Source organism: Amycolatopsis halotolerans, from assembly GCF_042647905.1.
GTDB lineage: Bacteria > Actinomycetota > Actinomycetes > Mycobacteriales > Pseudonocardiaceae > Amycolatopsis > Amycolatopsis halotolerans.
On sequence record NZ_JBHRWI010000016.1, the window covers coordinates 280,889 to 322,025 of the forward strand.

General features: G+C 70.3%; 37 protein-coding genes and 1 riboswitch (1 of these 38 only partly in view). Of the genes, 31 read left to right on the forward strand and 6 right to left on the reverse strand.

The features are described from left to right. From murG to ACFORO_RS13605, 4 genes are all read left to right on the forward strand, one after another. On the forward strand, window positions 1–479 hold the end of the coding sequence (gene murG / locus ACFORO_RS13590) for an undecaprenyldiphospho-muramoylpentapeptide beta-N-acetylglucosaminyltransferase (RefSeq protein WP_377870099.1). It extends 646 nt beyond the left edge of the window; the window shows 479 of its 1,125 coding nt (coding positions 647–1,125); the start codon falls outside the window, past its left edge; it ends in the stop codon at window positions 477–479. Further along, window positions 472–1,890: a UDP-N-acetylmuramate--L-alanine ligase gene (murC, locus tag ACFORO_RS13595; RefSeq protein WP_377870098.1), complete on the forward strand. Its 1,419-nt coding sequence runs from the start codon at window positions 472–474 to the stop codon at window positions 1,888–1,890. The genes murG and murC overlap by 8 nt, the downstream gene beginning before the upstream one ends. After that, window positions 1,887–2,762, forward strand: a complete 876-nt coding sequence (locus ACFORO_RS13600; RefSeq protein ID WP_377870097.1) for a cell division protein FtsQ/DivIB — start codon at window positions 1,887–1,889, stop codon at window positions 2,760–2,762. Before murC ends, ACFORO_RS13600 begins: the two co-directional genes overlap by 4 nt. A gap of 95 nt (window positions 2,763–2,857) precedes the next feature. Further along, window positions 2,858–3,691, forward strand: a complete 834-nt coding sequence (locus ACFORO_RS13605) for an NAD(P)H-binding protein (RefSeq protein WP_354749836.1) — start codon at window positions 2,858–2,860, stop codon at window positions 3,689–3,691. Window positions 3,692–4,196: 505 nt separating this feature from the next. Here the strand turns inward: ACFORO_RS13605 and ACFORO_RS13610 are convergent. Further along, window positions 4,197–4,631, reverse strand: coding sequence for an OsmC family peroxiredoxin (locus ACFORO_RS13610; RefSeq protein ID WP_377870096.1), 435 nt, complete (start codon window positions 4,629–4,631; stop codon window positions 4,197–4,199). Between the two features lie 114 nt (window positions 4,632–4,745). Here ACFORO_RS13610 and ACFORO_RS13615 point away from each other — a divergent pair, with 114 nt between their 5' ends. Both ACFORO_RS13615 and ACFORO_RS13620 read left to right on the forward strand, forming a co-directional pair. Then, on the forward strand, window positions 4,746–5,255 hold the full coding sequence (locus tag ACFORO_RS13615) for a DinB family protein (RefSeq protein ID WP_377870095.1): 510 nt from the start codon (window positions 4,746–4,748) through the stop codon (window positions 5,253–5,255). Further along, entirely contained in the window at window positions 5,252–5,695 is a 444-nt protein-coding gene (locus ACFORO_RS13620) for a mycothiol transferase (protein ID WP_377870094.1), read from the forward strand. The genes ACFORO_RS13615 and ACFORO_RS13620 overlap by 4 nt, the downstream gene beginning before the upstream one ends. Here ACFORO_RS13620 and ACFORO_RS13625 read toward each other — a convergent pair. Both ACFORO_RS13625 and ACFORO_RS13630 read right to left on the reverse strand, forming a co-directional pair. Continuing rightward, window positions 5,682–6,461 carry a DUF1295 domain-containing protein gene (locus tag ACFORO_RS13625; RefSeq protein WP_377870093.1) on the reverse strand — a complete coding sequence of 260 codons (780 nt, stop codon included), beginning with the start codon at window positions 6,459–6,461 and terminating at the stop codon, window positions 5,682–5,684. The two genes, ACFORO_RS13620 and ACFORO_RS13625, sit on opposite strands and share 14 nt — an antisense overlap. Further along, window positions 6,458–7,696 (reverse strand): class I SAM-dependent methyltransferase, encoded by a 1,239-nt coding sequence (locus ACFORO_RS13630; protein ID WP_377870092.1) that lies wholly within the window; start codon window positions 7,694–7,696, stop codon window positions 6,458–6,460. The genes ACFORO_RS13625 and ACFORO_RS13630 overlap by 4 nt, the downstream gene beginning before the upstream one ends. A gap of 63 nt (window positions 7,697–7,759) precedes the next feature. On the opposite strand from ACFORO_RS13630, the gene ACFORO_RS13635 reads away from it, so the two are divergent. The 11 genes from ACFORO_RS13635 to ACFORO_RS13685 all read left to right on the forward strand — a co-directional run bounded on the left by ACFORO_RS13635 (window position 7,760) and on the right by ACFORO_RS13685 (window position 16,914). Continuing rightward, window positions 7,760–9,040 (forward strand): NAD(P)/FAD-dependent oxidoreductase, encoded by a 1,281-nt coding sequence (locus tag ACFORO_RS13635; RefSeq protein ID WP_377870091.1) that lies wholly within the window; start codon window positions 7,760–7,762, stop codon window positions 9,038–9,040. After that, window positions 9,034–9,768, forward strand: a complete 735-nt coding sequence (locus ACFORO_RS13640; RefSeq protein WP_377870146.1) for a DUF1365 domain-containing protein — start codon at window positions 9,034–9,036, stop codon at window positions 9,766–9,768. The genes ACFORO_RS13635 and ACFORO_RS13640 overlap by 7 nt, the downstream gene beginning before the upstream one ends. After that, window positions 9,761–10,357 carry an ECF RNA polymerase sigma factor SigK gene (gene sigK / locus ACFORO_RS13645; protein WP_377870090.1) on the forward strand — a complete coding sequence of 199 codons (597 nt, stop codon included), beginning with the start codon at window positions 9,761–9,763 and terminating at the stop codon, window positions 10,355–10,357. The genes ACFORO_RS13640 and sigK overlap by 8 nt, the downstream gene beginning before the upstream one ends. Then, window positions 10,354–11,115, forward strand: a complete 762-nt coding sequence (locus ACFORO_RS13650; RefSeq protein ID WP_377870089.1) for an anti-sigma factor — start codon at window positions 10,354–10,356, stop codon at window positions 11,113–11,115. The genes sigK and ACFORO_RS13650 overlap by 4 nt, the downstream gene beginning before the upstream one ends. 228 nt (window positions 11,116–11,343) lie before the next feature. Continuing rightward, on the forward strand, window positions 11,344–12,660 hold the full coding sequence (gene ftsZ, locus ACFORO_RS13655) for a cell division protein FtsZ (protein WP_344284881.1): 1,317 nt from the start codon (window positions 11,344–11,346) through the stop codon (window positions 12,658–12,660). A 108-nt stretch (window positions 12,661–12,768) separates the two neighbouring features. Further along, window positions 12,769–13,482 carry a peptidoglycan editing factor PgeF gene (pgeF, locus tag ACFORO_RS13660; protein ID WP_344284884.1) on the forward strand — a complete coding sequence of 238 codons (714 nt, stop codon included), beginning with the start codon at window positions 12,769–12,771 and terminating at the stop codon, window positions 13,480–13,482. Next, window positions 13,479–14,210, forward strand: coding sequence for a YggS family pyridoxal phosphate-dependent enzyme (locus ACFORO_RS13665; RefSeq protein ID WP_377896559.1), 732 nt, complete (start codon window positions 13,479–13,481; stop codon window positions 14,208–14,210). Before pgeF ends, ACFORO_RS13665 begins: the two co-directional genes overlap by 4 nt. A gap of 81 nt (window positions 14,211–14,291) precedes the next feature. Beyond that, entirely contained in the window at window positions 14,292–14,864 is a 573-nt protein-coding gene (locus tag ACFORO_RS13670; protein ID WP_354750519.1) for a cell division protein SepF, read from the forward strand. 115 nt (window positions 14,865–14,979) lie between these two features. Continuing rightward, window positions 14,980–15,252, forward strand: coding sequence for a YggT family protein (locus ACFORO_RS13675; RefSeq protein ID WP_037367937.1), 273 nt, complete (start codon window positions 14,980–14,982; stop codon window positions 15,250–15,252). A 52-nt stretch (window positions 15,253–15,304) separates the two neighbouring features. Then, a complete protein-coding gene (gene wag31, locus ACFORO_RS13680) occupies window positions 15,305–16,156 on the forward strand; it encodes a DivIVA-like cell division protein Wag31 (RefSeq protein ID WP_116205401.1) in 852 nt (283 codons plus the stop codon). A gap of 152 nt (window positions 16,157–16,308) precedes the next feature. Further along, on the forward strand, window positions 16,309–16,914 hold the full coding sequence (locus ACFORO_RS13685) for a hypothetical protein (protein ID WP_377870085.1): 606 nt from the start codon (window positions 16,309–16,311) through the stop codon (window positions 16,912–16,914). On the opposite strand, the gene ACFORO_RS13690 is transcribed toward ACFORO_RS13685, so the two are convergent. Beyond that, the gene (locus ACFORO_RS13690; protein ID WP_377870084.1) at window positions 16,859–17,647 is read right to left on the reverse strand and encodes an ArsR/SmtB family transcription factor; all 789 of its coding nucleotides are present in this window, start codon (window positions 17,645–17,647) and stop codon (window positions 16,859–16,861) included. The two genes, ACFORO_RS13685 and ACFORO_RS13690, sit on opposite strands and share 56 nt — an antisense overlap. 64 nt (window positions 17,648–17,711) lie before the next feature. Here ACFORO_RS13690 and ACFORO_RS13695 point away from each other — a divergent pair, with 64 nt between their 5' ends. The 7 genes from ACFORO_RS13695 to ACFORO_RS13725 all read left to right on the forward strand — a co-directional run bounded on the left by ACFORO_RS13695 (window position 17,712) and on the right by ACFORO_RS13725 (window position 29,657). Beyond that, window positions 17,712–19,055 (forward strand): MFS transporter, encoded by a 1,344-nt coding sequence (locus tag ACFORO_RS13695; protein ID WP_377870083.1) that lies wholly within the window; start codon window positions 17,712–17,714, stop codon window positions 19,053–19,055. A 234-nt stretch (window positions 19,056–19,289) separates the two neighbouring features. Next, on the forward strand, window positions 19,290–22,451 hold the full coding sequence (gene ileS / locus ACFORO_RS13700) for an isoleucine--tRNA ligase (protein WP_377870082.1): 3,162 nt from the start codon (window positions 19,290–19,292) through the stop codon (window positions 22,449–22,451). 185 nt (window positions 22,452–22,636) lie between these two features. After that, window positions 22,637–24,028 carry an amino acid permease gene (locus ACFORO_RS13705; RefSeq protein ID WP_377870081.1) on the forward strand — a complete coding sequence of 464 codons (1,392 nt, stop codon included), beginning with the start codon at window positions 22,637–22,639 and terminating at the stop codon, window positions 24,026–24,028. A 71-nt stretch (window positions 24,029–24,099) separates the two neighbouring features. Then, the gene (locus ACFORO_RS13710; protein WP_377870080.1) at window positions 24,100–25,752 is read left to right on the forward strand and encodes a penicillin-binding transpeptidase domain-containing protein; all 1,653 of its coding nucleotides are present in this window, start codon (window positions 24,100–24,102) and stop codon (window positions 25,750–25,752) included. A gap of 48 nt (window positions 25,753–25,800) precedes the next feature. Continuing rightward, window positions 25,801–26,496 carry an ArsR/SmtB family transcription factor gene (locus tag ACFORO_RS13715; RefSeq protein WP_354750512.1) on the forward strand — a complete coding sequence of 232 codons (696 nt, stop codon included), beginning with the start codon at window positions 25,801–25,803 and terminating at the stop codon, window positions 26,494–26,496. Between the two features lie 99 nt (window positions 26,497–26,595). Continuing rightward, a complete protein-coding gene (locus ACFORO_RS13720; RefSeq protein ID WP_377870079.1) occupies window positions 26,596–28,074 on the forward strand; it encodes a potassium/proton antiporter in 1,479 nt (492 codons plus the stop codon). A gap of 96 nt (window positions 28,075–28,170) precedes the next feature. Beyond that, a riboswitch (SAM riboswitch) is annotated at window positions 28,171–28,285 on the forward strand. 40 nt (window positions 28,286–28,325) lie between these two features. Beyond that, window positions 28,326–29,657: an aminotransferase class V-fold PLP-dependent enzyme gene (locus tag ACFORO_RS13725; RefSeq protein WP_377870078.1), complete on the forward strand. Its 1,332-nt coding sequence runs from the start codon at window positions 28,326–28,328 to the stop codon at window positions 29,655–29,657. Between the two features lie 212 nt (window positions 29,658–29,869). Here ACFORO_RS13725 and ACFORO_RS13730 read toward each other — a convergent pair whose 3' ends face one another. After that, window positions 29,870–30,361 (reverse strand): hypothetical protein, encoded by a 492-nt coding sequence (locus tag ACFORO_RS13730; RefSeq protein ID WP_377870077.1) that lies wholly within the window; start codon window positions 30,359–30,361, stop codon window positions 29,870–29,872. 97 nt (window positions 30,362–30,458) lie between these two features. On the opposite strand from ACFORO_RS13730, the gene lspA reads away from it, so the two are divergent. Together lspA and ACFORO_RS13740 are read left to right on the forward strand one after the other, a co-directional pair. After that, window positions 30,459–31,067 carry a signal peptidase II gene (lspA, locus tag ACFORO_RS13735; protein ID WP_377870076.1) on the forward strand — a complete coding sequence of 203 codons (609 nt, stop codon included), beginning with the start codon at window positions 30,459–30,461 and terminating at the stop codon, window positions 31,065–31,067. Beyond that, window positions 31,064–31,990, forward strand: coding sequence for an RluA family pseudouridine synthase (locus ACFORO_RS13740; protein WP_344284934.1), 927 nt, complete (start codon window positions 31,064–31,066; stop codon window positions 31,988–31,990). The genes lspA and ACFORO_RS13740 overlap by 4 nt, the downstream gene beginning before the upstream one ends. Window positions 31,991–31,996: 6 nt before the next feature. Here the strand turns inward: ACFORO_RS13740 and ACFORO_RS13745 are convergent, their stop codons facing one another. Beyond that, entirely contained in the window at window positions 31,997–33,385 is a 1,389-nt protein-coding gene (locus ACFORO_RS13745; protein WP_377870145.1) for an AsnC family protein, read from the reverse strand. Window positions 33,386–33,989: 604 nt separating this feature from the next. Between ACFORO_RS13745 and ACFORO_RS13750 the strand changes: the two genes are divergently transcribed. The 5 genes from ACFORO_RS13750 to ACFORO_RS13770 all read left to right on the forward strand — a co-directional run bounded on the left by ACFORO_RS13750 (window position 33,990) and on the right by ACFORO_RS13770 (window position 40,998). Next, window positions 33,990–37,304 carry a DUF885 domain-containing protein gene (locus ACFORO_RS13750; protein WP_377870075.1) on the forward strand — a complete coding sequence of 1,105 codons (3,315 nt, stop codon included), beginning with the start codon at window positions 33,990–33,992 and terminating at the stop codon, window positions 37,302–37,304. After that, a complete protein-coding gene (gene fahA, locus ACFORO_RS13755) occupies window positions 37,301–38,506 on the forward strand; it encodes a fumarylacetoacetase (RefSeq protein WP_377870074.1) in 1,206 nt (401 codons plus the stop codon). The genes ACFORO_RS13750 and fahA overlap by 4 nt, the downstream gene beginning before the upstream one ends. Before the next feature lie 84 nt (window positions 38,507–38,590). After that, window positions 38,591–39,631 (forward strand): LLM class F420-dependent oxidoreductase, encoded by a 1,041-nt coding sequence (locus tag ACFORO_RS13760; RefSeq protein WP_344284942.1) that lies wholly within the window; start codon window positions 38,591–38,593, stop codon window positions 39,629–39,631. Window positions 39,632–39,790: 159 nt separating this feature from the next. Continuing rightward, window positions 39,791–40,753 (forward strand): Ppx/GppA phosphatase family protein, encoded by a 963-nt coding sequence (locus tag ACFORO_RS13765; RefSeq protein ID WP_377870073.1) that lies wholly within the window; start codon window positions 39,791–39,793, stop codon window positions 40,751–40,753. A 41-nt stretch (window positions 40,754–40,794) separates the two neighbouring features. Beyond that, window positions 40,795–40,998, forward strand: coding sequence for a hypothetical protein (locus ACFORO_RS13770; RefSeq protein ID WP_377870072.1), 204 nt, complete (start codon window positions 40,795–40,797; stop codon window positions 40,996–40,998). Window positions 40,999–41,137 lie beyond the last annotated feature (139 nt).

Genomic DNA, 41,137 nt, shown 5'->3' on the forward strand with positions numbered 1-41,137 from the left:
TCAACTCCGCGATTTCCGGCGCGGCGAAGGACTTCGCCGAGGCCGGCGTCGGCGTGCTGCACGCGCACGGGCCGAAGAACTCCCTTGCGGTGCAAGAGTTTCCCGGCCGTCCGGCGTACGTGCCGGTGCCGTACCTGGAGCGGATGGACCTGGCCTACGCCGCGGCGGACGCCGTGGTGTGCCGGTCCGGCGCGATGACCGCGGCCGAGGTGTCCGCGGTCGGGCTGCCCGCGGTGTTCGTCCCGCTGCCGCACGGCAACGGCGAGCAGGCGGTCAACGCCCAGCCCGCGGTCGACGCCGGCGCGGCGCTGATGGTCGCCGACGCCGACCTCACCGCGGAAAAGGTCGCCGAGCTGGTGATCCCGCTGGTGACCGACGCCGACCGGGTCGCCGCGATGAGCGCGGCCGCGGTCGGGCTCGGCCACCGCGAGGCCGACGAGACCCTCGCCCGCATCGTTTTGGAGGCCGCCGGTGCCTGACACGCCCGAACTGCCCGCGCGGCTGCGCCGGGCGCACCTGATCGGGATCGGCGGGGCCGGGATGTCCGGCATCGCGCGGATCCTGCTCGCCCGCGGCGCGGCCGTGTCCGGGTCGGACGCCAAGGAATCGCGCGCGCTGCTTTCGCTGCGCGCCCAGGGCGCGACCCTGTTCGTCGGCCAGAAGGCGGAAAACCTCGGCGAGCTGGCCGAACCGCCGTCGGCCGTCGTGGTGTCGACCGCGATCAAGGAGACCAACCCGGAGCTCGCCGCGGCCCGCGAGCGCGGCATCCCGGTGCTGCACCGCGCGCAGGCGCTGGCCGGGCTGATGGCCGGGCACCGCGTCGCGTGCATCGCGGGAACGCACGGCAAGACGTCGACCACGTCGATGCTCACCGTGGCGCTGCAGAACTGCCGGATGGACCCGTCGTTCGCGATCGGCGGCGACCTCAACGAGTCCGGGGCCAACGCGCACCACGGCGAGGGCGGCGTGTTCGTCGCGGAGGCCGACGAGAGCGACGGTTCCTTCCTCACTTATTCGCCGTCGGTGGCGGTGGTGACGAACGTCGAGCCCGATCACCTCGACCACCACCGCACCGCCGAGGCGTACGTGAAGGTGTTCAGCGACTTCGTCGGCCAGATCGAGCCGGGCGGTCTGCTGATCGTGTGCGCCGACGACGAGGGCGCGGCCCGGCTGGGCGACGAGGCCGCCGCGGCAGGAGTGCGGGTGCGCCGTTACGGCCGCGCCGCTTCCGGCGAGGGCGACGTCCGCGTGCTCGACTACACGCCCGCGCCGGACGGCGGCGTCGTGCGAGTCGCGCTGGACGGCGAAGAACACGACCTGCGGGTCGCGGTGCCGGGGGAGCACATGGCGCTCAACGCGGTCGCCGCGCTGCTCGCCGGGATCGAACTCGGCGCGCCGCTGGACGGCATGGCCGCCGGGCTCGCCGCGTTCGGCGGGGTCCGCCGCCGGTTCGAGTTCAAGGGCCGCGCGGGCGACGTGCGGGTGTACGACGACTACGCGCACCACCCGACCGAGGTGGCCGCGCAGCTGCGCGCGGTGCGCACGGCGGCGGGCAGCGGACGCGTCGTGGTGGTGTTCCAGCCGCATCTGTTCTCGCGCACGCAGACCTTCGCGGCCGAGTTCGCCGAGGCGTTGTCGCTGGCCGACGAGGTCGTGGTGCTCGACGTGTTCGGCGCGCGCGAGGAGCCGGTGCCGGGCGTGACCGGCGCGCTGATCGCCGACCGCGTCACCGTTCCGGTGCACTACCAGCCCGCCTTCGACGTGGCCGCCGGCCTGGTCGCGGACCTCGTGCGGCCGGGCGATCTCGCGATCACCATGGGCGCGGGCGACGTGACGCAGCTGGGCCCGGAGATCCTGGCCGAGCTGGACCGGAGGGCCGGACGGGCATGACCGGGACCCGGCAGCAGCGCCGTCGCTCGCCCGCGCCTCGCGCGGGCGAGGAGCAGCGTGCTGCCCTGGCCCGGGAACGACGGGGGCGGCGGACCGAGGAGGAACGCCAGCGCACCCGCGCCCGGACCGCGGCGCGTCCGGGCCGCTCGGGTCGCTCGGCGCGGGCGTCCGCGCGGAAGTCTCGGCCGACGCGCGGCCAGGAGATCCGCCGCCGCTGGGTGGCGCTGCTGTCCGTGGTCACCTTGCTGGCGCTGGGCTATCTGCTGTTCTTCAGCTCGCTGCTCTCGGTGAAGACGATCGAGGTGCAGGGCGCGAAAACCGTGTCGGCGGACCAGATCCGCGCGACCGCCGAGGTGCCGGCCGGGCAGCCGATGCTGCGGGCGGACGTCGACGGGATCCGCGACCGGGTGGCACAGATGCCGGGCATCGCGACGGTCGATGTTTCCCGGTCGTGGCCGACGACGCTCGAGATCGCGGTGACTGAGCGGACCGCGATCGCGTTCTTCGACAGCGGGCCGGGCGGCGACGGGGTGCATCTCGTCGACGGCGGCGGGGTCGTGTTCAAGACCGTGAAGACCCGGCCGGTCGGGTTGCCGGAGCTGAAGCTGCCGAAGGTGTCGGTGGATGATCCGGTCACCCGCGCGGTCACCGCGGTGCTCGGAGTGTTGCCGGAACAGCTGCTGAAGCAGACGAAGACGGTCACCGCGCAGACTCCGGCGAGCGTGGAGTTCACGCTTTCTACCGGCAAGACCGTGCGGTGGGGGAACGCGGAGAACACCGATCGCAAGGCGAAGGTGCTGGCTGCGTTGCTGACGCAGCAGGGGAAGGTCTACGACGTTTCTGCGCCGGAGTTGCCGACCATCACCTCTTAGGCCCGTTGTCCTGGCCGCTTCCCGGATGCGGTGGCCCTGAGTTCTCGTATGGCATACGCTTGCTGTGTTCGTACGCCATACGAGAAGGTGGGGGCATGACGGTTCTGGTTACGGGTGCTACGGGCAACGTCGGGCGGCTGGTGGTCGACGAGCTGGTGGCTCGCGGGGTGCCGGTGCGGGCGTTGACGGTGGATCCGGAGCGGGCGGCGTTGCCTGACGGGGTTGAGGTGGTGGTCGGGTCGTTGGCCAAGCCTTCGACGTTGCCTGCTGCGCTGGAGGGGGTTTCGGCGGTCTATCTGGCGCCTTATGCGCGGACTGTTTCCCGGTTTTGCGAGTTGGCTTCCGGGGCTGGGATTCGGCGGGTTGTCGCGTTGTCCGGGGCTAGTGTGGGGGATGAGCATCCGGCTTCTAGCGGGCATGGGTTTGCTGCGGTTGAGAAGGCCGTCGAGGCTGGCGGTTTTGATCGGACGTTTTTGCGGCCTGGGGCGTTTATGATCAATTCGCTGGGGTGGGCTGCTTCGATTCGGGAGCGTGGGGAGGTTCGATCGGTTTATCCGTCGGCTACGCAGACTCCTATTGATTTGGGGGATATCGCGGCGGTGGCTGCTCATGTGCTGAGTACTGACGGGCATGTGGGGCGGACTTATGAGTTGAGCGGGCCGGAGGGGGTTTCTCTCGCGGAGATGGTTGCGGCTATCGGGGTTGCGTTGGGGAAGCCGGTGCCGTTTGTGGAGTTGACTCCTGAGGAACAGGTCGCGGAGTGGGTTGCGGCTGGGTATCCGGAGGAGATTGCTTCTTGGTTGTTGGAGATGTTCGAGTTCACTGCTGAGAATCCGCAGGTGCCTACTGGGGTTGTGGAGGAGTTGCTGGGGCGGCCTGGGGTTTCTTATGCTGAGTGGGCTAAGGGGAATGTCGCCGCGTTTTCTTGATTTCTTGTGCGGCTCGTCGCCTGGCGGCGACATTGCGCACGTTGGGTGCGTGGGGCACCTCGAAGCTTGATTGTGACTGCGGCGCGGGGGTGTTTGTCAAGGCGGGAAAGATGCCTTGACAAACACCCTCGGGCCGCGTTTTTGGCTTCGTATCGGGGAGCGGGGGAGTGTGGCTGCCTGGTTGGGCGGGTGCACTGGCTGCGGTTGGGCAGTGGGTGCGCACGGCTGAGTGGATGGTCGCGTTGGGGTTCGCGAGGTGGGGCTGGGTAGGGCCCCAATGTGGCGTTGGGTGCGTGGGATGCACCGAATGCCGCGTTGGGCGCGGTGGGATGCGTCGAATGCGGCGTTGGTGCGTCGCGGCAGTGGGGGCGGTCCGTGAAGGGCCCCTTGAGGGAATCTGATTCCGTGAAGGAGCCCCTCACGGCCGCCGGAATGGGCGCGAGGGTCGTGAGGGGAACCCTCAGGGACTCTGAGTCCCTCAGGGTTCCCCTCACGGAACCGGAGGTCAGGCCAGGGCGGCGTCCAGCGTGATGGTGGTGCCGGAGAGGGCCTTGGAGACCGGGCAGGTTTTTTCCGCGGTTTCGGCCAGTTCGGCGAATTGTTCGGCGGTCACGCCGGCCAGTTTCGCGCGCAGGGTGATGGCGATGCCGCTGATTTCGAAGCCGCCGCCGGCAGCCGGGCCTAGGGTGACTTCGGCGGAGGCGTCGATGTAGTCAGCTTCCAGGTTCTGGGATTCCAGGACGCCGGAGAGGTTCATCGCCAGGCAGCTCGAGTGGGCCGCGGCGATGAGTTCTTCGGGGCTGGTGTGTCCGTCGGGATTGCCGGACCGGGTCGGGAAGGACACCTCGTAGGTACCCAGGTTCGACGAGTCGAAGGTGACCTCGCCCTTGCCTTTCTGCAGTCCGCCGGTCCAGTGGGTGGTTGCGTCGCGGCTGGGCATCGCTGTCTCCTTGAATGCGGTCGGGGATGCGTACCCTCATGAAGGTAGTGCACAATTACATTGTGCGCAAGTTAATTCACGAAAACGGGTGGCCGCGTGCGGCAGACTTCTGGGGTGACCAATGCTCCTGAACGTCCTGACCCGCCGATGGCGGGGGACGAGCGCACTCAGCTCACCGGGTTTCTCGACTTCATGCGGGCCAGCGTGGTGTGGAAGTGCTCCGGGCTCTCCGACGAGCAGGCTCGCCAGAAGCACGTGCCCAGTGAGCTGACCACTATCGCTGGGCTGTTGTGCCACCTCACGCTCGTCGAGAACTACTGGTTCCGCGTCGTGCTGGACGGGCAGCCGGACGAGTGGGCGGATCGGCTCGAAGTTGACCGGGATGCTGAGTTCCGGGTCGCGTTGGAGCTGCCGATTGCGCAGTTGATCGCTGACTACGAGGCTGAGGCCGAGAAGTGCCGGGCTGTGGTGGCGGCTCGGGGGTTCGAGGACACTGTGCTGTTCAAGGGGGACAAACCGCTCACGGTGCGTTGGGTCGTCACGCACATGATCGAGGAGACCGCGCGCCATCTCGGGCACTTGGACCTTTTGCGCGAGCTGACCGACGGTCTCACCGGGGAGTGAGCCTCGACCGCGCGCAGCTGGTCGACGACCTCGAACTGCTGCGCGCGACCGTGGCGTGGAAGTGCTCCGAACTCACCGACGAACAGGCTCGCTGGCCCGGCGAGTTGATGACTGCCGCCGGGATTTTGTGGCATCTCGCGCTGGTGGAGAACGCCATGTACGACGTGGTCGTCACTGGGCAGCCGGAGCGATGGGCCGAGCGGCTGGAGGCAGGGCGCGACGCCGCGTTCGCGGTTGGGCTCGACCTGCCGGTCGAGGAGTTGCGCAGCGCTTATCAGGACAATGTCGAGCTGTGTCGCGAGGCCCTCGCGGATCGGTCGCTGGAGGATCCGGTGGGGTTCGAGGGCGATCGGCTGGTGACGGTGGCGACGGTGGTTGAGTACTTGGTGAAGGAGACCGCGCGGCATCTTGAGTTGTTGCGGGAGCTCATCGGGGAGTGAGTTTCTTCGGGGGCAGCGGCAGGAATCCGCTGGTGCGGGCGATGTAGTCGGCGTACCCGGGGCGGGTGTGCTGCATGCCTTTCTCCAGCATGGGCTTGCCGGTGCCGCGGGCAAGGGTGAAGGTCATCGCGATCGGCGAAAGCACTGTCGCGGCGCCGGGCCACGTTGAGCAGGCCAGCAGGTAGAGGCCCCACCAGACGCAGGCGTCGCCGAAGTAGTTCGGGTGGCGGGTGTAGCGCCAGAGGCCGGTGTCCAGGACTTGACCGTCGGTCGCCGGGTCGGCGCGGAAGCGGCGGAGTTGTTCGTCGCCGATGGTTTCGAAGGCGAAGCCGAGCAGCCAGACCGCTGCGCCCAGCCAGGCGGTGACTCCGAAACCCGTGCCGGACATGGCGAATTGCACCGGCAGCGAGACGAACCACAGGACCACGGCCTGCATCAGGTAGGTCCGCACGAAGATCCGGAGGCCGGGGTTCTGGCCCGCGCGTTCGACAATCTGCTGGTAACGCGGGTCTTCCGGCTTGCCGCGGTTGCGCAGGTGCAGGTGGACGGCCAGGCGGACGCCCCAGATGACGGTGAGCGCGGCGGTGGTCAGGCGCAGGGCGAGCGGGCCGGTGCCGAAGGGGAACGCGACCACGGCTACGAGGGCGAAACCCAGACCCCAGAAGGTGTCGATGGTGTCGTAGCGGTGGCGCAGGCGGGCGATGCCGAAGGTCAGGGTCACCGCGGCCAGGGTGACTCCGGCGGTGAGGCCGAGCAGTGCGATCATGCCCACTCCCTTGTCCACGGCATTCCGGTGCGGCCGGTTGCGTCGGGACGCACGGCCAGGATCTGGTCCACGCCCATGCGGTTCTCCTCGAAGGCGAGCGCGCCGCCTGCCAGGTACAGCCGCCAGACTCGGGCGCCTGCCTCGCCGATCAGCGCGACGGCTTCGTCCCAGTGTTGTTCCAGGGTGGCCGCCCAGGCTCGCACGGTCGGGACGTAGTGCTCGCGCAACGCGTGCACGTCGCGGATTTCGAAGCCTGCGGTTTCGAGGTGGCTGAGCGTGCGGCTCAGCGGGCGCATCGTCATGTCGGGGGCGATGTAGCGCTCGATGAACGCCCCGCCGCCGGGTGCGACGGCTCCGCGCGACATTTGTTGCAGCAGCAGTCGTCCGGTGGGTTTGAGCATGCGGAACAACGTGGCGGTGTAGGTCGGGTAGTTGTCCTCGCCGACGTGTTCGCCCATTTCGATGGAGGCTACGGCGTCGAAGGAATCTCCGGCGAGTTCCCGGTAGTCCTGTCTGCGGACCTCGACGCGGTCGTCCAGGTCGTGCTGCGCCAGGCGGTTCTTGACGTGTTGCACCTGCTCGGCGGAGATCGTGACGCCGACGGCCTCGACGCCGTGGTGCTTCGCCGCGTGTACGAGCAGCGAACCCCAGCCGCAGCCGACGTCGAGGAGCCGCATGCCCGGTCGCAGGCCGAGTTTCTGACAGATCAGTTCGAGTTTGTCGTGCTGGGCGCGGGCGAGGTCGGCGGATTCGGACCAGTAGCCCGAGGAGTACGCCATCGAATCGTCCATCAGCAGCTGGTAGAAGGCGTTCGACAGGTCGTAGTGGTGCGAGATCGCCGACCGGTCCCGTCCGGGGGTGTGCAGCTTTCCGCGCAGCCGGGCCTCCTCGGCGGGCGGCTTCGGCGGCAGGCCGAATACCCCGAGCCGCGCGGCCAGGCGGATCGCCTCGCCGAAGTCGCGTGCGGACAGCTGCGGCCGGTACGCCCAGGCTCGCCGGAAGCCTTCGGTGAGATCGCCCTCGACGTCCAGGTCGCCCGACACGTAAGCCCGCGCCAGGCCGAGCTCGCCGGGGGAGTACAGGAGCCAGCGCAGCGCGCGGCGGTTTTTCAGGACGACGATCGGCCCGGCTGGCCCGGCCTGGTGGCCGTCCCAGGTGCGGACGGCCACCGGGAGCGGACCGCCGAGGATCCGTTCGGCGAAGTCGGCCAGTCGGTGAGCTGCGGATTTCGGCATACCAGGGCTTCGGAACCGACAGTCGCGCGGATTGGTGCCAATCCGAGCGGGCGGCGGCGCCGAATGCCTTCCGTGCACCACACCACGGGACAACGCATCGCTGTCATCGGCAGCGGGGTCGCCGGCCTCACCGCCGCGTACCTGCTGCAGCGCCGCCACGAGGTTCTGCTGTTCGAGGCCGACGACCGGCTCGGCGGACACGCCCACACCCACGACGTGCCGAGCGCGCACGGCGGGACGGTCGCCGTCGATTCCGGGTTCCTCGTCCACAACGAGCGCACCTACCCGACGCTGCTGAGGCTGTTCGGCGAACTCGGCGTCCGCACCCGCGAGACCGAGATGTCGATGAGCATCCGCTGCGACGGCTGCGGCCTGCAGTACGCCGGGGCGAAGGGCCTGCGCGGGCTGTTCGCGCAACGGAGCAACGCCGCGTCCACGCGTTACCTGCTCATGCTGGCCGAGGTGAAGCGGTTCCACCGGCACGCTGAACGCTTGCTGGCCCGCCCCGACGCGGGTGACGTCCCACTCGGCGCGTTCCTGGCGATCGGCGGGTATTCGCGGTACTTCGTGGACCATTTCGTGCTGCCGCTCGTTTCGACAGTGTGGTCCGCCGATCGCACCGACACCATGCAGTATCCGGCGCGGTATCTGTTTGAATTCCTGCGCAATCACGGAATGCTCACCGTGCGGAATTCGCCGACGTGGCGGACGGTCGTCGGCGGTTCGCGAGAGTACGTGGAGCGGGCGGCCAAGCAGTTGACTGCCGTGCATTTGTCCACTCCGGTTCGCGCGGTGCGGCGGACCGCGCGCGGCGTCGAGGTGCGCGACGATGCCGACACCGCGCACCGGGTCGACCGGGTTGTGGTGGCCACGCATGCCGATCAGGCGTTGCGGATGTTGGCGAATCCCACTGCTGCGGAACAGGAACTGCTCGGTACCTTCCGCTACTCGCGCAATGAAGCCTGGCTGCACACCGATCCCGCCGTGCTGCCGACCGTGCCCGCCGCTCGTGCTTCCTGGAATTACCGGACGCCTGCCTGCGGCGCCGACCTGCACGCCGTCCAAGTCACTTACGACCTGAATCGGTTGATGGGCCTCGAAGAAACGACGACGTACGCCGTCACCCTCAATCCGAGCGATGACCTCGATCCCGCCGCAACGGTCGCGAAAATGTCTTACGAACACCCGATCTATACGCCGGAATCCGTTGCCGCGCAGCGACGTCTGGCGGAATTGAACGACGGCGTCATCGCGTACGCCGGTGCTTATCAAGGCTGGGGATTCCACGAGGACGGCTGTTCCTCCGGCGTCCGCGCCGCGGCCAGTTTCGGGGTGGCCTGGTGACCGCTCTCTACGACGCCACCGTCGCGCACGTCCGCCGGGCCGATCCGCCGTACTCCTTCGCGCACCGGATGTACCTGTGGCTGACCGACCTCGACCGCCTGCCGCGGCTGCCGTGGTGGCTCCGGCCGTTCGCCCGCTTCGACGGCCGCGACCACTTCGACCGCGACGAGCCCGGCGACATCCGGTCCAAACTGGACGCTTGGCTCGCGCACCGCGGAGTGGACTTGCGCGGCGGGCCGGTGACGATGCTCGCGTCGGCGCGCGTTCTCGGGTACGTGTTCAATCCGATCACCGTCTATTGGTGCCACACGCCGGACGGCGCGCTCGCCTGCGTGGTCGCCGAGGTGCACAACACCTACGGCGGCCGCCACGCCTACCTGCTCCAGCAGGGGGAAGACCTCGGGGACCTCCGGGCGGACAAGGAGTTCTACGTGTCGCCGTTCCAGGAGATGGCGGGGGAGTACCGGATGCACCTGCCGCGCCCGGACGCGCTGCTGGCGTTGACCGTCGTCCTGCACCGCGACGGCGACGCGGCTCTGACGGCTACGCTGCGGGGAGTCCGCCGTCCGGCCGGGATCCGCACGCTCGCGCGCTTCCTGCTGGGCAGGCCGCTGCAACCGCACCGCGTCTCCGCGTTGATCCGTCGCCACGGGCTCGCGCTGTGGCGGCGGAAAGCCCCGCTCGCCGCCCGGACCGGACAGAACACGGCAGGAGCCCTCCATGGATGAGAGCGCACGCCCGGCCGACCGGCTCTCGGCGGTGCCGTCGTCGACGAGCGCCGAGGACCTGATGGCGCTGGTCGCCAAGGGAGACGAACGCGCCTTCGAACGGCTTTACGATCAGCTCGCCGGTCCTGTCTACGGGCTCGTCCGCCGCATCGTGCGGGACCCCGCGCAGTCCGAGGAGGTCGCGCAGGAGGTGCTCGTGGAGCTGTGGAAGACCGCCACGCGCTACTCGTCGGCGAAGGGCAGCGTCCTGAACTGGGCGATGACCCTCGCGCACCGCCGCGCGGTCGACCGGGTGCGGTCCGCCCGGGCGAGCACTGAACGCGAGCGGAAAGCGACCTTCGAAGCCGCGCGCGGACGTCCGTTCGACGAGGTCGCGGAATCCGTCGCGACCCGGCTGGAACGCTCGCAGGTGCGGCGCTGCCTGAAGACGCTGACCGAATTGCAGCGGGAATCCGTCCTCCTGGCCTATTACCAGGGCTACACCTATCGCGAGGTGGCCGACGTGCTGGACACGCCGCAGGGGACGGTCAAGACCAGACTGCGCGACGGGTTGATCCGCCTGCGCGACTGCCTGGGGGTGACGGCGTGACCAGTCCGGACATGCACACGTTGGCCGGCGCGTACGCACTCGACGCGCTGTCGGAGGTCGAGCGGGCCCAATTCCGCCGTCATCTCGACCAGTGCGAGGCCTGCGCACAGGAAGTGCGGGAACTGAGCGAGACCGCGGCCCGGCTCGGCGCGGCGATGGACGAGCAGCCGCCGTCCGGCCTCAAGGACCGGGTGCTCGCGGAGATGCGCACGACCCGCCAGGTGCCGCCGCGGACCGGTGCCGCGGAACCGCGCCCGCGCGGCCCGCGCCGCTGGCCGATGCTGATCGCCGCCGCTGCCGCCGTCGTCGGGCTCGCTTTGGCCGGCGTGTTCGGCGGGATCGCACTGCACACCAGCGGCCAGCTCAACAGCGCACAGTCCGAATTGGACGCCGCGCGCGACCGGTACCTGCCGGTGGCCGAACTGCTCACCGCGCCCGACGCGCGGACCGAACATGTCGCGTCGCCGCGCGGGGGCGGCGGCACGGTGGTGATTTCGCGGAAGCTCGACCGCGTGATGTTCATGCAGTCCGGGCTGCCGCCGGTCCAGTCCGGGAAGGTGTACGAGGCCTGGCTGATGGGCCCGGAACTCGCGCCGCGTCCGGCCGGATTGCTGCCTGGGGGACCGTCGGGTTCGCTGGTGGTGGCGGACGGTTTGGCTGGTGCACAGCAGTTCGCGATCAGTGTCGAGCAGGCCGGGGGATCGCCGTCGGGGAAGCCGTCGAGCGACGTCGTGCTGGTCGCTTCAGTGCCCGCATAGCAGACCGCGCGCCGGGCTCCGCGGCGGGTTCCGGCCTTGCGTACGGCTTCGCGTTGTGGCAAAACACCTTTGCCGCTCACGGCGTGGCTACTGGATTAGAGCTTGCGCGGCGCCTACCGTCCTGCCTTGACGCCGGTGGTTGACATAACTCTCACTCTCGGGTTGAGGTTGAGGGTTTCCGGCCCCGGCGGGCGGCATGTGCACATCACGATCAGGAAGGCGGACCCGATGACGCCCCCGCACAACTACCTTGCGGTGATCAAGGTCGTCGGCATCGGCGGCGGCGGCGTGAACGCCGTGAACCGGATGATCGAGGTCGGCCTCAAGGGTGTCGAGTTCATCGCGGTGAACACCGATGCCCAGGCACTGCTCATGTCCGACGCCGACGTCAAGCTCGACATCGGCCGGGAACTCACCCGCGGACTCGGCGCCGGAGCCGCCCCCGAGGTGGGGCAGAAGGCGGCCGAGGACCACCGCGAGGAAATCGAAGAGGTCATCAAGGGCGCCGACATGGTGTTCGTGACCGCGGGCGAGGGCGGCGGCACCGGCACCGGCGGCGCGCCGGTCGTCGCGCAGATCGCCCGCAAGCTCGGCGCGCTCACGATCGGCGTGGTGACCCGGCCCTTCACCTTCGAGGGCAAACGCCGCGGCAAGCAGGCCGAGGACGGCATCCAGCAGCTGCGCAACGAATGCGACACGCTGATCGTGATCCCGAACGACCGGCTGCTGCAGCTCGGCGACATCGGCGTGTCCCTGATGGACGCGTTCCGCTCCGCCGACGAGGTGCTGCTCTCCGGTGTCCAGGGCATCACCGACCTGATCACCACGCCGGGCCTGATCAACCTGGACTTCGCCGACGTCAAGAGCGTCATGTCCGGCGCGGGTTCCGCGCTGATGGGCATCGGCTCCGCGCGCGGCGAAGGACGGGCGATACAGGCCGCGGAGAAGGCGATCAACTCGCCGCTGCTGGAAGCGTCGATGGACGGGGCGCACGGCGCGCTGCTGTCCATCGCGGGCGGATCGGACCTCGGGCTGTTCGAGATCAACGAGGCCGCGTCGCTCGTGCAGGAATCGGCGCACCCGGACGCGAACATCATCTTCGGGACGATCATCGACGACTCCCTCGGCGACGAGGTCCGCGTCACGGTGATCGCGGCCGGCTTCGACGCCGGCGCGCCCACGCACAAGAAACTCGACCCGCCCGCGTTCGGCGGCAAACAGGGCAACGGCACCGCGTCCGCCGCGGCGGGCCAGGTCGGCGGCGGTTCGGCTCCGCAGTCCCCGCCGCAGACCGGTGCCACTCCGGTGCCGCCCGCGGGCAGCTCCGGCTACCCGGTGGCCCCGCCGCGGACGCCGTCGTCGGGCCTGCCGCAGCCGGGCACCGGTACCCCGCCGGGCGGCCTCCCGCAACCCGGAGGCGGCACGAGGGGGTATTCGCCGATCGGTTCGGGTTCTGCGACGGGCGGTCTGCCGAGCCGCCCGACGACGGTCCACGACGACCCGACCGACGACGACGTCGACGTGCCGCCGTTCATGCGGCGGTAGTAAGCACGGATTTTCGACAACGGCCGTCCCGATGCGTTCGGGGCGGCCGTTGCCGTGTGCCGGGCCCTCCGGGAGGGCGGCCGCCGTTGTTTTTGGCAGGATGACGGGGTGCGAGTACGACGAGTGGTCACGACCAGGGCGGGCGGGGCTTCCCGGCCGCCGTACGAGAGTTTCAACCTCGGCGACCACGTCGGCGACGACGCGGGCGACGTCTACGCCAACCGCAAGCGGCTGGCGTCCGAGCTCGGCCTCGCCGAGGACAAGCTGGCCTGGATGGAACAGGTGCACGGCCGCACCGCGACCGTCGTGGACGGGACCGAGACCTCGGCCGCCGAAGCCACCGACGCGCTGGTGACCGACCGTCCGGGCGTCGCGCTCGTGGTGCTGGTCGCGGACTGCGTTCCGGTGCTCATGGCGGATCCGGAAGCGGGCGTCGTCGCCGCGGTGCACGCGGGCCGGGTCGGCGCGCGGGTCGGCGTGGTGCCCGCCGCGCTGGAGGCGATGCGCGAACTCGGGGCCGAACCGGGCCGGGTCGAGGCGTTGCTGGGCCCGGCGATCTGCGGCGACTGCTACGAGGTCCCGGCCGCGATGGCCGCGGACGTCGAGAAGCATCTGCCCGGCAGCTCCTGCAAGACGCGCAAGGGCACCACCGGTCTAGACCTGCGCGCCGGGCTCTGGCAGCAGCTGGCCGACCTGGGCGTCGGGCGCGTCGGCGCGGATCCGCGGTGCACGGCGGAGGACAAGACGCTCTTCAGCTTCCGCCGCGACGGCACCACCGGCCGGATCGCCGGCATCACTTGGCTGGAAGAGGAGAAGGCGTGACCGAGGAGCGGCGGGCGGAGCTGGCGGCGTCGCTGGCCGCGGTCGAGGAGCGCATCGCGAACGCCTGCGCGGCGGCCGGGCGTTCGCGCGACGAGGTGCGGCTGCTGGGCGTCACCAAGACGTTCCCGGCGACCGACGCCGCGCTGCTCACCGACCTCGGGCTGCTGAACCTCGCCGAAAACCGCGACCAGGAAGCCGGCCCGAAGGCGGCCGAGGTCGCGGAACTGCGCCCGGACGTCGCGCCGCGCTGGCACATGGTCGGGCGGCTGCAGCGGAACAAGGCGCGTTCGGTCGTGCGCTGGGCGGCCGAGGTCCAGTCGGTCGACTCGGTGCGGCTCGCCGACGCGCTCGCCCGCGCGGTCGCCGCCGCGCGGGAGGCCGGGGAGCGGACCGGACCGCTCGACGTATTGGTCCAGGTGAGCCTCGACGGCGACGTCGCGCGCGGCGGAACCCTGCTGGACGACGTCGACGCTCTCGCGGACCACATCGCCCACACGGGGGAGCTGCGGTTGCGAGGCGTGATGGCTGTGGCCCCGTTAGGGGAAGACCCGGGCACAGCTTTTGCCCGGCTGTCCCGCTCGGCGGAAAGAGTTCGCGCCCGGTATCCGGAAGCCGCTGACGTGTCCGCCGGAATGAGCCATGATCTGGACCAGGCGATCCGGCACGGCTCGACGTGTGTGCGTGTCGGAACCGCGTTGCTCGGCGGGCGCGGTTTAGCCTCGCCGTAGGGAGCCCGCCCGGTGGTCACGTTTCGTGTCCGGCCGGGCGGGGCACAACGGTGCGGGAGCGGCAAGGGCTAGGGAGAGGCTATGAGCGCGCTGCAGAAGCTGAAGGCCTACTTCGGGATGGTGCCCGCGGACGAAGACGGCTACGACGACGGTTACGACGAGTACGACGACGGCTACGACCAGCCGCCGGCCCGGTCCCGGGCACGCTACCGCGACGTCGACGAGAGCTACGACGAGCCCGCCGCGCGAGTGCGGTCGCGCTCGATGGCGGCCGAACCGACGACGCACGGCGCGCTCGCCGTGGACCGCCAGCCGGAGCCGGTCGCCCGGCTGCGCCCGGTCGCCGAACCGGTCGCCGCGCCGGTGCGGGACCCGCTCAGCCGGATCACGACGCTGCACCCGACGAGCTACATCGAGGCGCGGGCGATCGGCGAGCACTACCGCGAGGGCATTCCGGTGATCATCAACCTCACCGAGATGGAGAACGCGGACGCCAAGCGGATCGTGGACTTCGCGGCGGGACTGGCGTTCGCCGTGCGGGGCTCGATGGACAAGGTCACCAACAAGGTGTTCCTTCTCTCACCGCCCGACGTGGACGTGACCGCCGAGGACCGCAGGCGGATCGCCGAGGGCGGATTGTTCCTGCGCGGGTGAACACGGCCGGACCGCTGGGCGCAGCCAGACGTGATTTTGTCGACTATGTCGCCCTCAGCGCGGCTGGTCGCGCCCAACTCGGCCGTCCCCCGCTAGAGTGGTCGCCGTGAATGCTGTGTGGCTTGCGATCTGGTACGTGCTGTTTGCCTTCTGGCTGCTGCTCACGGCCCGGATCGTGGTCGAGCTCGTGCGGACTTTCGCACGGGAATGGCGTCCCGCCGGAGGGGTTGCGGTGACGCTCGAGACCATCTACACAGTGACCGACCCGCCGGTGCGGTTGTTCCGCAGGATCATTCCGATGGTCCGGATCGGCGGCGTAGGACTGGACTTGTCAATTATGGTGCTGCTGTTGGTTGTGTTCTTCGCGATGCAACTGACACCCAGGTGATCGGGGAAACCCGGGTGTGTCCTGCAGGCCATGGAGTGCGTGAGGTGATCTGATGTCGTTGACCCCCGCTGACGTGCATAACGTCGCGTTCAGCAAGCCGCCCATCGGCAAGAGGGGCTACAACGAGGACGAGGTGGACGCGTTCCTCGACCTGGTGGAGACCGAGCTTGCCCGGTTGATCGAGGACAACAACGAGCTGCGGCAGCAGGTGGAGCAGCTCGACGCCGAGCTGGAGTCGACCCGCTCCGAGCTCGAGAACGCGAAGGTCGCCGGCCCGCCGCCGGGCCGCGACCCCGAGCCGTCGCGGCGGCTCGCCCCGGTTCCGCCGCCCGCGTCGGCGATGGAGCAGACCCAGGCTCACTCGATGGTCCCCGACAGCGGCGAGCCGAACGTCCAGGCCGCCAAGGTGCTCGGCCTGGCGCAGGAAATGGCCGACCGGCTCACCGCCGAGGCGAAGACCGAGTCCGACGGGATGCTGGCGGAGGCGCGGACCAAGTCCGAGCAGCTGCTGTCCGACGCCAGGGCGAAGTCCGACTCGATGGTGAACGAGGCGCGCACCCGCGCCGAGACGATGCTGAACGACGCGCGCACGCGCGCCGAGACGCTGGAGCGCCAGGCGCGCGACAAGGCGACCACCATGGAACGCGAGTCGCAGCGCAAGTACACCGAGACGATGAACAACCTGAACGCCGAAAAGGGCGCTCTGGGCAAGAAGATCGAAGAACTCCGCACGATCGAGCGCGAATACCGCACCCGGCTGCGCGGATTCCTCGAGTCCCAGCTGCGCGAGCTCGACGACCGAGGCTCCGCGGCCCCGGCGTCGGCGTCCTCCGGTTCGAGCCAGTCCTCGACCGGCACCAGCGGTCAGGGCTACTCCTTCGGTCCGCGCGCCGAGGCCGGCTGACCGAACCGCCGTACGCACCCCGCCGGATGACCTTCCGACCCGGCGGGGTTTCGGCGTGTCCGGATCCGGTACCGCCACGGTGGGGAACCGGCGGGGTACGCCGCGTGGGCGGGTCGCATCCGGAAAACGGGCGGCCCGTGTTGTAATTCAGCGTGCTCTACATCGTCCTCCTTCTGGTGCTGGCGGCTCTCGGGCTGCTCGTCACGGCGCTCATCACGGGCACCTCGCTGTGGGCCTGGGTTTCCATCGGCCTCTCCGTGCTCGCCGGGCTGCTTCTGCTCGTCGACTGGCTGCGGCGGCGCAAGCGCGCGGACGCCGATGACGCCGCGGACTCCGACACGGATTCGGATGCGGATGCGGATTCGGCGGAGGAGAAGGACGAGGCGGCCCCGGCCGAGGAGGACGCCGAGCAGACCGCGCTGCTCCCCGCGACGGGCGAGCTGGGCGATCCGGCGGACGTGCCGGAACCGAAGGCCGAGAAGCCCGCTTCGGAAGGCGAGCCCACATCCGAAGCCAAGGCCGTGCGCGACACCCCGCCCGGCGTCGAGGAAACCGCGCCGGAAGACCTCGAGGTGGTCAAGGAACTCGAGGACGAGGTCGTGGTCGTCGACGAGTACCCGCGGTACCACTTGGTGGACTGCGGCTGGCTGTCCGGCCGCGACACCATCCCGATCGGCGTCGGCGAGGCGCGGCAGCTGGGCTTCACGCCGTGTGCGCGGTGCGGTCCGGACGCGGTGCTTGCCGCGGCGCATCGCTGACTCCCAGTACCTCTTCCAGCACCCGTGCGCCATTCTCAGTGAGCTGTACCGCTCGATGGGCCTTCGCCCGTGACCGAAGCCATCCCGCGTCCATGAACCGTCGTGTGACGGCCGCGCCCAGCGCTCCGGCCAGGTGATGGCGCTGCTCCGTCCAATCCAGACAGAACCGCAGCAGCGGACGACGGCTCTCCGCCGCTGCCGCGACATCCACGCCTAACGCGGCGAAAACCTCGTCGGCGGCAGGGCCCAGCACGTACGGATGATCTTGCAGCTGCGAGGAAATCCGGTCCCCGGGCCGTCGCTGGGTGGTCGGATCACCGTCCACAGTGGCCAGTGCGCCGCGGTCGAGCAAGGCCGCCGTGACGGTCACGCCGAGCCGTCCGGCGACGTGGTCGTAGCATAATCTCGCTGTGCGCAAGGCTTCCGCGCGCGTTCCCTCCCGCAGCGAGCGGACCGGACGCGCGGGGGAGTGCCGGGCCAGCGCCTCCAGCAGATCGGGGGCAGCTCCGGCGATGCGGTAAAACCGGTGCCTGCCGGACTTTTCCGCCGTCACCAGGCCCGCGGCCAGCAGCTTCGACAGGTGCGCGCTCACACCCTGCGCGGTCAGACCCGCTTCGCCGGCCAGTACCGAGGCGGCCAGCGACCGGCCGTCCGCGAGGGCCATCAGCACGCGGACCCGCGCAGGATCGGCGAACAGGGCGGCGGTGCGCGCGATGTCGGCGTCTCCTTCCATGCCTCCAGCATGCCCCCGGCACACTTCCACCGCGACGGAAGCGTCCCCGGTGTCTCCTGGACTCATGCGCACCGCGATCTTGTTCACTATGTGCGCCGGGATGTTCCTGGTGCAGCTCGACGTCACCGTCGTCAACGTCGCCCTCCCCACCCTCGGCGGCGAACTCCACGCCGACGTTCCGCAGCTGCAGTGGGTGGTGGTCGGGTATTCCGTCGTGCTTGCCGCGCTGCTGCTGACCGGGGGAGCACTCGGCGACGTCCTCGGGCACCGCGGCGTGGTGCTGACCGGGCTAGCCGTTTTCGGGGCTGCTTCGGCAGCGTGCGGGCTGGCACAGTCGGCGGGCTGGCTCGTCGCGGCTCGCGCGGTGCAGGGTGTCGGGGCGGCGTTGTTGCTGCCGGGCACGATGGCGGTTCTCACCGGGACGTTTCCCGGGCGTGCGGAACGCGCTCGTGCGCTGGGGATCTGGGCCGGGATTTCGGCGCTCGCCCTGCCTGCCGGGCCGTTGCTGGGCGGGATCCTCGTGCAGACGGCCGGGTGGCGGCCGGTGTTCTGGCTGAACGTCCCGATCGTGGCCGTGGCGGCCGTCGCGACCCGGCGGTTGGTGCCGCCGGACGTTCGGAAACCGGGCCGCGTGGATGTTCCCGGCGCGGTGACCGCGGCCTTGGCCCTTGGTTCCGGGGTGTACGCGGTGATCGCGAAGACGCCGTGGGTCGGGCTGCTCGCGGTGGCGGCGGCCGGGGCGTTCGTCGTGGTGGAACGGCGCGCTGCCGAACCGATGCTGCCACTGTCGCTGCTGCGGTCTCGGCAGACTGCGGGCGCGAACCTGGTGTCCGCGGCGATGAACTTCGTCGGCCTCGGTTCGGTGCTGGTGTTCACGCTCTACTTGCAGGACGTGCTCCACGCGGACCCGATCGCCGCTGCCGCCGCCGTTGTGCCGATGTTCGTCCCGATGGTCCTGCTCGGCCCGGTCTCCGGACGGCTCACCGCGAGGTTCGGCCCGCGCCCGCAGATCGTGACCGGGCTACTCCTCGGCGCGGCGGCGATGCTGAACCTGCTGCGGATCGGCCCCTGCACCGGGTATTGGACACTGCTGCCGACGCTGCTCGTGCTCAGTGTCGGGATGGGACTGCTGACCGCTGCCGTGGTGACCGCGGCGGTGGCCGACGCGCCGGGCGAGCGCGCGGGCATCGCGGGCGGAATCAACAACGCGGCGCGACAGGCGGGCGGCGCGCTCGGCGTGGCGGTTTTCGGTGCGGTGGCGGGAGAACCGTCGGCGCACGTGACGTTCGTGCACGGCCTGCATCTGCTCGGATTCGTCTCGGCGGGGCTGTGGGTCGCGGCGGCGGTGCTCGCGGCGGTGACGGTGCACAGCCGGGCAGGGCGAAAGCGAGTTGCGGCGACGGGTTAATCTGGAGTCAGCAAGGCGTCGATCCGGCCATCACCGGGGAGCCTCCGGAAGAACCGGGCGCCCGCCGCCCGCAGTAGAACCGGACGGGTGCGGCCCGTGACAGCCGTGCGAACGAGTGGCCCGGGAGCAGCGTGCCGGGCAAGCGGGGTGGTACCGCGTGACGCGCGAGCGTCTCGTCCCCGTGTGGGCGGCCGCCGGTCGCCCGTACGAGCGACGAATGCGAGGAGCACCCGGATGTACCCCCAGGCTTCGCCGGGCGGAGAGACCACGGTCCCGTCCCAGCCGTCGTTCCCCGCGCTGGAGGAGAGCGTCCTCGCGTACTGGGAGAGCGACCGGACCTTCCAGGCGACCGTCGACGCCCGCCCCGAGGGCACGAACGGCGACAACGAGTACGTCTTCTACGACGGCCCGCCCTTCGCCAACGGCCTCCCGCACTACGGGCACCTGCTCACCGGGTACGTCAAGGACATCGTCCCGCGCTACCAGACGATGAAGGGCCGCCGCGTCGAGCGGCGGTTCGGCTGGGACACCCACGGCCTGCCCGCCGAACTCGAGGCGATGCGGCAGCTCGGGATCACCGAGACGACCGAGATCGAAGAGATGGGCATCGCGAAGTTCAACGAGGCTTCGCGCGAATCCGTGCTGCGCTACACCGACGAATGGCGCGAGTACGTCACCCGCCAGGCCCGCTGGGTCGACTTCGACAACGACTACAAAACGCTCGACGTCACCTACATGGAGTCGGTGCTCTGGGCGTTCAAACGCTTGTGGGACAAGGGACTCGTCTACGAGGGCTACCGCGTCCTGCCCTACTGCTGGCGCGACGCGACGCCGCTGTCCAACCACGAGCTGGGCATGGACGCCGACGTCTACCGCAACCGCCAGGACCCGGCCGTCACGGTCGGATTCCGCCTGGAGGGCAACGACAACGAGCTCGACGGCACCTATCTGCTGATCTGGACCACGACGCCGTGGACGCTGCCGTCCAACCTCGCCACCGCGGTGCACCCCGAGGTGCGGTACGTCGTGGTGGAAAGCGACGGCAAGCGGTTCCTGCTCGCCGAAGCGCGCGTGGCCGCGTATGCCCGTGAACTCGGCGAGGAGCCGACGGTCGTCGCGCACTACACCGGCGAGCAGCTGCTCGGATCCCGTTACGCGCCGCCGTTCCCGTACTTCGTCGGCACGGAGAACGCCCACCGCGTGCTGTCCGCGGATTACGTCACCACTGAAGACGGCACCGGCGTCGTGCACATCGCGCCCGCCTACGGCGCCGAGGACAAGGTGGTGACCGACGCGGCCGGGATCGCCCCGGTGACGCCGGTGGACGACCACGGCAAGTTCGACGCCACCGTGCCGGACTACGCCGGGCAGCAGGCGTTCGACGCGAACCCGAACATCGTGAAGGACCTCAAGAACGGCACCGGCGGCGCGGCGGCGCAGGGCGCGGTGCTGCTGCGGCACGAGACCTACGACCACTCGTACCCGCACTGCTGGCGCTGCCGGAACCCGCTGATCTACCGCGCGGTGTCGTCGTGGTTCGTCGCGGTGACGCAGTTCAAGGACCGGATGGTCGAGCTGAACCAGCAGATCACCTGGTACCCGGAGAACGTCAAGGACGGCCAGTTCGGCAAGTGGCTCGAGAACGCCATCGACTGGTCGATCTCCCGCAACCGCTACTTCGGCACGCCGATCCCGGTGTGGCGCAGCGACGACCCGGCCTACCCGCGCATCGACGTCTACGGCTCGCTCGCCGAGCTGGAGGCCGACTTCGGCGTGCGGCTGGACAACCTGCACCGGCCCTACATCGACGAGCTGACCCGGCCGAACCCGGACGACCCGACCGGCCGCTCCACCATGCGCCGCGTGCCGGACGTGCTCGACGTGTGGTTCGACTCCGGGTCGATGCCGTACGCCCAGGTGCACTACCCGTTCGAGAACGCCGACTGGTTCGAGCACCACTACCCGAGCGACTTCATCGTCGAGTACATCGGGCAGACCCGCGGCTGGTTCTACCTGCTGCACGTGCTCGCGACCGCGCTGTTCGACCGGCCCGCGTTCCGCACCTGCGTGTCGCACGGCATCGTGCTCGGCTCCGACGGCCAGAAGATGTCGAAGTCGCTGCGGAACTACCCGGACGTCAACGAGGTCTTCGACCGCGACGGGTCCGACGCCATGCGGTGGTACCTCATGGCGAGCCCGATCCTGCGCGGCGGCAACCTCGTCGTGACCGACCGGGGGATCCGCGACGCGGTCCGCCAGGCCGTGCTTCCGCTGTGGAACTCGTACTACTTCCTTGCCCTGTATGCGAATGCCGAAGGCAAGCAGGGGCAGTGGCGCACGGATTCCACGCACCTGCTCGACCGGTACGTGCTCGCGAAGACCCATGAGCTCGTCACCGACGTCGAGGCCGCGATGGACGGCTACGACATCGCGGGCGCGTGCCAGACCGTGCGGGACTTCCTGGAAGTGCTGACGAACTGGTACGTCCGCCGTTCGCGCGACCGGTTCTGGGCGGGCGAGCAGGACGCGATCGACACGCTGCACACCGTGCTGGAGGTGACCTGCCGGGTCATCGCGCCGCTGCTGCCGCTCACCACGGAAACGGTGTGGCGCGGGCTGACCGGCGGCCGTTCGGTGCACCTGGCCGACTGGCCGAACGCGCTCGACCTGCCCGCCGACGCGGCGCTGGTCACCGCGATGGACAAGGTGCGGCAGGTGGCGTCGTCGGCGCTGGCGCTGCGCAAGGCGAACAAGCTGCGGGTGCGGCTGCCGCTGGCGAAGCTCGTCGTCGCGGCCGAGGAGGTCGAGCCGCTGCGCGGGTTCACCGAGATCCTGCGGGACGAGGTGAACGTGAAGTCGGTGGAGCTGACCACCGACGTCGCGGCGCACGGCACGTTCGAGGTCGCGGTGAACGCGCGCGCGGCCGGGCCGCGGCTGGGCAAGGCCGTGCAGCAGGTGATCAAGGCGGTCAAGGCGGGCGACTGGACGACGAACGCGTCCGGCGCGGTCGTGGCGGCGGGCGTCGAACTGGTCGAGGGCGAGTACGACCGGCGCCTGGTCGCGGCCGGCGGCGGCGCGGCGGCCGAACTGCCCGGCGGGGCCGGTCTGGTCGTGCTGGACACCGAGGTCACCGAGGAACTGGCGGCCGAGGGCCTGGCCCGCGACCTGGTCCGCGTCGTGCAGCAGGCCCGCCGCGAGGCCGGTCTCGACGTCGGCGACCGGATCTCGCTGACCGTGGACGCCACCGACGAGGTGAGCGCCGCGGTGCGCAAGCACGAGGAGTTCGTGGCGTCCGAAACGCTCGCGACGTCGGTGTCCTACGGCGAGGTGGCCGAGGGCTTCGACGGCACAGTCGGCGAGGGCGTGAAGGTCCGCGCGGCGGTCGCGAAGGCGTAAGGCGCCGAGGTCGGGCTCCGGCCGAGGCGAACGTACGTGAGGGGAACCCTGAGGGAATCTGATTCCCTCAGGGTTCCCCTCACGGACCTCAGCGGGAGTGGGGAAAGCCACGCGGCTCAGCCGGTGACTCCGGACGGGCGAGCCTCGGCTCCTGCGCGCGGGGAAGCGTCTGCTAGGGATTCCCCATGACTTCAGAAGCCGCCGCCGAACCGGCCGCCCAGGGGCTGGCCGCCGGCTTGCGCCAGCGGCACCTCGCCATGCTCGCGATGGGCGGCGTGATCGGTTCGGGATTGTTCGTCAGCTCCGGCGTCGGGATCAAGCTCGCCGGGCCCGGGATCGTGCTGTCCTTCGTGCTCGCGGGCACGCTGGCGATGCTGGTCATGCGCATGATGGCGGAAATGGCCGCCGCGATCCCGGCCAGCGGGTCGTTCTCGGTGCACGCCGAGCGCGCGTTCGGGCCGTGGGCCGGGTTCGCCATCGGCTGGCTGTACTGGGCCGCGCTCGTCGTCGTGCTCGCCGTCGAGGCCACCGCGGCGGCGATCATCGTCAACAGCTGGCTGCCGGGCATTCCGCAGTGGGTGCTGGTCCTGATCTTCATGGCGGTGCTGACCGCGATCAACTTCACCGCGGTGTCCCGGTTCGGCGAGCTCGAGTTCTGGCTCGCGCTGATCAAGGTCGTCGCGGTCGTGGCCTTCCTGGTCCTCGGCGTGCTCGCGTTCCTCGGCGTGCTTCCGGGTACGTCCTTCGTCGGCACCGACAATCTCCTCGGCCACGGCGGCCTGCTGCCCAACGGGTGGCAGGGCGTCGGCACCGGACTGCTCGCCGTCGTCTTCACCTTCGGCGGCCTGGAAGTGGTGACCATCGCCGCCGCGGAGTCCGACGATCCCGCGCACGCCGTCGGCAGGGCGGTGCGCAACGCGGTCGTGCGGATTTCGGTGTTCTACGTCGGTTCCATGCTGGTCATCGTCTCGCTCCTGCCGTGGACGAGCGTCCAGGCCGGACAGAGCCCGTTCGCCGCGGTGCTCGAACGCATCGGGATCCCGGCGACCGGGCAGATCATGAACGTCGTCATCCTGTTCGCCCTGCTGTCCACGCTGAACACCAACATGTACGGCGCGGCGCGCATGGTGTACTCGCTGGCCCAACGCGGACACGCCCCGCGCGCACTGACCAAAGTGGACCGAAGCGGCGTGCCCGTCTTCGCCGTCGCGGCTTCGGTGTTGTTCGGCTTCGTGGCCGTGGCGCTCAACGCGCTCTGGCCGGACACCGTCTTCCAATACCTGCTGAACGCGGTCGGCTCGGTGCTGCTGATCGTGTGGATCCTGGTCGCCTGCACGCAGTTGCGGGTGCGCCGTCAACTGGAGCGCACCGCGCCGGAGAGCCTGACTGTGCGGATGTGGGGCTTCCCGTACCTGACGTGGGTGACCCTTGTCGCGATGGTGGCCATCTTGGCGGTGATGCTCGGCGACCACGACGCCAGAATCCAGCTGATCAGCTCGGGAATCCTGGTCGCGGTGCTGGTCGTGGCCGGGATCTGGTGGCAACGCGCCCGCCGGAAGGCCGACCAGACTGTATAACGACCTATACGGCTCGGCATTGATCACGAATTTGTCGCGTTGTCCGAGGTAACGCCCGGTTCCGTTCAGCGATGGGCAAGCTGAGCCAGGGACGCGGGCGGACCGCGTGGGGCGAGGGGGATGCGACGGTGAGTCCTGCCGGGAAGAAGGGCGTGCTGATCGGCGGCGCGCTGGCCGTGGTCGGGATCGTGGTGGCGGCGCTCGTGCTGCTCCGCGGCGGGGGATCGACGGCGGCAACGCCGGAGCCGGGATCGACGGCGGCGGAGCCGAACGACCCGTCGTCGGCAGCTCGCACGTACCTGCTCGCCTTCGGCGCGAAGGACGCCGACACGGCCAGCAAAGCCACCGACGCTCCGACGGACGCCTCGTCCGCGTTGCAGGACGCGTGGGCGACGCTTCGGCCCACGCAGCTGACCACCAAGCTCGGTGACGTCGGCGTGGCGCAGGGGGACAAGGCCACGGCGGCCTACACCGTCACCTGGAACCTCGGCCCCGGGCACACCTGGACGTACACCGGCAACCTCGGCCTCGTCCAGGCGCAGGGCAAATGGCGGGTCCACTGGGCGCCGACGGTGCTGCACCCGAAGCTCGAAGCCGGGCAGCGGCTGGCGATCGCGTCCTCGGACGTTCCGGCCGTGGTCGACCGCGACGGCAAACCGCTCGTCGTCTCCGGCAGCGGAGGGCTGAAACTGGCTGACGACAAGGCGTTCCCGCTGCTCCGTTCGGCGCTCACCGGGCACGGGCAGGCGTCCGAAGCCTTCGCGGTCGAGCGCGTGGACGCGTCGGGCAAGAGCCAGGAGACGCTCTTCGGGAACCCCGAAGGCGACCACAAACCGGCTGCCACTGGGCTCAGCCTCGCGACTCAGAGCGCGGCGCAGGCGGCGGTGGACGGGTATCGCGGCAAGGCGGTCCTCGTCGCGATCCAGCCGTCTTCCGGCGATCTGCTCGCGGTGGCGCAGAACAGCAACGTCACCAACGCGGCGTCGGCGTTCAGCGGCCAGTACGCGCCGGGTTCGACGTTCAAGATCGTCACCGCGACCGCGGCGCTGGAAGCCGGGCTGGTCACGCCGGATTCCTCGGTTCCGTGCCCGCTGACCGACCGGATCGGCACCCGCACGCTCTCCAACGAGGGGTTCGACCTCGGCGCGACCACCGTGCACAAGGCGTTCGCGAAGTCCTGCAACACCACGTTCGCCCGGCTCGCGTCGCAGCTGCCCGCCGACGGGCTCGCGAAGGCGGCCACCCAGTTCGGCCTCAACGCCGACTTCGGGATCAGCGGCCTGTCCACCGAGCTGGGCCGCGTCGACCCGGCGGCGAACGCGGACGAGCAGGTCGAGGACGGCATCGGCCAGGGAAAGGTGCAGGTCAGCCCGATGGGAGCGGCGGTGATGGCGGCGACCGCGGCGTCCGGGCGCGCGGTCGTGCCGCGGCTGTGGGCGGACGGCACCAAGGTCAACACCGGCTACAACCCGCCGCCGGGCTCGGTGCTGTCGGCGCTGCGCGGGATGATGCGCGAGGTCGTCACCGGCGGCACGGCGACCGGGCTGTCGCACTCCGGCTCGGTCTTCGGCAAGACCGGCACCGCGCAGTTCGGCGACGGCGCGGAGGCACACGGCTGGTTCGTCGGCTACCGCGGCGACCTGGCGTTCGCGGTGTTCCTGGAGGGGGCCAACGACTCCAAACCGGCCGTCTCGCTGGGCGCGAAGTTCCTCGACGCGCTGTAGCGGCTCAGTTCGGCCGCGGCCGAAGCATCCGCGCTCTACCGTAGGACCATGGAAACTGTCGCCTTGGCCGAGGTCGCCGCCGTGCTCGCCGATCCGAGCCGCGCGACCATGTGCCTCGCGCTGCTCGACGGCCGCGCCTGGACGGTCGGCGAACTGGCCGCCGCGGCGCGGATCGCGGTCTCGACGGCCAGCGAGCACGTGACGCGATTGGCCGAGGCTGGGTTCGTGGCCCGGGTGAAGCAGGGGCGGCACGCGTACGTGCGGCTCGCGAATCCGCGGGTTGCGGAGTTGATCGAGCATTTGGCGCAGCATGCCGAACTGAAACAGCCGTCCGGGCTGCGGACTTCGTTGCGAGTGCAGCGATTGGCGTTCGCGCGCAGTTGTTACGACCATCTGGCCGGGACGCTCGGGGTCGCTTTGCGGGACGGGATGGTCGATCGGGGCCTGATCGACGTGTCGGACGGGCTCGCGCTCACCGACACCGGACGCGAGGTGCTGGCCGATCTCGGCGTGCCGGTCCCGGATCGGCCGCGGCGGCCGTTGCTGCGCGACTGTCTGGATTGGACAGAGCGGCGGGAGCACCTCGCCGGCGTGGTTCCGGCGGCGGTGCTGGAGCGGGCGGTCGAGGCGGGATGGCTGACGCGGGACCAGCAGCGCGCGGTCCGGGTTTTGCCCGGCGCGCGGGGTCCGTTCGCCGCGCTCGGTGTCGATCTCGCGACGGTGAGTGCCGCCCAGGCGTCGTAACACACGTTGGTGGTCCCCCGCATCGGTGGTGCGGGCTCGGGAACCGGACACTGCCTCACTATTCTGGACGCCTGCGGGCGACGGGAGGGAGGCGGGCGAGTGGACGAGCTTCCCATGGTGCTGGGCGTCGGCGCGCTGGTTCTGGTCGTCTCGGTCATCGCGGTGCGGGTGTCCATCCGGCTCGGATTCCCGTCGCTGCTGCTGTATCTCGGGATCGGCGTCGTCCTCGGCGAGGCCGGGTTCGGCATCCGCTTCGACAATCCGGCGCTCACCCAGTCGCTCGGGCTCGCCGCGCTCGTCCTGATCCTCACCGAAGGCGGGCTCACCACCCGCTGGTCCGCGGTGAAACCCTCGCTGGGGCCCGGAATCCTGCTGTCCACAGTGGCCGTGGTGATCAGCATCGCGGTCACCGGCGCGGCTCTGCACTGGCTGCTCGGCCTCGACTGGCGGCTCGCCCTGCTGTGGGGCGCGGTCCTCGCGTCCACCGACGCCGCGGCGGTGTTCTCCGTGCTGCGCACCGCCGGGGTCGGCAAGCGGCTCGTCGGCGCGCTGGAGCTGGAATCCGGCATCAACGACGCGCCCGCCTACATCGCGGTCGTCGTGCTCGCGTCCGGCGAGGCGGTCGACTGGTCGCTGCCGCTGCTGGTGGTCTACGAACTGCTCACCGGCCTGGTGCTCGGCCTCGCGTTCGGCTGGCTGGGCGCGCAGGCGCTGCGCCGGGCCGCGCTCCCGGCGACCGGTCTGTACCCGCTCGCCACGGTGGCGGTGTGCGTGCTCGCGTACTCCTCGGGACAGCTGGCGCACGCGTCCGGCCTGCTGGCCACCTACGTCGCCGGTCTGGTGCTCGGGAATTCGAAGCTGCCGCACCGGTCGGACACCCTGTCGTTCGCCGAAGGGCTCGGCTGGCTCGCGCAGATCGGCTTGTTCGTGCTGCTCGGCCTGTTCGCGTCGCCGACCCGGCTGCTCGAAGCGCTCATCCCGGGTTTGGTGGCGGGTGCCGTGGTGCTGCTGCTCGCCCGGCCGCTGTCGGTGGTTCTGTCGCTGCTGCCGTTCCGGTTGCCCTGGCGAGACCAGGCGTTCCTGTCCTGGGCGGGCCTGCGCGGCGCGGTGCCGATCGTGCTCGCGATGATCCCGCTGTCCGAAGGAGTGCCCGGCGCGCAACGGCTCGTGGACGCGGTTTTCGTGCTCGTCATCGTGCTCACCGTGCTGCAGGGCGCGACGCTCAGCCCGCTCGCGCGGATCCTCGGGCTGGCGAAGGCGACGCAGGCGCACGAGATCGAGGTCGATTCCGCGCCGCTCGACGAACTCGGCGCGGAACTGCTGCAGGTGCGCATCCAGAAGGGGTCGAAGCTGCACGGCGTGTACCTGTCGGAGCTCCGGTTGCCCGCCGGTGCGACGGTCAGTCTCGTGGTGCGCGGGGGAGCAGGCTTCACGCCGCAGAAAACCAGCCGGTTGCAGGTCGAAGACCAGCTTTTGGTGGTCACGACCGCCGCCGACCGCGACGCGACCGAACGGCGGATCCGGGCGGTTGACCGAGCTGGTCGCCTGGCCCGCTGGCACGGCGAATCCGGAGCCTGACTTCTCTGTCCTTTGTGGACTCTCCTTGTGACTGCCGTCTCAGATCACGAGACGGGTCTGGTTTCTTTCGCTGGTCTTCCGCTATCGTCGGTTTCAGGTCATGAGTGCCAGCACGAAGCCCCGGCTTGCTGGCCGGCAACCCTCCTACCGCGGTGGGGTGCCCCGGGTGAGGACCAGGCCGGTCGCGCAGCGCGACGGGCAAGCGCGGGCCCCTCGCCGGGGGTCCCCCGGAACGCCGAGGAGGCGCCGTCATGACTCTCGCACTCGACCGGTCCACCGAAACTGTTGTTCCCGCCGTTCCCACTGTGGCCGGTGCGTCGCTGCGGGTGCCGTTGGTGACGGGCGGCGACATCGGTTACGCCAACCTTGATCACGCGGCCAGTGCGCCGTGTCTGGACGCGGTGCGTTCGGCGGTGGACGAGTTTATTCCCTGGTATGCCAGCGTGCATCGCGGTGCTGGGTTTGCTTCGCAGGTTTCCACTCGGTTGTACGAGCGGACCCGGGGTGTGTTGCGTCGGTTTGTGGACGCTCGCAGCGGGGACTCGGTGATCTTCACTCGCAACACGACTGATGCGTTCAATCTGCTGGCGAAAGCGTTGCCGCGTAAGACTTCTGTTGTTGTTTTCGACAGCGAGCACCATGCCGCGTTGCTGCCGTGGCGGGGGCCGAATGTCCGGCGGGTGCAGTTGCCGCGGACTCGGCTTGCCGCAGTGTCCGTTGTGGACGAAGCGCTGGCGGAATGTCCGCAGGGGCCTCGGTTGGTGGTTGTCGCTGGGGCTTCGAACGTGACTGGCGAACTGCTGCCGGTGGCCGAGATCGCTGCGGTGGCTCGGAAGCATGGGGCCCGGGTGGCGTTGGACGCTGCTCAGCTTGCGCCGCATCGGCGGATTTCGTTGCGGGAGTTGGATGTCGACTACGTCGCGTTGTCCGGGCACAAGTTGTACGCGCCGTTTGGGGCTGGGGCGTTGATCGGGCGCAGCGACTGGTTGCGGGCCGCTGAGCCTTATCTTGCCGGTGGCGGGGCGACCAAGCTGGTGACTGAGGAAGCCGTCGTGTGGAACAGCGGCGAGGAGCGGCACGAGGCTGGGTCGCCCAATACCGTTGGGGTGTATGCGTTGGGCGTGGCTTGCGAGCAGTTGGCGGCTCAGTGGGATGCCGTCGGGGCGCATGAGGCTGCGTTGCTGGAGCGGTTGCGGAAGGGGCTGGCCGGGCTGCCTGGATGTGCCGAGTTGCGGTTCTTTGACGCGCCGGTGGATCGGGTTGGCACGGTGAGTTTTGTCGTCGACGGGTTTGAGCCGGGGTGGCTGGCGGCGGTGTTGTCGGCTGAGTACGGGATTGGGGTGCGGGACGGGGCGTTCTGTGCTCATGTGGCTGCTCGGCGGTTGATTCGCGAGGCCGGCGGGGAGGGGCAGCAGGCTGTTCGGGTGAGTCTCGGGTTGGGGAGTACCGAGGAGCACGTGGATCGGTTGGTGCTGGCGTTGCGGCAGATTGTCGCTCGGGGGGCTCGGTGGGAGTACACGAAGGTTGATGGGCGGTGGGCTCCGGTGGGGGATACGCGGGAGTTGCCGGGGTTTTGTGCTTGATGGTGGTGCTGGGGTGGTGGGGGCGGGTTTCGGGGGTCTCTCACCAGCTGTGTTTTTGGCGTCGGCTTCGCCGCCGCGGGCGGGATCGCTTTTAAGCCGGCGTTTGGGGGCTGAGCGGCGTGAGGGGCCTTCGGCCTGTCACGCCGCTCAGCCCCCAAACGCCGGCGCGATCCCGCGTGGTGGTCAGGTTGGGTTTGTCTGGCTGGGTGTGGTCAGGTTGGGTTTGTCTGGCTGGTGTGGTCTAGCTGGGCTTGGCAGGCTGCGCGGACCGCCTCTTTGATTTGCTCTTCCGGGCGTCCCCAGCCTTGGTCCCACTCTTCGTCCAGCATCCAGACTTGCGCCAACGGCAGCTTGACGACGCTGTCGGAGTAGTTGGTGCGGACGATGATGGTGTGCAGGTCGTTCAGCAGGGCGCGTTCGCTGAGGTGTCCGTTGAGGAGCAGTTGGGCCAGGTGGGTGAAGGCGACTTTTGCTGCGTCGGCTGCGGTGGGGATGGGGGTGTGGCAGTCGGCTAGGGCGGACTGCTGCACGTCGTGGATTTCTCGTGGTTCGGTGCGGGAGAGGCCTGCCAGGTGGCGCAGGTGTTCGCCGTCCTCTCCCTCGGCTAGCCAGTGGGCTGCCCACAGGGGGAGGTCGTTCGTGGGGGAGAGGTTCAGGGCGATCCAGGCGGCGGCCACGGCGGGGGCGGGGATCTCGGCGGGCATGCAGTGAGGATGGCGGGACGGGGGTGGCCGGGCGACTGAATTTCGGTGGGGGACTGCCGCTGTGACCTGGTTGGGCGCGGTTGTGGACAATGGGGGTGTGAGCACCGATCCTTCGCCGTCCGAATCCGAGGTCGAGCCGTCTGCGGAACCGCCTGAGCAGGGGGCTGCCAAGGAAGGCACGCCGCTGCCCAAGCGGCGGGTCTGGGTGGTGTTCGCGGTCGCGGCGCTGCTGTGGGCGATCGACCTGATCACGAAGAACCTCGTGGTCGCCAATCTCGAGGGCAAGGAGCCCAAGCCGATCCTCGGCGGGCTCATCTACCTGCAGGTCATCCGCAATCCGGGTGCCGCGTTCTCGATGGCGACCGGCATGACCTGGGTGCTCGCGCTGGTGGCGACCGGCGTCGTGATCGCCATCGTGTGGATCTCGCGCCGGCTGCGTTCGGTCGGCTGGGCGATCGGCCTCGGGCTCGTGCTCGCCGGCGCGCTCGGCAACCTCACCGACCGGTTCTTCCGCGAGCCCGGACCGCTGCGCGGGCACGTCGTGGACTTCATCTCCGCGTTCGCGCCCAACGGGCAGGGCTTCGCGATCTTCAACATCGCCGACTCCGCGATCTGCGTCGGCGGCGCGCTGATCGTGCTGCTGTCCCTGCTCGGCAAGGACTACGACGGCACCACCACCCGCGGCAAGAAGAAGGAATCCGAGTGAGCGCGCGCATGCTGCCCGTCCCCGACGGGCTCGACGGGATGCGCGTCGACGCCGGGCTGGCCAAACTGCTCGGACTCTCCCGTACCGTCGTCGCGGACCTCGCGGCGGCGGGCGACGTGCTGCTCGACGGCCATCCGGCGGGCAAATCGGACCGGCTGTCCGCGGGCGGGCTGCTCGAGGTGACGTTGCCGGAACCGGAACGTCCGGCGGAAATCGTCGCGGAGCCGGTCGATGGCATGAAGATCCTGCACGATGACGACGACATCGTGGTGATTTCGAAACCGGTCGGCGTCGCCGTGCACCCCAGCCCCGGCTGGACCGGCCCGACGGTCGTCGGCGGACTCGCCGCGGCCGGGCTGCGCATCTCGACGTCCGGCGCGGCGGAGCGACAGGGCGTCGTGCACCGGCTCGACGCGGGCACCACCGGGGTGATGGTGGTGGCCAAGAGCGAGCACGCGTACACCGTGCTGAAGCGGGCGTTCAAGGAACGGACCGTCGACAAGGGCTACCACGCCGTCGTGCAGGGCCATCCCGACCCGACCCGCGGCACCATCGACGCCCCGATCGACCGCCACCCGCGGCACGACTACAAGTTCGCGGTCGTCGCGGGCGGACGGCCGAGCGTCACGCACTACGAGGTGGTCGAGGCGTTCCGGGCGGCTTCGCTCGCGCACGTGAAGCTGGAAACCGGCCGCACCCACCAGATCCGCGTGCACTTCTCCGCGCTGCGCCACCCGTGCGCCGGGGACCTGACCTACGGGGCGGACCCGGTGCTGGCGCGGAAACTCGGCTTGACGCGGCAGTGGCTGCACGCGCGGACGCTGGGTTTCGCGCATCCGGCGGACGGCCGGTGGGTGGAGTTCGAGGCGGAGTATCCGGACGATCTGGCCAGTGCGCTGGAGATCCTGCGCGACGGGAACTAGCGCCAGCTAGTTAACGGCCCAGGTCAGGGTGCGCTCGTCCGGCTCGGGCCGCGGGCTCCAGCGCACCGAGACCACCCGCGTCGCGGTCGGAAGGACGTAAACGGTGTGCCCGCCGAGCGTCTCGCCCGGCTGCACGCCGATTTTGTGCGGCGGCCGGGACGTCAGCGAAACCGGGGCTTTCGCGACGGTTTCGCCGCTGTCGGTGACGAGTTCGAGATAGTTGTCCGGCAGCGAGGCGAACGGAATCGGCCCGCGGTTGGTGATTTCCGTGTGCACGACGACCGCGCGCTCGCCGTCCTCGAGCCGGTAGCCGGCCGCGCCGAAGAGGAAGTCGGCGGGGTCCTGGACTTCCAGCAGTTGCACGGAAAGCTGTTCCCCTTCGAGCCCCTGCGACTGCATCGTCTCGCCGATCCGCCCCTGTTTCACCGGTGCGGCGGCGGGCTTCGGGTCGTCGCCGCGGGCCCAGGAAGCGGTCTGCGGGACGCCCCACGTGCTGACGGCCGGGTCCGGAGCCGGGTACGGCCCAGACTGTCCATTGTAGACGTTCGCGGGGGCGGGCATTCCGGTCTGCGCGGAGGAGTACGCGCCGGACATCCCCGGGATCCCGTTGGGTCCAGGGGGATACGCGCCCGAAATCCCGGCCGGTCCGGGGGCGTACGCGCCGGAGGTTCCCGGTGCCGCGGCGGGAAACCCGGGCGGGTAGGCGCCGGTGGTCCCGGGGCCGGGCATGCCGTGCTGTCCCGGCGAACCTGGTCCGGTCGCGGGAATCCCGGTCTGCCCGGGCGGGTACGCGCCGGAGGTTCCCGGTCCGGGCATGCCGTGCTGGCCCGGCGGATGCGGGCCGGAATGTCCCGGCATCCCGGCCGATTCGGGGATCCCGGACTGCCCGGGCGGGTGCGGACCGGACGCGCCGGGAGCGCCGCCCGGCATCCCCGGAGGCGGTGCCATCCCGCCCGAAGCCGGAATCCCGGACGACGCCGGGCCATTCGGCATCGGCGCCGCGGGAGGGCCGGAGGGCATGGGGCCCGGTGCCGGAGCGGGGCCGGAGGGCAGGGAGCCTGGTGCCGGAGGGAGGCCGGGCGGCATCGAGCCGGGCATCCGGGAAGCCCCCTGCATCGGCGCGGCGGGGAACGGCGCCGACCCGGGCCCGCCGCCCGGATACCCCGGAGCCTGCGGACGCTGCCACGAAGCCTGAGCCCCCGAAATCGCCGCACGCAGACCTTGCGGGTCGCTTTCGACCCCGACCAGCAGCGGCAAGCCGCTGCCGGACAGCGCGACCAGCCGGTACGCGACCTCCCGCGGATCCATCCCGACCTTCGCCGCCAGCTCGTGCACAGCACCCTTGCCCAGCTCGGCGAGCGCGGCGAGCAGGCGGATGTCGGCGGGATCGGTCACGGCCACTCCGGCAACGCTACCGCCTCGCCCGCCGGACCCGGCCGCACCACCGCGCCCGGCGTGCCCCGCGCCACCGCGACGGACAGCCGAACACCGCTGGCCAGCCGCTGGCCGGGGAGCCTGGTGGGTCGTGCCGTCGGGGGCGGCCGACGCGGAACCGGTGCCCGGCGTGCCTCGCGCCGGATAGCCGAACACCGCTGGCCGGGGAGCCTGGCGGGTCGTGCCGTCGGAAGCAGCCGACGCGGAACCAGCACCCTGCGCGACCGCGACGGACGGCGAAACACCGGCGGTCCGAGGAGTCTGGCGGATCGTGCCGTCGGGAGCAGCCAATGCGGAACCGGAGCCCTCCCCGCGTCCCGGCCAGGGCGGTGCCAACCAGCCGAGGCCCGGGACGCGCAACCGGCGCCCGCGACGGACCGCGCTCCGGGGTCGCCCGCTGCCCCTCCGGCCTGACCAGCTCCTCCCGCAACGTCCCCAGGTTCCACGGCCCGGAACGTTCCTGCGCCCGGAAGAAGGCCGTCGACCCCGGACACGGGCGTCGCCGCCCCCGTCTCGATTAGGGTCGGAATCGCACCTTCTCCGCCTACCCTGGGGGTCACCGCCGATGTCCGTCGTTTCCGATCTCGCCGACGAGCTCGTCGAGGCGTCGTTCGACCATGAACCGCTCGACGCCGCCATTCTCGGCATCCGGCCGGACGCGCCGGGCCTCGGTGATCCGTCGGCCGCGGCGGAGGCGGCGTTCCGCGAGAATATCGTCGCGATTCGGGAGCGCGCCGAGGCCGTCGATCCGGCCGGGCTCGAAGAAGCCGATCGCGTCACCCGCGACGTCCTGCTCAGCTCCGTCGACGGAACCCTCGACCGGATGGACAGCCGGGTCGTCGACTTCACCGTCACCGACCTGTTCGTCGGCCCCGCCTCCGGGCTCTTGTCCGCGCTGCCGATGATCACGGTCACCGCCGAAACCGCGGAGGCGCATCTCGGGCGGCTCAGCGAGATCCCCGAGTACCTCCGCGCCGTCGCGCAACGCCACCGCGACGGGATCGCCGCCGGTCTCCTGCCGATCGAACGCCTGGTCAAGGCCGCGATCGCGCACCTCGACCGCTACCTGGCCGAGCCCGAGAACGACCCGCTGCTGCGCCAGCCCGCCCCGGCCGAGGACTTCGCCGCCCGTCGCGAGCAGATCCTCCGGGACGTCGCCCGCCCCGGTTTCCGCGAATACCGCGATTTCCTCGAGGCCGAAGTCCTCCCGCACGGCCGCCCGGACGACAAGGGCGGCGTCTCCTGGCTGCCCGGCGGCGACGAGATCTACGCCCGCCTCGCCCGCACCCACACCACCAGCAACCGCACCCCGCAGGAGCTGCACGACACCGGTCTCGCGGTGATCGCCGGCCAGGTCGAGCAGTACCAGGCCCTCGGCGAGCGCGTGTTCGGCACCCGCGAGCTGCCGGAGATCTTCGAGCGGCTGCGCACCGACCCGAAGCTGCGCTGGACCAGCGCCGAAGACCTCCTCGAAACCGCCCGCACGGCGATTTCCCGCGCCGAGGCCGAGGCGCCGAACTGGTTCGGCCACATCCCGCAGCACCCGTGGACCGTCGAGGCGGTGCCGGAGGATTCCGCGCCCGGCGCGCCCCCGGCGTACTACATGCCGCCCGCCGCCGACGGGTCCCGGCCCGGCGTCTACTTCGCCAACACCTACCAGGCCACCGAGCGGTTCCGGCACACCGCCGAGGTCATCGCGTTCCACGAGGCGATCCCGGGCCACCACTTCCAGCTCAGCACCGCGCTCGACCTGACTGACCTGCCGCTGCTGCGCCGCGTCGGCAACTTCACCGCGTACGCCGAGGGCTGGGGCCTCTACACCGAGCGCCTCGCCGACGAGATGGGCCTGTACTCCGAGGACGTGTCGCTGCTCGGCATGCTGACGATGGAGTCGATGCGGGCCGGGCGGCTGGTCGTCGACACCGGCCTGCACGCGCTGGGCTGGAGCCGCCAGCAGGCGGTCGACTACCTGCTGGAGCACACGCCGATGGCGCAGGTCGAGATCGAGGCCGAGGTCGACCGGTACCTCGGCTTCCCGGGCCAGGCGCTCGCGTACATGGTGGGGCGGCTGGAAATCGAGCGGCTGCGCGAGCAGGCCGAACAGCGGCTCGGCAGCCGGTTCGACATCAAGGCGTTCCACGACACGATCCTCTCCGGCGGCTCCCTGCCGCTGTCGGTGTTGGACGCCGTGGTCACCGAGTGGGTGGCTGGCCACGGCGACACCGTCCTCGGCTTGGCCGACGAACTGGTCGAGCTGAGCTTCGAGGCGGAACCGCTGGAGCGGACCGTTCTCGGACTTCCCGGCGACCACACCAAACTCGCCGACCCGAGTCTCGCCGCGGCCGAGCGCCACCGGGCGGGGTACGCCGCGATCGCCGAGCGCGCCGACGCGATCGACCCGGCCGGGCTGACCGCGTCGGAGGTCATCACCCGCGAGGTGGTGCGCACGCACGCCCGCGGCGCGATCGACACGATCGACTCGCGGCTGTCCGGGTTCGCGGTGAGCGACGGGTTCAGCTCGCCCGCGCTGAACCTGGTCACCATTCTCCCCGCGCTGGTCCCGGACGACGCGGACAAGGCCGGCGACTACCTCACCCGGCTGGCGGCGGTCGGCGGCTATCTCGACGCGGTGATCGAGGCCCAGCGGACGACCGTCGCGGACGGGTTCGCGCCGCCGGACTTCCTGGTGCGCATCGGGATCGAGTACGTCGAGCGGTACCTCGCGAACGAGGAGGGCGATCCGTTCCGCGTCACGCCGGCGGTCGAGGTCGAGGGCTTCGCCGCGGAGCGCGACCGGCTGCTCGCCGAGGTCGTGCGGCCCGCGTACCGGCGCTACCGCGACTTCCTCGCCGAGGAGGTCCTGCCGGTGTCGAAGACGGACAGCCAGCCGGGCATCAGCCATCTGCCGGGCGGGCTGGAGAAGTACCAGGGCCTGATCCGCGTGCACACCACCACCGACCGCACCGCGCGGGAACTGCACGACACCGGTCTGCGGATGGGCGAAAAACTGGCCGAGGAGTACCGCGAACTGGGCGCCCGCGTGTTCGGCACCGGGGAACTGGCGGAGATCTTCGACCGCCTCCGCACCGACCCGGAGCTGCGCTGGCGCGACGGCGAGGAGCTGCTGGAAGGCGCGCGGGCGGCCATCGTCCGGGCGGAAGCCGTCGCCCCGCAATGGTTCTCCCGGGTGCCGGACGCGAAGTGCGAGGTCGAACCGGTCCCGGAGGCGGACGCGGCGAGCGGCACCATCGCCTACTACCTGCAGGCCGCGTTCGACGGTTCCCGCCCCGGCACGTACTACGCCAACACCTACGAGGCGAATTCGCGGCCGCGCTTCACCAGCGAGGGCATCGCGTTCCACGAAGCCGTTCCGGGACACCACTTCCAGCTCACGTTCGCGCAGGAACTCACCGATCTGCCGCTGCTGCGCCGGATCGCGCCGTTCAACGCCTACATCGAGGGCTGGGGCCTGTACGCGGAGCGTCTCGCCGACGAGATGGGCCTGTACTCCGACGACGTCGCCCGCTTCGGCATGCTCGCCCAGGACTCGATGCGGGCCGGACGGCTCGTGGTCGACACCGGGCTGCACGCGCTGGGCTGGAGCCGCCAGCAGGCGGTCGACTACCTCGTCGAGAACACGCCGATGGCGAAGATGGAGATCGAGGCCGAGATCGACCGGTACGTCGCGAATCCGGGCCAGGCGCTGAGCTACATGGTGGGACGGCTGGAAATCCAGCGCGTCCGCGCCGAGGCCGAAAAGGCGCTCGGCGACCGGTTCGACATCCGCGCGTTCCACGACGTCATCCTGGGCAACGGAATCCTCCCGCTGTCCGCTTTGGACACCGTGGTCGGCGCGTGGATCGCGGAGGCGTCCGCGTGACCTGGCTCGACCTTCCGGCCGACACCCTCTTCGGCCTCGACAACCTGCCCTACGGCGTCTTCTCGCACGGCGAGCGGACCCGCCGGGCCGGTGTCGCGGTCGGAGACCAGGTGCTCGACCTGAGCGCGGCGGCCGAGGGGGAGTCCTTCGGCCGCCTGCTCGGCGCGGGCGTGCTGAACCCGTTGCTCGCCGCCGGCCCGGACGTCTGGGCCGACGTGCGGGCACGGGTCCGCGAATGGCTCAGCGAACCGCGCCACGCCGACCGGATCCGGCCGCATCTGGTGCCCCGCAACGAGATCAGGAGCCATCTGCCGGTGGAGGTCGCGGACTACGTCGACTTCTACTCCAGCGAGCAGCACGCGCTCAACGCCAGCCGGGTCTTCAGCGGCGGGGACGATCTGGTGCCGCCCAACTGGAAACACCTGCCGATCGGCTACCACGGGCGGGCGGGCACAGTCGTCGCGTCCGGGACGCCGGTGATTCGCCCGGCAGGGCAACGGAAACCGCGCAAGGCGACCGAACCGTCGTTCGGAAGGTCCAGCCTGCTCGACTTCGAGGCCGAGGTCGGTTTCGTCGTCGGCGTGGGCTCCGAACTGGGCGCTCCGGTGCCGATCGACGAGTTCCCGCGCCACGTGTTCGGCGTCTGCCTGGTCAACGACTGGTCGGCGCGCGACCTGCAGGGCTGGGAAATGCAGCCGCTCGGGCCGTTCCTCGGCAAATCGTTCGCCACGTCGATGTCGCCGTGGCTGGTCCCGCTCGCCGCGCTGGAGCACGCCCGGGTGCCGCAGCCCGCGCAGGATCCAGAGCCGTTCGAGTACCTGCGCGGCGCCGAGTCGTGGAGTCTCGACCTCGCGCTGGAAATCCGGATCAACGGCCACCTCGTGTCCAGCCCGCCGTTCGCCACGCAGTACTGGACGGCCGCGCAACAGCTCGCGCACCTCACGGTGAACGGCGCGAGCCTGCGCACCGGCGACCTGTATGCGTCCGGCACGGTCACCGGCCCGGCGAAGGACCAGCGCGGCTCGCTGCTGGAGCTGAGCTGGGGCGGTCGCGAACCGCTCGCGCTCGGCGACAGCGGCGAGACGCGCGCGTTCCTGGAGGACGGCGACGAGGTCGTCATCACCGCCTCCGCCCCTGGTCCAGACGGGGCCCGGATCGGGTTCGGCGAGGTGCGCGGGACGGTGGCGCCCGCTGTGGTGTGACCCACGCCGTAGCGTCGTCACCCGAGTGGCCGCATAATGAGCAAACGCTTAGTCACAGTCGACCGGCACGGGAATGAGGGATCGATGAGGATCGGCACCGGCGTCAGCTACTCGGGCGGGTTCGCCGAAAGCGTCGCGGACATCGTGGAGCTGGAACGGGTCGGACTCGACATCGTGTTCGTCCCCGAGGCCTACAGCTTCGACGCGGTGAGCCAGCTCGGCTACCTCGCCGCGAAGACCGAGCGCGTCGGCCTGATGTCGGGCATCTTCCAGATCTACACCCGCACGCCGAGCCTCACCGCGATGACCGCGGCCGGGCTGGACTTCGTGTCCGACGGCCGCTTCACCCTCGGCCTCGGCGCGTCCGGGCCGCAGGTCATCGAGGGTTTCCACGGCGTGAAGTACGACGCGCCGATCGGCCGCACCCGCGAGATCATCGAGATCTGCCGCCAGGTGTGGAAGCGCGAGCGCGTCGTGCACGACGGCAAGCACTACACGATCCCGCTGCCCGCCGACCAGGGCACCGGTCTCGGCAAGCCGCTGAAGCTGATCAACCACCCGGTGCGCGAGCGGATCCCGGTCGTGCTCGCCGCGCTCGGGCCGAAGAACGTCGCGCTCGCCGCCGAGGTCGCCGAGGGCTGGCAGCCGATCTTCTTCCACCCGGAGAAGGCCGCCGACGTCTGGGGTGCCTCGCTGGCCGAGGGCAAGGCCAAGCGCGACCCGGAGCTGGGCGAGCTGGACGTGTTCGCCGCGCCGCCGCTGGCCATCGGCGACGACGTCGAGGGCCTGCTCGACTGGGTGCGCCCGGTGTTCGCGCTGTACATCGGCGGGATGGGCGCGCGCGGCAAGAACTTCTACAACACGCTGGCCTGCAACTACGGCTACGAGGCCGAGGCCAAGAAGATCCAGGACCTGTACCTCGACGGCAAGAAGGAAGAAGCCGCCGCGGCGGTCCCGACGGAGCTGCTGCGCGCCACCTCGCTGGTCGGTCCGGCGGGGTATGTGAAGGAGCGGCTGGCGGCGTTCAAGGAGGCCGGGGCGACGACCCTGGCGGTCAACCCGCTGCAGCCCGGACGCGAGGCGCGAGTGGCCGCCGTCGCCAAGCTGAAGGAGCTGCTCGGATAGGTCCGGTATGATGCGGGCCACTGGGGTGTGAAAAAACCGCACTTCGGGTCGATGCCGCCGTCGAAATGCCGTCAACTCCGCCGCGCGTGGCGCGAATTCGGGAGTAAGAACGGGTTCAACGGGGAATCCGGGCGGGGCGAAAGCGAGGTAGGCCGGGCTGTGCGCAGAATCGAAGGATCCGCCGCCGCGGTGCTGGACGTGGGTTCGTTCAGCGCCCGGCTTGTCGTGCTCGAACCCGGCGGATCCCCGCTCGACCCGGCTCTCACGCACCAGACCCGGCTGCGGCTCGACCGGGAACTCGACGACGACGGACGGCTCAGCAAGTGCGGCATCGCGGCCATTTCCCAGGCTGTTTCCAGCGGTATGGAATTCGCCCGCGAGCACGGCGTCAAGGACGTGTTTCCGCTGGCCACGTCGTCAATCCGGGATGCGGTCAACTCCCGTGACGCGGTCCAGGAGATCGCCCGCGAAACCGGTGTCGAACTGCGGTTCCTCTCCGGGCGCCGGGAGGCCGAGCTGACGTACGTCGGCGCGCGCCGCTGGTACGGCGCGTCCGGCGGCCCGCTGCTGGCGCTTGACATCGGCGGCGGCACGGTCGAGCTGTCCGCCGGAGCCGGGGAGCAGGCCACTTTCGCGCGGTCGCTGCCGCTGGGCGCCCGGTCGGTCACTCGCGATTGGCTGCCCGCCGAACCGCCGGTGCGCAGCAAGCAAGTGCGGGCACTGCGTGACCACGTGCTGGAGGAAGTCGCCGCTGCTTTGGGCGATGTGCAGGCCGAACTGGCCGATCATCAGGTCGTCGGCTGCTCGAAGGTGCTGCGGCAACTGGCGCGGCTGGCAGGCGACCGGCCAGGCAAGACTCGCGAACTGCACCTGGACGACGTGCGCGCGTGGATCCCTCGGCTGTCGGCGATGCCGTTCGCGCGGCGGGCGCAATTGCCGGGGATTTCGCGGCAGCGGGCCCAGCAAGCGCTCGGCGGCGCGGTCGTTGCGGAGGCACTGCTGACGGTCACGGGCGGGAAGCTGACGATCTGCCCGTGGTCGACGCGAGACGGGCTCCTGCTGACGTTGTTGGACCAGCTCACGGACGCGACCGGTAAGCAACGATCGCGTCCGGCCGCGTGAACTCCCTGGTGCGAGGGCAATAAACCGGGTATCCCGGAACCATGACCCCGCGCAGCGAATTCCACCCCCGCGACCGGCCCGAGGACGACGACGAGGACTCGCCGTTCCCCGCGCGCCGCAACCGCGAACTGCCGGACTCGGACGAGCTGCCCGGCGAGGTGGCCACCGCGCCGGGACCGGACCTGAGCCCCTCCCGGACGGACGAGGTGCCGCGGGTGCCGGGCACGGACGACGCGCCGTCGTGAGTGGCGATGCCGGTTAGCGCGGACACCGGGCTGGCTGCCTACGGCGGCGAGCGCCCCAATGTGGCATTGGGTGCGTCGGATGCACCCAATGTGGCGTTCGGTGCGCTGAACGCACCCAATGAGGTTTTCTCAGTAGCGT

Bases quoted from the DNA above. Each gene is read 5' to 3' on its own strand.
- ACFORO_RS13600 (WP_377870097.1), top strand. From the start codon at position 1,887: ATGACCGGGACCCGGCAGCAGCGCCGTCGCTCGCCCGCGCCTCGCGCG.
- ACFORO_RS13605 (WP_354749836.1), top strand. From the start codon at position 2,858: ATGACGGTTCTGGTTACGGGTGCTACGGGCAACGTCGGGCGGCTGGTG.
- ACFORO_RS13610 (WP_377870096.1), bottom strand. From the start codon at position 4,631: ATGCCCAGCCGCGACGCAACCACCCACTGGACCGGCGGACTGCAGAAA.
- ACFORO_RS13625 (WP_377870093.1), bottom strand. From the start codon at position 6,461: ATGATCGCACTGCTCGGCCTCACCGCCGGAGTCACCCTGGCCGCGGTG.
- ACFORO_RS13630 (WP_377870092.1), bottom strand. From the start codon at position 7,696: ATGCCGAAATCCGCAGCTCACCGACTGGCCGACTTCGCCGAACGGATC.
- ACFORO_RS13635 (WP_377870091.1), top strand. From the start codon at position 7,760: ATGCCTTCCGTGCACCACACCACGGGACAACGCATCGCTGTCATCGGC.
- sigK (WP_377870090.1), top strand. From the start codon at position 9,761: ATGGATGAGAGCGCACGCCCGGCCGACCGGCTCTCGGCGGTGCCGTCG.
- ftsZ (WP_344284881.1), top strand. From the start codon at position 11,344: ATGACGCCCCCGCACAACTACCTTGCGGTGATCAAGGTCGTCGGCATC.
- ACFORO_RS13670 (WP_354750519.1), top strand. From the start codon at position 14,292: ATGAGCGCGCTGCAGAAGCTGAAGGCCTACTTCGGGATGGTGCCCGCG.
- wag31 (WP_116205401.1), top strand. From the start codon at position 15,305: ATGTCGTTGACCCCCGCTGACGTGCATAACGTCGCGTTCAGCAAGCCG.
- ACFORO_RS13690 (WP_377870084.1), bottom strand. From the start codon at position 17,647: ATGGAAGGAGACGCCGACATCGCGCGCACCGCCGCCCTGTTCGCCGAT.
- ACFORO_RS13695 (WP_377870083.1), top strand. From the start codon at position 17,712: ATGCGCACCGCGATCTTGTTCACTATGTGCGCCGGGATGTTCCTGGTG.
- ileS (WP_377870082.1), top strand. From the start codon at position 19,290: ATGTACCCCCAGGCTTCGCCGGGCGGAGAGACCACGGTCCCGTCCCAG.
- ACFORO_RS13705 (WP_377870081.1), top strand. From the start codon at position 22,637: ATGACTTCAGAAGCCGCCGCCGAACCGGCCGCCCAGGGGCTGGCCGCC.
- ACFORO_RS13710 (WP_377870080.1), top strand. From the start codon at position 24,100: ATGGGCAAGCTGAGCCAGGGACGCGGGCGGACCGCGTGGGGCGAGGGG.
- ACFORO_RS13715 (WP_354750512.1), top strand. From the start codon at position 25,801: ATGGAAACTGTCGCCTTGGCCGAGGTCGCCGCCGTGCTCGCCGATCCG.
- ACFORO_RS13725 (WP_377870078.1), top strand. From the start codon at position 28,326: ATGACTCTCGCACTCGACCGGTCCACCGAAACTGTTGTTCCCGCCGTT.
- ACFORO_RS13730 (WP_377870077.1), bottom strand. From the start codon at position 30,361: ATGCCCGCCGAGATCCCCGCCCCCGCCGTGGCCGCCGCCTGGATCGCC.
- ACFORO_RS13750 (WP_377870075.1), top strand. From the start codon at position 33,990: ATGTCCGTCGTTTCCGATCTCGCCGACGAGCTCGTCGAGGCGTCGTTC.
- ACFORO_RS13760 (WP_344284942.1), top strand. From the start codon at position 38,591: ATGAGGATCGGCACCGGCGTCAGCTACTCGGGCGGGTTCGCCGAAAGC.
- ACFORO_RS13770 (WP_377870072.1), top strand. From the start codon at position 40,795: ATGACCCCGCGCAGCGAATTCCACCCCCGCGACCGGCCCGAGGACGAC.